This is a genomic window from Rhizobium sp. SVR5-9E (assembly GCF_056755095.1).
This window is the reverse complement of sequence record NZ_JBNDHS010000010.1, coordinates 56,344-101,274: the sequence shown is the minus strand read 5'-3', so window position 1 is coordinate 101,274 and position 44,931 is coordinate 56,344. Positions and strand designations below refer to the sequence as shown.

The 44,931-nt window shown below is 60.8% G+C and carries 43 protein-coding genes and 1 pseudogene (1 of these 44 only partly in view); 13 read left to right on the top strand and 31 right to left on the bottom strand.

What is annotated here, in order from left to right; translation table 11 throughout:
- Positions 1-83 precede the first annotated feature (83 nt).
- The gene (locus ACPYOJ_RS08060; RefSeq protein ID WP_481415768.1) at positions 84-1,862 is read right to left on the bottom strand and encodes an acyl-CoA dehydrogenase family protein; all 1,779 of its coding nucleotides are present in this window, start codon (positions 1,860-1,862) and stop codon (positions 84-86) included.
- 195 nt (positions 1,863-2,057) lie between these two features.
- On the opposite strand from ACPYOJ_RS08060, the gene ACPYOJ_RS08055 reads away from it, so the two are divergent.
- A complete protein-coding gene (locus tag ACPYOJ_RS08055; RefSeq protein WP_481415767.1) occupies positions 2,058-3,053 on the top strand; it encodes a transporter in 996 nt (331 codons plus the stop codon).
- Positions 3,054-3,109: 56 nt separating this feature from the next.
- On the opposite strand, the gene ACPYOJ_RS08050 is transcribed toward ACPYOJ_RS08055, so the two are convergent.
- Together ACPYOJ_RS08050 and ACPYOJ_RS08045 are read right to left on the bottom strand one after the other, a co-directional pair.
- Positions 3,110-3,571 (bottom strand): BA14K family protein, encoded by a 462-nt coding sequence (locus tag ACPYOJ_RS08050; RefSeq protein ID WP_481415766.1) that lies wholly within the window; start codon positions 3,569-3,571, stop codon positions 3,110-3,112.
- A gap of 287 nt (positions 3,572-3,858) precedes the next feature.
- Positions 3,859-5,103 (bottom strand): aromatic ring-hydroxylating oxygenase subunit alpha, encoded by a 1,245-nt coding sequence (locus tag ACPYOJ_RS08045; protein ID WP_481415765.1) that lies wholly within the window; start codon positions 5,101-5,103, stop codon positions 3,859-3,861.
- Between the two features lie 323 nt (positions 5,104-5,426).
- Between ACPYOJ_RS08045 and ACPYOJ_RS08040 the strand changes: the two genes are divergently transcribed.
- Genes ACPYOJ_RS08040 through ACPYOJ_RS08030 form a run of 3 tightly spaced genes read left to right on the top strand, consistent with a single transcriptional unit; the run spans position 5,427 to position 8,512 of the window.
- Positions 5,427-6,035, top strand: a complete 609-nt coding sequence (locus ACPYOJ_RS08040) for a DUF6656 family protein (RefSeq protein ID WP_481415764.1) — start codon at positions 5,427-5,429, stop codon at positions 6,033-6,035.
- A gap of 55 nt (positions 6,036-6,090) precedes the next feature.
- The gene (locus ACPYOJ_RS08035; RefSeq protein WP_481415763.1) at positions 6,091-7,065 is read left to right on the top strand and encodes an L-threonylcarbamoyladenylate synthase; all 975 of its coding nucleotides are present in this window, start codon (positions 6,091-6,093) and stop codon (positions 7,063-7,065) included.
- 19 nt (positions 7,066-7,084) lie between these two features.
- Positions 7,085-8,512, top strand: coding sequence for an FAD-binding oxidoreductase (locus ACPYOJ_RS08030; RefSeq protein WP_481415762.1), 1,428 nt, complete (start codon positions 7,085-7,087; stop codon positions 8,510-8,512).
- A 45-nt stretch (positions 8,513-8,557) separates the two neighbouring features.
- Here the strand turns inward: ACPYOJ_RS08030 and ACPYOJ_RS08025 are convergent, their stop codons facing one another.
- Positions 8,558-10,720 (bottom strand): DUF1217 domain-containing protein, encoded by a 2,163-nt coding sequence (locus ACPYOJ_RS08025; RefSeq protein WP_481415761.1) that lies wholly within the window; start codon positions 10,718-10,720, stop codon positions 8,558-8,560.
- 312 nt (positions 10,721-11,032) lie between these two features.
- Between ACPYOJ_RS08025 and ACPYOJ_RS08020 the strand changes: the two genes are divergently transcribed.
- A complete protein-coding gene (locus tag ACPYOJ_RS08020) occupies positions 11,033-11,599 on the top strand; it encodes a DUF6101 family protein (protein ID WP_168828593.1) in 567 nt (188 codons plus the stop codon).
- A gap of 59 nt (positions 11,600-11,658) precedes the next feature.
- Here ACPYOJ_RS08020 and ubiA read toward each other — a convergent pair whose 3' ends face one another.
- The 6 genes and pseudogenes from ubiA to ACPYOJ_RS07990 form a co-directional block, all read right to left on the bottom strand.
- On the bottom strand, positions 11,659-12,618 hold the full coding sequence (ubiA, locus tag ACPYOJ_RS08015) for a 4-hydroxybenzoate octaprenyltransferase (protein WP_481415760.1): 960 nt from the start codon (positions 12,616-12,618) through the stop codon (positions 11,659-11,661).
- Positions 12,619-12,678: 60 nt separating this feature from the next.
- Positions 12,679-13,164, bottom strand: coding sequence for a class I SAM-dependent methyltransferase (locus ACPYOJ_RS08010; RefSeq protein ID WP_481415759.1), 486 nt, complete (start codon positions 13,162-13,164; stop codon positions 12,679-12,681).
- 80 nt (positions 13,165-13,244) lie between these two features.
- Positions 13,245-13,826 carry a histidine phosphatase family protein gene (locus tag ACPYOJ_RS08005; RefSeq protein WP_481415758.1) on the bottom strand — a complete coding sequence of 194 codons (582 nt, stop codon included), beginning with the start codon at positions 13,824-13,826 and terminating at the stop codon, positions 13,245-13,247.
- Between the two features lie 50 nt (positions 13,827-13,876).
- Positions 13,877-15,136 (bottom strand): SAM-dependent methyltransferase, encoded by a 1,260-nt coding sequence (locus ACPYOJ_RS08000; protein ID WP_168828589.1) that lies wholly within the window; start codon positions 15,134-15,136, stop codon positions 13,877-13,879.
- 139 nt (positions 15,137-15,275) lie between these two features.
- On the bottom strand, positions 15,276-17,585 hold the full coding sequence (locus ACPYOJ_RS07995) for a Tex family protein (protein ID WP_481415757.1): 2,310 nt from the start codon (positions 17,583-17,585) through the stop codon (positions 15,276-15,278).
- Between the two features lie 112 nt (positions 17,586-17,697).
- Positions 17,698-17,833, bottom strand: a pseudogene (locus ACPYOJ_RS07990) (endonuclease domain-containing protein); the annotation flags it as partial.
- A gap of 127 nt (positions 17,834-17,960) precedes the next feature.
- Here ACPYOJ_RS07990 and glyS point away from each other — a divergent pair.
- Positions 17,961-20,273: a glycine--tRNA ligase subunit beta gene (gene glyS, locus ACPYOJ_RS07985; RefSeq protein WP_481415756.1), complete on the top strand. Its 2,313-nt coding sequence runs from the start codon at positions 17,961-17,963 to the stop codon at positions 20,271-20,273.
- Positions 20,274-20,376: 103 nt separating this feature from the next.
- Here the strand turns inward: glyS and ACPYOJ_RS07980 are convergent, their stop codons facing one another.
- The 11 genes from ACPYOJ_RS07980 to ACPYOJ_RS07930 all read right to left on the bottom strand — a co-directional run bounded on the left by ACPYOJ_RS07980 (position 20,377) and on the right by ACPYOJ_RS07930 (position 31,442).
- The gene (locus ACPYOJ_RS07980) at positions 20,377-22,197 is read right to left on the bottom strand and encodes a methyl-accepting chemotaxis protein (RefSeq protein WP_481415755.1); all 1,821 of its coding nucleotides are present in this window, start codon (positions 22,195-22,197) and stop codon (positions 20,377-20,379) included.
- A 354-nt stretch (positions 22,198-22,551) separates the two neighbouring features.
- Positions 22,552-23,022, bottom strand: a complete 471-nt coding sequence (locus ACPYOJ_RS07975) for a plant virulence effector HPE1-like domain-containing protein (protein ID WP_481415754.1) — start codon at positions 23,020-23,022, stop codon at positions 22,552-22,554.
- Positions 23,023-23,129: 107 nt separating this feature from the next.
- Positions 23,130-24,401: a phosphoribosylamine--glycine ligase gene (gene purD / locus ACPYOJ_RS07970; protein WP_481415753.1), complete on the bottom strand. Its 1,272-nt coding sequence runs from the start codon at positions 24,399-24,401 to the stop codon at positions 23,130-23,132.
- Between the two features lie 224 nt (positions 24,402-24,625).
- Positions 24,626-26,560, bottom strand: coding sequence for a DUF2207 domain-containing protein (locus ACPYOJ_RS07965; protein ID WP_481415752.1), 1,935 nt, complete (start codon positions 26,558-26,560; stop codon positions 24,626-24,628).
- Positions 26,561-26,600: 40 nt separating this feature from the next.
- Complete coding sequence (locus tag ACPYOJ_RS07960) at positions 26,601-27,863, bottom strand: 3-phosphoshikimate 1-carboxyvinyltransferase (RefSeq protein ID WP_481415751.1); 1,263 nt, start codon at positions 27,861-27,863, stop codon at positions 26,601-26,603.
- A gap of 92 nt (positions 27,864-27,955) precedes the next feature.
- Positions 27,956-28,507: a LemA family protein gene (locus tag ACPYOJ_RS07955; RefSeq protein WP_481415750.1), complete on the bottom strand. Its 552-nt coding sequence runs from the start codon at positions 28,505-28,507 to the stop codon at positions 27,956-27,958.
- A 103-nt stretch (positions 28,508-28,610) separates the two neighbouring features.
- The gene (locus ACPYOJ_RS07950) at positions 28,611-29,546 is read right to left on the bottom strand and encodes a glycine--tRNA ligase subunit alpha (protein WP_481415770.1); all 936 of its coding nucleotides are present in this window, start codon (positions 29,544-29,546) and stop codon (positions 28,611-28,613) included.
- Between the two features lie 128 nt (positions 29,547-29,674).
- The gene (locus tag ACPYOJ_RS07945; protein ID WP_481415749.1) at positions 29,675-30,079 is read right to left on the bottom strand and encodes a PIN domain-containing protein; all 405 of its coding nucleotides are present in this window, start codon (positions 30,077-30,079) and stop codon (positions 29,675-29,677) included.
- On the bottom strand, positions 30,079-30,309 hold the full coding sequence (locus ACPYOJ_RS07940) for an AbrB/MazE/SpoVT family DNA-binding domain-containing protein (protein ID WP_481415748.1): 231 nt from the start codon (positions 30,307-30,309) through the stop codon (positions 30,079-30,081). The genes ACPYOJ_RS07945 and ACPYOJ_RS07940 overlap by 1 nt, the downstream gene beginning before the upstream one ends.
- Positions 30,310-30,370: 61 nt before the next feature.
- Positions 30,371-30,562, bottom strand: a complete 192-nt coding sequence (locus ACPYOJ_RS07935) for a hypothetical protein (RefSeq protein ID WP_168828577.1) — start codon at positions 30,560-30,562, stop codon at positions 30,371-30,373.
- Positions 30,563-30,581: 19 nt separating this feature from the next.
- The gene (locus ACPYOJ_RS07930; protein WP_481415747.1) at positions 30,582-31,442 is read right to left on the bottom strand and encodes a S49 family peptidase; all 861 of its coding nucleotides are present in this window, start codon (positions 31,440-31,442) and stop codon (positions 30,582-30,584) included.
- Positions 31,443-31,610: 168 nt separating this feature from the next.
- On the opposite strand from ACPYOJ_RS07930, the gene ACPYOJ_RS07925 reads away from it, so the two are divergent.
- The gene (locus ACPYOJ_RS07925; RefSeq protein WP_168828575.1) at positions 31,611-32,951 is read left to right on the top strand and encodes an Nramp family divalent metal transporter; all 1,341 of its coding nucleotides are present in this window, start codon (positions 31,611-31,613) and stop codon (positions 32,949-32,951) included.
- Here the strand turns inward: ACPYOJ_RS07925 and ACPYOJ_RS07920 are convergent.
- A complete protein-coding gene (locus ACPYOJ_RS07920) occupies positions 32,920-33,720 on the bottom strand; it encodes a tRNA1(Val) (adenine(37)-N6)-methyltransferase (protein ID WP_481415746.1) in 801 nt (266 codons plus the stop codon). The two genes, ACPYOJ_RS07925 and ACPYOJ_RS07920, sit on opposite strands and share 32 nt — an antisense overlap.
- A 7-nt stretch (positions 33,721-33,727) precedes the next feature.
- On the bottom strand, positions 33,728-33,955 hold the full coding sequence (locus tag ACPYOJ_RS07915; RefSeq protein WP_481415745.1) for a putative signal transducing protein: 228 nt from the start codon (positions 33,953-33,955) through the stop codon (positions 33,728-33,730).
- 108 nt (positions 33,956-34,063) lie between these two features.
- On the opposite strand from ACPYOJ_RS07915, the gene ACPYOJ_RS07910 reads away from it, so the two are divergent.
- From ACPYOJ_RS07910 to moaB, 4 genes are all read left to right on the top strand, one after another.
- Positions 34,064-35,080, top strand: a complete 1,017-nt coding sequence (locus tag ACPYOJ_RS07910; protein ID WP_481415744.1) for a polyprenyl synthetase family protein — start codon at positions 34,064-34,066, stop codon at positions 35,078-35,080.
- 132 nt (positions 35,081-35,212) lie between these two features.
- On the top strand, positions 35,213-37,045 hold the full coding sequence (locus ACPYOJ_RS07905; RefSeq protein ID WP_168828571.1) for a tetratricopeptide repeat protein: 1,833 nt from the start codon (positions 35,213-35,215) through the stop codon (positions 37,043-37,045).
- A gap of 6 nt (positions 37,046-37,051) precedes the next feature.
- On the top strand, positions 37,052-37,936 hold the full coding sequence (locus ACPYOJ_RS07900) for a 4-(cytidine 5'-diphospho)-2-C-methyl-D-erythritol kinase (protein WP_481415743.1): 885 nt from the start codon (positions 37,052-37,054) through the stop codon (positions 37,934-37,936).
- 2 nt (positions 37,937-37,938) lie between these two features.
- Positions 37,939-38,490 (top strand): molybdenum cofactor biosynthesis protein B, encoded by a 552-nt coding sequence (gene moaB, locus ACPYOJ_RS07895; RefSeq protein WP_481415742.1) that lies wholly within the window; start codon positions 37,939-37,941, stop codon positions 38,488-38,490.
- A gap of 47 nt (positions 38,491-38,537) precedes the next feature.
- Here moaB and ACPYOJ_RS07890 read toward each other — a convergent pair whose 3' ends face one another.
- Both ACPYOJ_RS07890 and ACPYOJ_RS07885 read right to left on the bottom strand, forming a co-directional pair.
- Positions 38,538-38,840 (bottom strand): hypothetical protein, encoded by a 303-nt coding sequence (locus ACPYOJ_RS07890; RefSeq protein ID WP_481415769.1) that lies wholly within the window; start codon positions 38,838-38,840, stop codon positions 38,538-38,540.
- Positions 38,841-39,020: 180 nt separating this feature from the next.
- Positions 39,021-39,539 (bottom strand): glycosyl transferase, encoded by a 519-nt coding sequence (locus tag ACPYOJ_RS07885; RefSeq protein WP_481415741.1) that lies wholly within the window; start codon positions 39,537-39,539, stop codon positions 39,021-39,023.
- Between the two features lie 139 nt (positions 39,540-39,678).
- Between ACPYOJ_RS07885 and ACPYOJ_RS07880 the strand changes: the two genes are divergently transcribed.
- Both ACPYOJ_RS07880 and ACPYOJ_RS07875 read left to right on the top strand, forming a co-directional pair.
- The gene (locus tag ACPYOJ_RS07880) at positions 39,679-40,836 is read left to right on the top strand and encodes a PA0069 family radical SAM protein (protein WP_481415740.1); all 1,158 of its coding nucleotides are present in this window, start codon (positions 39,679-39,681) and stop codon (positions 40,834-40,836) included.
- Between the two features lie 246 nt (positions 40,837-41,082).
- Positions 41,083-41,769, top strand: coding sequence for a ribonuclease HII (locus ACPYOJ_RS07875; protein ID WP_481415739.1), 687 nt, complete (start codon positions 41,083-41,085; stop codon positions 41,767-41,769).
- A 50-nt stretch (positions 41,770-41,819) separates the two neighbouring features.
- Here ACPYOJ_RS07875 and ACPYOJ_RS07870 read toward each other — a convergent pair whose 3' ends face one another.
- The 6 genes from ACPYOJ_RS07870 to ACPYOJ_RS07845 all read right to left on the bottom strand — a co-directional run.
- Positions 41,820-42,302, bottom strand: a complete 483-nt coding sequence (locus ACPYOJ_RS07870; RefSeq protein ID WP_481415738.1) for a F0F1 ATP synthase subunit B — start codon at positions 42,300-42,302, stop codon at positions 41,820-41,822.
- 3 nt (positions 42,303-42,305) lie between these two features.
- On the bottom strand, positions 42,306-42,947 hold the full coding sequence (locus tag ACPYOJ_RS07865) for a F0F1 ATP synthase subunit B (protein ID WP_481415737.1): 642 nt from the start codon (positions 42,945-42,947) through the stop codon (positions 42,306-42,308).
- Positions 42,948-43,025: 78 nt separating this feature from the next.
- Positions 43,026-43,253 carry a F0F1 ATP synthase subunit C gene (locus ACPYOJ_RS07860; RefSeq protein ID WP_168828562.1) on the bottom strand — a complete coding sequence of 76 codons (228 nt, stop codon included), beginning with the start codon at positions 43,251-43,253 and terminating at the stop codon, positions 43,026-43,028.
- 71 nt (positions 43,254-43,324) lie between these two features.
- Entirely contained in the window at positions 43,325-44,077 is a 753-nt protein-coding gene (locus ACPYOJ_RS07855) for a F0F1 ATP synthase subunit A (protein ID WP_168828561.1), read from the bottom strand.
- Between the two features lie 72 nt (positions 44,078-44,149).
- A complete protein-coding gene (locus ACPYOJ_RS07850) occupies positions 44,150-44,491 on the bottom strand; it encodes an AtpZ/AtpI family protein (protein ID WP_168828560.1) in 342 nt (113 codons plus the stop codon).
- Positions 44,492-44,761: 270 nt separating this feature from the next.
- Positions 44,762-44,931 carry the 3' end of a cell wall hydrolase gene (locus ACPYOJ_RS07845; protein WP_481415736.1) on the bottom strand. Its footprint extends 1,009 nt past the window's final position, so 170 of the gene's 1,179 nt are visible here — the last part of the coding sequence; its start codon lies off the right edge, out of view; its stop codon occupies positions 44,762-44,764.

The window sequence follows — 44,931 nt, the reverse complement described above, 5'->3', positions numbered from 1 at the left end:
CCGGGCGGTTGAAGCGAATGATCTGGATGCCGGGATGGGCTGCGGATTGTTCGACGATGATGTGATCGGACATGGGATGATCCTCACGAAAGAGCGATGCGGGCGGCAGCGAGGCTTTCGGCGCCGTTGACGACGCGATCCTTCAATGCTGCGGTTTCCGACAAGAGATTTTCGGCGGCAAAGCGGCAGAGCGCAATGCGGCTTTGGTTCGCACCGTCCGAAACGCTGGCAAGCCCGCCCTTCGCCAGATAGCAGCCGGTCAGCACCAGACCGAAGAGGCGCTGATAGGGTGTGGCGCCCGAAAGGGCATCAGTCAGCTTGCCGTCGGCCTGCGCCTTCAAAAGCCAGAGGGTTGCCTGCTCCAGATCGGCAATCGCCGCGTCAAGCCGTGCGGCCGTTTCGCCGAAGCCATCGAGATTGGAACTGCGCACCTGATCGGCGATCTCGCGAAGTTCGGCGATGAAGCCCGCCACGTGGGTGCCGTTCGAAAGCGGCAGCTTGCGGGTGACGAGGTCGATCGCCTGGATGCCGTTCGTGCCCTCGTAGATCGGTGCGATCCGGGCATCGCGCAGGAAGCGGGCAGCGCCCGTCTCCTCGATGTAACCCATGCCCCCATGGACCTGGACGCCGAGCGAGGCGACGTCGACGCCAGCGTCGGTCGAGAAGGATTTGGCGATTGGTGTCAGCAGCGCGGCGCGCTCCTGCCAGTGCTGCTTATCCGAAACCGAGCGGTGCGACATGTCGATCGCATGGGCGCAGGCATAGGAGATGGCACGGGACCCTTGCGTCAGCGCCTTCATCGTCAGAAGCATGCGGGCGACGTCCGGATGTTCGATGATCGGGCTCATGCCGCTGCCGGTCCAGCCGGGCGCCCTGCCCTGCGTGCGCTCGCTTGCATAGGCGATCGCCTTCTGCGTCGCGGCTTCGGCGATCGCCACCCCCTGCATGCCGACCGTGAGGCGCGCATTGTTCATCATCGTGAACATGCAGTTGAGGCCCTTGTTCTCCTCGCCCACAAGCCAGCCGATCGCGCCCTTCTCGCCGCCGAACCTGCCGTCGCCATAGATCATCGTGCAGGTGGGCGAACCGTGGATGCCCATCTTGTGTTCCAGCGAATGGCAGAAAACGTCGTTCCGGGCTCCAAGCGAGCCATCGTCGTTGACAAGGAATTTCGGCACGAGGAACAGCGAAATGCCGCGGGAGCCGGCCGGAGCATCCGGCAGGCGAACGAGCACGAGATGGATGATATTATCCGTCGCGTCGTGTTCGCCCCAGGTAATGAATATCTTCTGGCCGAACAGGCGATAAGTACCGTCGTCTCTCCGCTCGGCACGGCTCTTCAGTGCGCCGACGTCCGAACCCGCCTGCGGCTCGGTGAGGTTCATCGTGCCCGTCCATTCGCCGGAAATCAGCTTTGGCAGGTATTTCTGCCGAAGCTCCGGGCTGCCGTGGGCGCTCAGCGCCTCGACCGCGCCCATGGTCAGCGTCGGGCAGAGCGCAAAGGCGGTCGCGCCGGAATTCCACATTTCGAGAGCCGCAACGTTCAACATGTGGGGCAGGCCCTGGCCGCCATATTCCTCAGGAGCCGAAAGGCCGTTCCAGCCGCCCGCGATCCAATCCCGGTAGAGCTTCGCCCAGCCGTCGGGTATCTTCACTTCACTATCGACGAGGCGAGCGCCCTGCCGGTCGCCGATCTCGGCCAGTGGAGCAACCTCTTCCGTCGCAAAACGGCCGGCTTCGCTGAGGATTGCATCGACGAGGTCCTCGCCGAGTTCGCCAAGGAGGCCTTTTTCGATCGCCTCGCTCAGTCCCGCGACATGTTTCAGGGTGAACGCGATGTCCTCGACGGGCGCCTTGTACATATCATCTCCTCGCATCTCGAACGGAACCGCAGCCCCGGGCCTCCGCTGGAAGAGCTAATTTATTTTTACGTAAACGTCAATTTCGAATTCCTTTTCGAATTGATGATATCTTGGGCCCCACAGGCCTTCACACTTGTACAAACAACGGTCATGAAGAATCTCTAGGGACTGATCGCATCGAAAGGATCGCGGCTGATGGATACCTTGCCTGCCAATATACCTGGCCTTGTCTGGGCCTACAGTTTTCCGGCAGGAAGCGGCAAAGCGGTTCGCCTTCAGAATAGTGCCTTTCCGGCAGAGTTGGCATCCGGCGAGGGTTTTTACTGGCTGCACCTCAATCTCGCAGATGCGCGCGTCCCTGCCCTGCTCGATAGCCTGGACGGCCTATCCGAGGACGCCAAGGCCGCGCTGACCACGCGGGACACGCATGCTGCGATTACCGTCGACGAACAGATGCTCTACGGTACCCTGGTCGACTGCCAGCGCGAATTCGACCAGGACACCAGCGATCTCGGCTGGCTACATTTCGCGATCTCCGATCGCTTCATCATCACCACCCGGCTGCAGCCGCTGCGCAGCGTCGAGCGGGCACGCGCGATGATCGAGAAGAATCCCGCGAAGTTCTCCCGACCGGTCGATCTCTTCGAGCTGCTGGTGATCGAGTTCCAGCGCACGCTGATCTCGGTGGTGATGGAACTTACCGAAGAGCTGAACCTCATCGAGGATTTCGTTTACGACAATGTTTCGCGCGATGAGCGTCGGCGGCTGGCGCCAGCACGCCGCACGATCGTCCGCCTCCACCGGCACCTTCGAAACGTCCTCTCCCTCATGCGGCGTGCATCGGCTTCCGACGAGGACGAGATGCCCTTCGGCTTCGAGGATATTGCCAGCCGGCTGACGAGCCGGCTCGAAGCAGTCGACCACGATATCTTTGCGCTGCAGGAACGTGCCCGTCTATTGCACGAGGAAATCGACTCGAAGCAATCCTCCGAGACCAACCGGCACCTTTACATCCTGTCGCTGATGACCGCCTTCCTGCTGCCGCCGACGCTGGTGACCGGCTTTTTCGGCATGAACACCGCCAATCTGCCCTTCACTCAGGGGTCCGGCGGCACCGAATACGCAATGGCGCTGATCGTCGCTTCGGTGTTGCTTGCCTGGTGGCTGCTGAAGCGCGTCAATATTCTCTGAACGAAAAAGCCCGGCATTGCTGCCGGGCTATAGAGCTTTTCAAGCTGTGGAAAGCCTTAGTAGGGCGAATAGCACTGCTGGCGCGGGCCGTTGTAGGGCTGGAACGTGTTGTCGTAGGCCCGGTACGACCGGTAGCGGTTCGCGCACCAGGCGACGTGGGCGCTGCTGCCACCATAGGCCGGCGGCGGGGGTGGAGCGACGTAGCGCGGCTGTGAAGCGATGGCGCCGCCGATAATCGCGCCTGCGCCGAAGGCAGCCAGCGGATACCAGTAGCCATTGTAGTGACGATAGCCGCGGCGATAAGAGGGATAGCCGCGATAGCCACCGTACCAGCCCGGACGGTAATCGTGACGATATCCCGGACGGTAATAGCGGCGGTACTGAACGTTCTGCACCTCCGAAGATTTTTCCATCTGCGGCGAGGTCGGCATCTGGATTGCTTGGGACGGCACGAAGCTGGTCAGGACAACAGCGGCTGAAAGGACGGCAGTCGCAAGCTTTTTACTGAGACTATTCATTGCATTCTCCGTTACACAGCGAACCTAGGGGTCAGGACGTGGCGGTATGTTTCCAACGCACATCGTTCGGCATCGGGTTGGATCTTACGAAAGCGCAAATGAACCGGGGATTAACCGGTTCATTTTTATACACTTTTTACGTGCAACTATACCGCATGCAACAATCATGCGCGCATCCACCGGACCTTTTTGCGGCGCCGGAGTCAATCAATCGTGAATGCCCAAGGGAACGGCCGCCCGGCTGCCGCGGCCCGAGCGAAATCGGTCGTGCCGCGAAGCGCAGAAGATCAGGCGACGACGGAAAGCTTTGCCTGATCGCCCTGAAGCCGGTTTACCATGAAGTTTGCATACCATTCGAGGAACTGCATGACGCCACCCTCATGGAGCATCGAATAAGGGCCCGGTTCATAGGCTGGCGAGCGAATGCCGAAGGCATTTTCCTCGACGATGCGGCGGTCCTGGTCGTTGGTCTCGGTCCAGACATGCGTCAGTTCCTCGAGGTTGTAGTCCACGCCTTCCACAGCATCCTTATGCACGATCCACTTCGTGGTGACGGCCGTCTCGTTGGCGCTGAGCGGCAGGACGCGGAAAGAGATCGCGTGATCGCCGAGCAGGTGGTTCCATGTCGTCGGATAGTGGAAGAGCAGCATGGTGCCGATGCGATCGATCTTCATATCGTCCGACAGCGGACGCTTGACTGCGGGCCTGCCGGACATCGTGTAGCTTTCGGCATCCTCGATCAGCGGCATGCGGGCGGCGCGGAACTGACCGTCCGGCGAAATCTGGAACTTGCTCGGAAGGCCCGCCGCCTCGCAACGCGCCCAGTGCCCGGCGATTTCCGGATCGTCGGCGCCGCCGTCCGTGCCGGTGACGCTCGGCGCTTCCGGATAGGTGCGGCAGAGTTCCGGATGGTTTGCGGCGCAGTGATAGCACTCGCGGTTGTTTTCCCAGACGAGTTTCCAGTTGCCCTTCTCGATGATGGTGCTCTGGAAGGCGATCTTACCCTCGCTCAGGCGGTGCGGCAGCATATAAGGCGCGACCATGTCGCGAACCGGCTGGAAGTCCGGAGCGTTTTCGGCCAGGCAGATGAAGATGTAACCCGCAAAGCTCTCGCAATGAATGGGCTTCAGGCCGTAGCCGCTCTTGTCGAAATCGTCGCCCATGTGGCGGGCAAAAGCCAGCTTGCCGTCGAGATCGTAAGCCCACTGGTGATAGGGACAGACCAGACGAACGGACGAACCGTGCTCCTTGGTGCAGACGCGCGAGCCGCGGTGACGGCAGCTATTATGGAAGGCGCGGATGACGTTGTCGCGGCCGCGGACGATGACGACCGGATATTGGCCGATCTGAACCGTGAAATAGGCGCCTGGCTTCGGCAGTTCGCAATCATGGCCCATGAACAGCCAGTCGCGATAGTAGATCATTTCCATATCGAGCTTGAAATAGTCTTCGTCGATATAGAACGGCTGTTCGAGGCTGAAGCCTTCCCGCCGGTTCTTGAGCTGCCGCAAAACGTTGCTGCGAATATCCATCTGCTTGTCCTCGTGCCCTAGGCTGCCGGGAGAATTACTCCCCATCATTTAATCACCGGCCATGACCGAGGCTTGGTTGTAATGCGACATCGGCTTCGAAAATGACGACAGGGAACAAAGTAGCACAGCCTTCGCGATCTTTAGCCACAGCTGCTTCAAATGCGACATCCAAAAAGTTCAAATTTCGCCGATGGATGGAAGGGCACATTGTCGCATCTGCGCTTTCCGTGGAAACCTGCTTCAGCGTGTGCGCGAAGACTTTAAGACGCTCTTAAGCATAAGCTCCTATGCTCCATCCTGGGACACGGTATGGAATGCGAGCCATGGCGAAACTGCGCTATTTTGAAGCCACAGAGGCACAACACCCGCAGGGCTCAAAGCCTGTGGCGCCATATTCCGAATTTCTCCGCACCGGCAAGATCACCCGCGCACGGCCGTACCGCCTTGCCCCAGAACGCCGATACCTCACGCATGAGGAAGTGGAAGAAACGACCGGCCGGAAACTGCAGGCGGCGGGCCTCAAGGCATATCAGCAGATCAACGGCTTCCACGAGTCGATTCAGTTTCCGAAGATGGTGTTCCACCGGACGCTTTCGGACAGTCCGCATCTCGGCTATTGCCACGTGACTGCTGCCCGGACGAAATTCGCACGCTACAAAGAGGTCAGCTGGGCCTTCTATATCGCCAATTTCAATGCGGATATCGGCGACAACGACAATTTCTTCCACCACATCGATATCAGTTCCGGGCGTATGTATTTTGCCGTCGCCATCAAGCCGGGCGAGCATACGCCGGAGAAGATGACGGTCGACCGCTCCGTTCGCGGCAACGGCCTGCTCTTCAAGACCGACGATCCGCAGGTGGCGATCAAGAACGTGCTTCTCCTTGGCGCACGCAACGAACAGCTCCGCGAAATCATCCGCCAGCTCTGATATTGATCGGGAGCTTTCAAAGGCCTATGGGACTGCCTGGAGCAACGGGCGGCACATGGCACGGATAATCGACATCGCAAAACACAGGCAAGAGGCGCTTGAGGCGGCGTCGGCCGTGCTTTCGGAGGGCCATCCGGTCGCCATTCCGACCGAGACCGTCTATGGCCTTGCTGCCGACGCGACCAACGCGACAGCGATAACCCGGATCTATGAGACCAAGGGCCGGCCGCGCTTCAATCCGCTGATCTGCCATATGAGCAACCTGGCGATGGCGGAGAAATATGCGGAGTTCGACCCGGTCTCGCGCGCGCTGGCTGAAGCGTTCTGGCCGGGGCCACTGACGCTCGTCCTGCCCTTGAAGGCGGAAAGCTCGATCCATGCACTGGCAACCGCCGGCCTCGACACGATCGGCATCCGGGTGCCGAAGGGGTTCGCGAGCGAGTTGATCGGCCTCTTCGGCAAGCCTCTTGCCGCGCCGAGCGCCAACACGTCAGGCCGGATCAGTGCCACCAGCGCAGCACATGTCGACGCCGATCTGGGCAACAAGATTGAGCTGATCCTCGATGCGGGCGCGAGTGCCGTCGGGGTGGAATCCACCATCGTCAAGGTCGACGGCGACGAACTGAGACTGCTGCGGCCCGGCGGCCTGCCTGCCTCGGAGATCGAGCGCGTCGCCGGCAGGCGGCTGCGGCGATCGAAGAAGGCGGCGGCGGCAATCGAAGCCCCGGGCATGCTTGCGTCCCATTATGCGCCCGGTGCGAATGTCCGCCTCGAGGCCCGGTCCGTGAAGCAGGACGAGGCTCTCATTGCCTTCGGGCCGGCCGATATCGAGGGCGCAGGCGGTGCCGTCACCGTGCTCAATCTCAGCCCCGGCGGCAATCTGGCCGAAGCCGCCGCCAATCTTTTCGACTACATGAAGAAGGCCGATGCGAGCGGCGCGGCCACGATCGCCTTTGCGCCGATACCGGACGAGGGCCTTGGCGAGGCAATCAACGACCGTTTGAGGCGCGCCGCCGCGCCACGCGAATGACAAGGAAGGAATAAGCCCGATGAGCGCCAGCATTTCCCCTGAACTTCTCGACCGCTTCGCTGCCATTGTCGGCGACAAGTACGCGGTGCGCAGCCAGTCCGAGCTTGCGCCGCACCTGATCGAGAACCGCGGGCTCTATCATGGCTCCTCGCCCCTTCTGCTGAAGCCGGCCAACGTCGAGGAGGTTTCGGCGATCCTGAAGCTTGCGACGGAAACCGGCGCGGCGGTCGTTCCGCAAACCGGCAATACCGGCCTCGTCGGCGGTCAGACGCCGCGCGAGGGCAAGTCGGATATCATCATCTCGCTCGAACGCATGAACAGGATCCGCGACGTCGACCCGGTGGCAAACGTGCTGGTGGCCGATGGGGGCGCCATTCTTGCCGAAGTCCAGAAGGCGGCCGAGGCGCATGGCAGGCTCTTCCCGCTGTCGCTCGGTTCGGAAGGCTCCTGCCGCATCGGTGGCAACCTCTCGACAAATGCCGGCGGCACGGCGGTGCTCGCCTATGGCAACATGCGCCAGCTCTGCCTCGGCCTCGAAGTCGTGCTGCCGACGGGCGAAATCTGGAACGGCCTGCGCCGTCTGAAGAAGGACAATACGGGCTACGATCTTCGCGACCTCTTCATCGGCGCAGAGGGCACGCTCGGGATCATCACCGGCGCCGTCCTAAAGATTTTCCCGCAGCCGCTTGGCCGTCAGGTCGCCTTCGCGGGGCTCAACTCTGTGGAAGATGCGCTCGCTTTCTTCAACCTTGCAAGCAGCCTCTGCGGCACCTCGCTCACCGGCTTCGAACTGATGCCGCGGTTCGGTGTGGAGATCACCGCCAAGCATATCGAAGGCGCGCGCGATCCGTTGGAAGCACCGCATCCCTGGTATGTCCTGATCGACATTTCGACCTCGGATTCGGCTGAGACCGCCGAGCGGATGATGAATGCGCTTCTGGAACAGGGTTTCGAGGCGGGACTGGTGCAGGATGCGGCGATCGCCTCTTCGGTTGCGCAACAGAAGGCGCTTTGGCATATGCGCGAGAGCATGTCGGAAGCCCAGAAACCGGAAGGCGGCTCGATCAAGCACGATGTCTCCGTGCCGGTCTCGAAGATCCCGCATTTCATGCAGGAGGCGGGTGAGGCCGTGCTTGCCGCGATCCCCGGGGCTCGCATCTGCGCGTTCGGCCACATGGGCGACGGCAATATCCACTACAACATTTCCCAGCCCGTCGGCGCCGACAAAGATGCCTTCATCGCTCGCTGGCATGAAATGAACGAGATCGTCCATGGGCTCGTGCTGGCACATGGCGGCTCGATCTCGGCGGAGCATGGCATCGGCCAGCTGAAGCGCGACGAGCTTGCCGCCATCCGGCCCGCCATCGAAATCGACCTGATGCAACGCATCAAGCGCGCCTTCGATCCGGCGAACATCATGAATCCGGGGAAAGTGATCGCTGTCTAAAGCCCGCGGGGTCCCGCGGACGGAGAAGCCCTACTTCGATTTGGTTCAGCGGCTGGTCAGGATCGTCAGTGCGGGCGACGACTGGGTGTTGTTCTTCAGGTCGTACATGACGGCGAAGCGCTTGACGAGCTTATCGACCTTGTCGGGATCCTGCAGATCACTGAGAGTGACGTATTTTTGCAGCGCCTTGGCCTGCTGGTCGACATCCATGCTTTGGAACGCCGACGGAAGATTGAAGGCCGTCGTGACCACCTGGAACATGGCCTGATCGCCCATGATATCGTAAATCGAGGTGATGTCTGGTGCCTTGCGCTGGGCATAGAGCGCCAGGCGGACACCCTGGTTCGTATCGCCCTGCTGCTCTTCCAATGTCTGGTCCAGATAGAGCTCATTTGTCTTGCGCAGTGCGCCGCTATTCTGTGCCGTCCCCGTCGTCGAACGCGTGAGATTGCCTTTGCTGTCGAAATTGAAGGAGGTGACAAGCTCCCTCAGCTTGGCGCTGTTTTTGTCGGTCGGATCGTTCAGCATGCTCTTCGGATCATCCGGATCGGCTGCGAAGGCCTTCTTCAGCGTATCTGTGGTCACCTGCTTCGGGTCCAGCCCCTTCGCCGTCAGTATGAAAGAGACGAGCTTTTTGTCGGCGAGCAGGTCCGACACCGACTTCACCTTGCCGATGTTATCCTCGAAATAGGCGATGTCCTCCTTCGACGCCTTCACGGCTGCCTGCTGCTCTGCGCCGCTCAGGAGCATCGTCTTCTGGGTGTTGTAGGCCAGTCCGAAATTGTTGATCTGGGTTTGCGACAGGGCCTGAAGCGGCGTCGAGACGTCACCCTTGCTATCGAAGTTCAGGGCCTTGGCGAGTTTGACGAGGCGATCGTCCTTCAACGAATTGACGTAGCTCTTCGGATCATAAGGATCGCTTTCGAGAATCTTCTTCAGCTGCGATTTGGTAACTTCGTCCTCACTGAGGCCGTAGGCGCGCAGCACAATCTGATAAAGCTCCGGATCATTGTCGTTGATGCCGCCGTCGTCGTCGTCCTTGTTGCTCAGGAAGAAGTCATCGATATCCTTGACCGAGGCCATCCTCGTCTTGAAGTTCGCGCTACCGCCGTCGACCGTCAGCTTTTGCAGTTCGCCATAGTTCTTGCTGTAATTTTCTGACGTCTTCTTTAGCTGATCGGCGGTCTGTGCCTGCTCGCCCGCTGGCACGTTGCCGTTAGCGTCGAAATTGAACATCTTCGGAACGCCGCCGTAGCCAAACACGTTCGCAAAGCTGGTCGGATCGCTGGGATCGCTCGTGATGATCGCCTGTACCGTGGCGCCTGAAAGATTCGGCGGATCCCACATACTGAAGGCCGCCTTGATATAATCGACCATACGCGGGTCGCTGACCAGCTGCTTGACAGAGGTGACCGTGCCGATCGTTGCTTCGTAATGGGTCTTGTTGTACGCCGCCGCCGTAAACGTGGTGAAGGAAGGAACCGTCACGTTGTATTGTTCGATGACCGCGTTCTTCTGAGCTGTGGTCTGTGCTGTGGCATTCTTGAGCGTGCCGTCGGCATTGAAACTGAATTGCGCCGCGAGCGCCTTGTACTTGTCGTTGGCGCTGGTGTTCACGAAGCTTTTGGGATCGTTGACGTCGCTGGTCAGGACTGACTTCAGGAAAGTCTTGGATACGTAGGTCGGATCGATGTCATAGGCCTGCAGCATGTAATCGCGGAGGCGGTCATTGTTGACGAGATCCGAGGCGTTCTTCACCTTGTCGACTGCGGCGCTGTAATAGGTGCTCTCGGTCCTGGCGGACGTTTCCTCGTCGGCATAGGACTGAGTGTACAGACCGAGGGTCTCGTCCTCCTGCGCCTGAACCTGAGCAACCTCAGGCTGCGCACCGAAATTGAACGCGGCGGCGAATTCCTTGTAGCGCGGGTCGGAAAGCCGGTTTGCGAAGCTGTTCGGATCGCTGAGATCGCTTTCGAGCACCTGCTTCAGGAAGCCTTTGCCGTATGCCATATCCGCGAGGCCGTAAGCCTTGGTCGCATAGCTGTAGAGGCGATAATCGTTCATGAAATCGTCAACGGTTTTCACGTTGCCGATATTGGCGTTGTAGTAGTCGATTTCGCGCTGGGTGGAAGGCTGCTTGGCGACCCTATCCAGGGTCGACGGCATATTCTTGGTGAGGATCGTGTAACTCAGATAAGTCGAGATCATAAATCACGCCTCTTCCGGCAAAGGCTCAAAGGAATAGAGAATACTCAATACGTTATTGTCGCATCCAAAGCTTACCCGAGGCTTACTTCCCGCCGTCCCGCTTTGACGCAGCTTCCGGCGGTCGCTCGTTCACTGTCCGGAAACCCTGCCACATTGGTTTTTGATAACCATCCGGGACGGCAAAGTTTTCTTAACCGCGAATTTTAAGTGGTCCGGAAGAGGGCATCCGTATTGTCGAGGCATAGAGGGCGAAAAAGCCCCAAGGAGAAGACCGGGAACCGGCTCTCAGGTAAGACAAGGGTAGAAACAAACATGAAAAACACCGTTATGAAGCCCGCTTGGGCTGCAACGACACTGCGTCTCGATCCGTCCCGCTTTCCTCAACAGGTCAGCTACGCCGTTCACGACTCCGCCGGTGACGTCAGCATAACGATCGACGAACGTGGCGCCATTCTTCGCAAAATTCTTCCATCGAGCGGCCTTCCGCTTTCCGTTGCCCTGCCGAAACGGGCCTTCAAAGGCGTGGCAGCCCGGGCGATCGACCATGGCGGCGGCGAAGTGACCGTAACGCTGGAACTACACCATGAAGATCCGGATCTCTGCATTCCGCTGCTGGTCGCACACGATCTTTGCGATATCGCTGCCGACTGGCGGAGCTGGTCGGAGGCATTCCGCATTCCGATGCTGATGGTCGAGGCCGACGGCATTGCACGGCCGCTCGAGGATCATCTCGGAGATCTGCGCACCAGCCGCATGAGGCCGCGCCGCCGGCACTCCTATTTCGCCAATCGCCGTCCGCGCTTTCTCGTGCGTCGCACGACCGGCAAGCTCGGCGTGACGATGAAGATCGAAGGCAAGGAAATTATCGCCCGCAACTAGGCGGCGCCATTTCAAACCAATGATGCCCGGCCATTGTGCCGGGCATTTTCGTTTCCGTGTCAGGGCAGAACGAAGAGAAGCGAAAGAACGAGGCCGGCGAAGATGATGAGGCCGACGCGTGTGTTGGACTTGAACAGGGCAAGGCACTGGTCGGCGTCGTCGATGTTGATCGTCACGATCTGCCAGGCAAACATGGCGGCGGCAATGAGCAAGCCGAGATAGGCAAACAAGCCGACGCCCGCAAGCGCGAAAGCGCAAAAAGCCAGCACGAGCGTCAGTCCATATAGACCGACAAGCCACTGCTTGGTCTTTTCTCCGAAAAGCCGTGCAGTCGAACGCACGCCGATCAACTCGTCGTCTTCCTTGTCCTGATGCGCATAGATCGTGTCATAACCGATCGTCCAGACGATCGAAGCGAGATAAAGCGCGATCGCGGCAAAGGACAGGCTGCCGAATATGCCGGCCCAACCCATCAGCGCGCCCCAGGAAAAGGCAAGACCAAGGAAGAACTGCGGCCAATCGGTGAAGCGCTTGGCAAAGGGATAGAGCGCGACGATGGCGAGCGAAAGTATGCCGAGAGCAACCGCGAACCAATTGAACTGCAACAGCACCAGCAGGCCCACGAACGCTTGAAGCACGATGAAGATCTTCGCCTGGGTTCGCGTGACACGCCCCGACGGCAAGGGTCGTGAGCGGGTGCGCGCAACTTCCATGTCGATCTGATGGTCGACCAGATCGTTATAGGCGCACCCTGCCCCGCGCATGGCGACGGCACCTATGAAGTAGAGAAACAGATGAAACAGCATCTGCGAGCCGGAGAAGAGGCCCTGGGCCGCGGCAGCATTTGCCGCGAGTGCGACCGACCAGAAACAGGGCCACATGAGAAGCTGCCAGCCGATCGGCCTGTCCCAGCGCGCAAGCTGCGCATAGGGCCAGAGCCACGGAGGCAAAATCCGGTAAACCCAATTGTCCGAAGGAGCGTCGGCGACGCGCCCGTTGAAGCCGCCAATCTGTTGCATGCGGCCATCTAGCGACCAGGCGCCGGGCGGGTCAATAGCCGGGCCGTCGGCGCCGAGCGTTCATCTGCGGCGATAGAGAAAGTAGCGGCCCTTCTCGACAGACCGAGGCGGCGGAATTTCCTCAAGTTCGGGATGCTTCAACTCCAGGCCGCTGACCGCAAAGCCGCCACGCGCCAGGACAGCGACGATGCGGGACGGTAACCACTGGCGGATGATTGCATCCTTTTCCGGGTAGCCGGTGCCGATGTCAGCATGAGCGACGGCTGCCGCTGCACCATTATAACTCATGCAAGTTTCCTGGATATCGCCGAGCACGACATCCGCATCGTCGGGCCGGCAGCTTCCGTGCGCACCGTTTTCGTGATCGAAGGCGATGATCCGCAGGTCAGGGAAGCGAGCACGCAAGTGACTATAGGTCCGGCCGTTGCCGAGACCGATCTCCAATATTGGTCCATCCGGCAGTTCCGGCTGCCTTTCCGCGATGGAGTCGAGTATGTCTCTCTGCGCGGAGATTCTGCTGATAAAGTCGTCGAGACGTGTTCGCATAAGCCAATCCGAGTGCCCTAACTCGAAATAAGCTTTTAAATTCAATAGTTCAAGCTCACCCTTCGGCGACGGCCTCGTTGCTAACGCTGGTTCCACCGCCGAATGACCGGCTCCGTCAGGTCGTGCTCATAGCCCAGAACGCTGACGCTCGCGGTATCGAGGACGAAGCGCGATCCGTCTTCCGGCGGCAGCCCGAGCCAACGTGCGGCGAGCACACGGAGAAAGTGGGAGCTGGAAAAGATCAGCACGGCTGCGTTGGCATTGCGAAGCTCGCTGACGATACGATCAGCCCTTGCACCGACATCCGCGCATGTTTCTCCGTCCGGACATCCGTCGCGGAAGAGCTGCCAGCCGGGCCGAGTCGCGAGGATTTCCTTCGTCGTGACGCCTTCATAGGCACCATAATCCCATTCGGCGAGATCCGGCGTTATAACCGCATTTGCACCGAAACCGGCAAGAGTGCAGGTGTTTTTGGCTCTCTGCGAGGGGCTGGACCAGACGGCTGAAGCCGTCAGCCCCTTAAGCCGATCGCCGAGTTTGCGGGCGGCCGCCTCGCCGTTCGGGGTCAACGGAATATCGCTCCTGCCGGTATGCTTTCCGGAGAGCGACCACTCCGTTTCGCCGTGGCGGACAAGATGGATTTCAGGAAATGCACCGCTCATCTGCAAGACTTTCCTTAAAGAAGGGGGGCGGCCGAAGCCGCGCCCGTATGTCAGATGATGACCTTTTCCAAGGGCGGGCGCGTGGCCTCGAACTGCTTCAGCTTCGCCTCGTTCTCGGCAATGTAGTTGCGGTTGTCCGGGGTCGAATACTGGTTCTTGGAAATCTGGATCTGCATGATGAAGAGCTCGTCCCAGCGGAAGCCCATTTCGGAGCCGGCGAGATAGAACTCCCACATGCGGAAGAAGCGTTCGTCATAAAGGGCGACGGCTTCCGCCTTGCGTGCCACGAAGCGCTCGCGCCAGTGACGGAGCGTGTAGGCATAGTGCAGCGGCAGGACCTCGACATCGCGGACCAGCAGGCCCGCCTTCTCGATGAAAGGCAGTGTCTCGCCGATCGACGGGATATAGCCTTGCGGGAAGATATACTTCTCGATGAAGGCATTCGTTGCAAAGCTCGGCTTCGGGCGCGCGATCGAATGCAACACCATGACACCGTCATCTGCAAGAAACTCATGCACTTTCTTGAAGAAGTTGCCGAAATTGCCGATGCCGACATGCTCGAACATTCCGACCGAAACGATGCGGTCGAACTTCTTGCCCTTCATCGTGCGGTAGTCCTGCAGCTCGAAGCGGACGCGGCCGGCAAGACCGCGCTTTTCGGCCCGCTCGCGCGAGATCTTCAGCTGCTCCTCACTGAGCGTGATGCCGGTGAGATCGACGTCTGGTGTCGATTCCGCCAGATACATTCCCATGCCACCCCAGCCGGAGCCGATCTCCAGAATGTGCTGCTCGGGCTTGAGCAACAGCTTGGCGGCGATATGGCGCTTCTTGGCGACCTGGGCTTCCTCAAGGCTGATGCCCGGCGGATCGAAATAGGCGCAGGAATACTGCCAGTCTTCATCGAGGAAGAGTTCGAACAGTTTTTCCGACAGATCGTAATGGTGCGCGACGTTGCGCTTGTTGTGGTTGACGGGCAGCCGGCTCTTCAACTGCTGCAGGGCGATACGGCCGATCAGCAGTGCCGCCATCGGAATATCGAAGATTTCGTTGGTGGTGTTCTGCTTCACCATGGACAGGAAGTCGTAGATATCGCCTTGCTCGACGATAAACCGGCCGTCCATATACATTTCGCCGAGCTTGAGGGTGGGGTCGCGGCGAATAAGCTTCTCCGCCTCGTCATCGGCGATGCGCACCGCGACTAGACCGCCAGTGCCGTCGCCAACGGTGTGCGTCTCGCCGTTGGCGAGTGTGAGTTTCAGATTACCCTTGCGGATGATCTTTTGGACAATGGATAGGAATCCCGACGCCATGGGTAGGGCCTCGCATTATGTGACAGGATGGTACGGGTTAAATTTAGTCCCTCTCTCCGGTCACACAAGCGCCGTATTTGGCACTGCCGCAACAAGACTGCCAAACTGTGATATTTTTGCAATCTTGCCGCCTAAGCCCTTATTTTCGCTTCATGGCCTCCGCGAGAGCCGCTCCAAACGCGCCTTGCGTCTCCTGTTTTGGGGCTGCCGGCCGGCGGTCATTGCGTGATCCGGGGCCCTGATTTCCGCGGGTTTCGCCACGCGGCGCCGGAGCCGAAGAGCCTTCGTCCTTGCGCATGGAAAGACCGATCCGCTTGCGCTTAGCATCGACCTCGACGACGCGGACTTTGACGACATCGCCGGCTTTCACAACTTCGTGAGGATCTTTGACGAAGCGATCGGCAAGCTGCGAGACATGCACAAGCCCGTCCTGATGAACGCCGATGTCGACGAAGGCCCCGAAGGCCGCGACGTTCGTCACCGTGCCTTCCAGTACCATGCCGGGCTTGAGGTCGGAGATTTCATGGACGCCTTCGGCAAAGGTCGCCGTCTTGAAACTCGGACGTGGATCGCGGCCGGGCTTTTCCAATTCCGCAAGAATGTCCTTGACCGTCGGCAGACCGAATTTCTCGTCGATGAACTGGCGCGGATCGATCGCCTTCAAAACGGCGCTGTCGCCCATCAGCGAGCGCAGGTCGCGGCCGCAGGCGGCGACGATCTTCTTCGCCACGCCATAGGCTTCCGGATGCACCGATGACGCATCCAGGGGCTCCTTGCCAGCCGGAATGCGCAGGAAGCCTGCCGCCTGCTCGAAGGTGCGGTTGCCGAGGCGCGCGACCTTCAACAGGTCGCGGCGGGTTTCGAACGGACCGTTCTGATCGCGATGGACGACGATGGCTTCGGCAATCGACGGCCCAAGACCTGAGACACGGGACAAAAGCGGCGCCGAGGCCGTATTGAGATCGACACCGACGGCATTCACCGCATCTTCGACGACGGCATCGAGCGAGCGAGACAGTTTCTGCTGATCGACATCGTGCTGATACTGGCCGACGCCGATCGATTTCGGCTCGATCTTCACGAGTTCGGCGAGCGGATCCTGCAGGCGGCGCGCGATCGAGACCGCGCCGCGGAGGGAGACGTCGAGCTGCGGGAACTCGGCCGCAGCGGTTGCGGAGGCTGAATAGACGGAAGCGCCGGCTTCTGAAACGATGACCTTGGTGGGCTTCGTGCCCGGAAGATCGGCCAACATGTCGGCCACCAGCTTTTCGGTCTCACGGCTGCCGGTACCGTTGCCGATCGAGATCAGCTCGACATTGTGCTTGCGGATCAGCGAGGCGAGCTCGACCTGCCCGCCGCGCACATCGTTCCTCGGCTGGAAGGGATAGACGGTGGAGGTGGCGACTACCTTGCCGGTGCCGTCGACCACGGCGACCTTGACGCCGGTGCGGATGCCCGGATCGAGGCCCATCGTGGAGCGGGAACCGGCGGGCGCGGCAAGCAGCAGGTCCTTCAGATTGCGGGCGAAGACGTGGATCGCCTCTTCTTCCGCCCGTTCGCGAAGCTCGCGCATCAGGTCAAGCGACAGCGACATTGAGAGCTTCACGCGCCAGGTCCAGCTTGCGACATCCATCAGCCAGCGATCGCCGGGGCGGCTCGCGCCGATCTCATAGGCCGCCGCGATCATGCGCTCGACCGGCTTGTTCGGCGAAACGGTTTCCGCATCCGCCTCGATCGTCAACGTCAGCACTTCCTCGTTCCAGCCGCGCAGCATGGCGAGCGCGCGGTGGCCGGGCGCCGTCGCCCAGCGTTCGGAATGATCGAAATAGTCGGAGAATTTCTCCCCCGCCGCCTGCTTGCCATCGACGACCTTGGCCTTCAGAAGCGCTGCCTGGCGCATGTGGGCACGGAGCTTGCCGAGCAGATCGGCATTTTCAGCGATGGCCTCGGCGACGATGTCGCGCGCGCCTTCCAGCGCCGTCTTTACATCCGGGACATCAGCAGTGATGTAGCCTTCGGCAAGAACCGCCGGTTCCTTGGAGCGGTCGGCGAGAATGGCATCGGCAAGCGGAGCGAGGCCACGCTCACGGGCGATCTCCGCGCGGGTGCGGCGCTTCGGCTTGTAGGGCAGATAGAGGTCTTCAAGCTCCGCCTTGGTGGCGGCGCCCGCAATCTTGCCCATCAGTTCGTCGGTCATCTTGTCCTGCCCGGTGATCGAATCGACGATCGCGGTGCGGCGGGCTTCCAGCTCGCGGAGATAGACGAGGCGCTCGGCGAGCGTGCGAAGCTGTCCATCGTCCAGCCCGCCGGTCACTTCCTTGCGGTAACGGGCGATGAAGGGAACGGTCGCGCCCTCATCGAGCAGTTCGATCGCGGCCTTGGCCTGATCCGGCCGGGCATTGATTTCGGAGGCGATGACTGCGGCAAGCAAGCGGAGGTCTGCGGCCATGGGGGATCCCTGCATTTCACGAAAGTCGCGGGACAATAGCGGTCAAAAGCGGCAAGGCAATGCCCGTGGGCGGTTTCCACAGAGGAGTGCGTTCGATTCATCGGCGTTTGCGCCCGGAGCCCCCCTCATCCGCCCTTCGGGCACCTTCTCCCCGCGGGGAGAAGGTGGAAGCGAGGCGGCGCGGCATGTCCCTTCTCCCCAGCGGGGAGAAGGTGGCGGCAGCCGGATGAGGGGGCCGCATGGTACAAAGCTGGCGGATAGCACTGCGGTCCCGCCCCGCGCGGCGTTTTTGCGGTTGTGCAGATGCGGCTTTCTTTGGTAGCAGAGGCGACCGTTTTGGACCACCCCTCCCCTGTGGAGGCAAGGAAAAGTGACATGCCGAACCTGCTTCTCGAACTTCGCTCCGAAGAGATTCCAGCTCGTATGCAGCGCAAGGCTGCCGGCGACCTGAAGAAGCTCGTCACCGATGCGCTGGTGGAGGCCGGTCTCTCCTATGAGGGTGCGCGCGAATACTGGACGCCGCGCCGCCTGACGCTCGACATTCACGGCCTTACCGCCCGCTCCGCCGATGTGCGCGAGGAGCGCAAGGGGCCGCGCACCGACGCCAACGAAAAGGCGATCGAGGGCTTCCTGCGCGGCGCCGGCCTTTCCTCGATCTCCGAGGCGCAGGTTCAGAGCGATCCGAAGAAGGGCGATTTCTACGTCGCCGTCATCTCCAAGCCCGGGCGGGCAACGGAAGAAATCGTCACCGAGGTGATGCCGGGCATCATCCGCAATTTTCCCTGGCCCAAGCCCATGCGCTGGGGCAAGGCCTCTGCCAAGCCCGGTTCGCTCACCTGGGTTCGGCCGCTGCAGTCGATCGTCTGCACCTTCGGCACCGAGCACGAGGAAACCACCGTCATCCCCTTCGAGATCGACGGCATCGTCGCTTCGAATGTCACCTACGGCCACCGCTTCCATGCGCCGGGTGCCATCACTGTCAAGCGCTTCGACGATTATGTCGCGAGCCTGGAAAAGGCTAAGGTCATCCTAGACGCCGAACGGCGCAAGGAGATCATCGCATCGGATGCCGCCAACCTTGCTTTCGCAAGCGGGCTGGACCTGGTGGAAGACGAAGGCCTGCTCGAGGAAGTCTCCGGGCTCGTCGAGTGGCCGCAGGTGCTGATGGGGACGTTCGAAGAGGATTACCTTTCGATCCCCTCCGAAATCATCCGCCTGACGATCAAGACGAACCAGAAATGCTTCGTCACTCGCAAACAGGGTGAAGAGACGCTTTCAAACAAGTTCATCCTGGTTTCCAACATTGAGGCGAGCGACGGCGGCAAGGAAATCATCCACGGCAACGGCAAGGTCGTACGCGCCCGGCTATCCGACGCGCTGCACTTCTGGAAGCGCGACCAGGGAGACTTGCCGGATCTCGAGACGCTCGTGACTTCGGCGAAAAAGTTCGGGCTTGATCTCAAGAAGCCGCTCGACCAGCGGATGGCGAAGCTCGACGCCCTGCATGTTACGTTCCATGCCAGCATCGGGACGCAGGGCGAACGGGTAACCCGGATTCGCAATCTTGCCGGCGAAATCGGCAAGATCGTCAATGCTGATCCCGTGAAGGTCAGCCGTGCCGCAGTGCTGTCGAAAGCAGACCTCAGAACCGAGATCGTCGGCGAGTTCCCGGAGTTACAGGGTGCAATGGGGAAGAAATACGCCCTGCTGCAAGGTGAAGATCCATCGGTGGCGGCGGCTATCGAGGACCATTACAAGCCTCAGGGTCCTGCCGACCGCGTGCCGACAGACAATGTCGCCATCGCGCTGGCTCTTGCCGACAAGATCGACACCCTTGTCTGGTTCTGGCGCATAGACGAAAAGCCAACCGGTTCGAAAGATCCGTTTGCACTGAGACGAGCGGCGCTGGGATCGATCAGGCTGCTCCTGGAACGGGGCATCAGGGCACCCCTCATCCCGGTATTTCGAGCTGCGTTTCGTAGCGAGTGGGCCGTAGCCATGACGAGTCATGAAGATTCGATCAGGCTGTTCGAGCTTAAGATCCAACAGGGTGAGGACAGGGTCGAGTTCGAGAAGCTCATAAAAGAACAGTACGCCGCTATCGAATACTGCAAGACCTATCTTGCCAAGGGCCATCCGAAGACGATCGAAGAAGAAGCCGAGCTGGCGATCAGCCTCCTTTCCTTCTTCCACGACCGGCTGAAGGTCTATCTCCGGGACCAGGGCGCCCGCTACGACCTCATCGATGCCGTGCTGACACCCGACGCCGACGACCTATTGATGATCGTGCGGCGCGTCGAGGCGCTCACGGCCTTCATTACCTCCGAGGACGGCAAGAACCTTTTGGTCGGCACCAAGCGCGCGACGCAGATTCTTGCGGCGGAGGAGAAGAAGGGCACGGTGATCGCCGACGGCGTTTCGGAGAAGCTGTTCCGGCTCGATGCCGAAAAGGAATTGTTCACCGCCATCACCAAGGCCGCCGCCGAGGCTTCCGCGGCAATCGCCAAGGAAGATTTCCGCTCGGCCATGGAAGCGCTTTCGAAACTTCGCGCTCCGGTTGACCGCTTCTTCGATGACGTGCTCGTCAACGACGAAGATGCGGCGATCCGCGCCAACCGCCTTGCGCTGCTGCGGTTGATCCGCGAGGCGACGGGCACCGTTGCCGACTTCTCGAAGATTGCCGGGTAGAGACTTCTCGGGAAGCAACTTTCATCCTGTGCAAGTGAACGCGGCCGCCGGATTTCTCCGGCGGCCGCAAATGCATAGGTGATGAAATAGCCGGGTTTAAGACTTAGGCGGCGCGGCGCGCCGGCACAGCTGCGGTCTGATCGGCACCGCCGATGTGGAAGCCACGGATAAGGCTGAGCAGTTCGTCGGTGTCGGCAGCCAGAGTCTCGGCCGAAGCCGTCGTTTCTTCCGCCATCGCCGCGTTCTGCTGCGTAGCCGTGTCGAGCTGGTTCATCGAAGACGAGATCGAGCGCAGCGTCGTATCCTGCTCGGAGGCGCTGTGAGCGATTTTGGCGACGATCTCGTTGGCAGCCTTGATCTGGTCCGAGATACGCTTCAGCGCTTCTCCCGCCTCGCCGACAAGGCGAACGCCCTGATCGACCTGACTGGAGGAACGGGCGATCTGGTCCTTGATCTCCTTGGCGGCAGCGGCGGAGCGCTGAGCCAGTTCGCGGACCTCCTGGGCGACGACGGCAAAGCCTTTGCCGGATTCGCCGGCACGCGCCGCTTCGACGCCGGCGTTGAGTGCCAGAAGGTTCGTCTGGAAGGCAATCTCGTCGATGACGCCGATGATCTTGCCGATCTCGTCGGAAGATTTTTCGATACCGCTCATCGCTTCGATCGCTTCGGTGACCACCGCATCGCTGCGGCTCGCTTCGGTGCTCACGGCGTGCACGCGCTTGCTTGCCTCACTCGCGCCTTCCGCCGTCTGGCGGACAGCGACGGTCAGTTCGTCGAGCGCCGCCGAGGTTTCCTCGAGGCTGGCTGCCTGGCGTTCGGTGCGCTGCGACAGTTCACTCGATGCACGGCGAATTTCCTCCTTCGCAACGCCGATGTCGCCGCCCTTTGCGCTGACCTTGGCCATCGCGGCTTCGAGATGCGAAAGCGCATCGTTGAAGTTGTCGCGAAGGGCTGCGTATTTCTGGCCGATATCGCCGCAACGAACGGTGAGGTCGCCGCGGGCGATCTTTTCCAGGGCCTGGCCGATCGTCGAAACGACGCGGGCTTGGCCGGTCGCCTCGTCGCGCTGGCTGCGCAGGTTGTTTTCGCGCTCGCTCTCGAGTTCGAGCTGCTGAGCCGCTTCGCGCTCAGACATGACGTGACGTTCCTCGACCTTTTCCTGCAGCGACTTGGTGGCCTTCGCCATCATGCCGATTTCATTGTTAAGGCCGGTATGCGGGATCGTCAGCGACACGTCTTCATCAGCGACTTTTTCCAGCGCCTGATGAACATCCTTGAGCGGCTTGGAGATGCCGCGGATGAAATAAATTGCGGCGCCAATGCCCGCGAGGAAGATGATGCCGCAGGCAACGAGCGCCTTCCAGATCGTTGCATCGATCTGGACCTGCAGGTCATCGAAGTAAACCCCACAACCGACGACGATCTGCCAAGGAGCGAAGGCCGCGGAATAGGCGCCCTTCAGATACTGTTCGCTATCCGGACGGCCCGGCTTGCTCCAGAAATAGATCGTCTGGCCGCCGCCGGCGATCGCCTTGTCAACCATTTCCTTGCTGAAATGCGTGCCGCGCTGGTCAACCTGGCCGCTCATGTCCTTGCCGAGATTGACCGGGCTCGGATGGAAGCGCTGGACGACATTGTAATCGAAACCAAAGACATAGCCGGTTGGCTCGAACTTGACCTTGGAGAGCACCTTGAACGCTTCGGCCTGGGCGGCCTCATGCGTCATCTCGCCGGCCTTTTCCCTTTCGTAATAGGCATTGAGGACCGAGATCGCCGACTCGACCTGCGTGCGCAGCAGATCGAAGCGGTCATTGTAGATGGATTGCTCTGTCGTTTTGATCTGGAAAAACGTGGCCAGCGCAAAGGCTGCCATAAGAACCCCGACAAGGGCAAAAAGCTGATGGGCAATCTTGAGCTTTTTCATGAAAGTCTCCCGAAAATGGTGAAATCTGCAACACCGGATCGGTCAACTCCCGTCCCTTCGCGCGTGTCAGCACGCACGTTCAGCAAGCGCAATCATGCTCACTCCGGTCCTCCGGTAAGTAAAATTATGGTGAATGGCTGAATGATCACTTAACGATTTCGACTATTACCGACGATCAGCAATGCCAAATCTGAATCATGCTTTCTTGCATAATTGTATAGGTTGCATTCGTACTCTGTCATTCAATTGAAATAAAGAATGCGCCCCTGCTTCTCTTCAGGAGCGCATTCATTCCGCCGACGGGGCGGACCCCAGAACGACCAAAACCTTGGCCGGGTCAGGGGCAGGGAACTTTCAAAATCCCGTACGTAGCCTAAGACCAGAAACGTCGAGCGGCGCAGTTTGTTCCACCGGCCCATTCATATCCGCCATAACAGGCTTCGTATCGCCGCCGATAACAGAGGTCGTTGCCGTAGGATCGATGTCCTCGGCGGGAACGCTCGCCTTAAAAGCCTCAAGGACTTCGGGCGTTGCCTTGGTGACGAAGACGACAGGCGAGCCGCCCATCCAGCCTTCGGTGCGGTAGAGCTTGGGCTCGCCGCCCACATCGCGCAGGGCGCTCGCCTGGAAGGCGCCGGGTGCCAGCACCGGCACGGTGTAGTCCTTCTTGCGCTCGATCGCTTGCAGCGGCGGGCAGCTCGTGCAGGTTTTCGTCACGATGCTTCCGCCATCGACCTGCGCGGCCTCGCCGATGACCTCGATCGAGGATGCCATCGCCGAACCGGCCGTCAGAAGTATTGCCGTACCGAGAATGAATTGACGCATGGAAGCTGCTCCGTCGTAGTATAGGAGCAGAATAGCGCGGCTTTATTTCCATCCCGTCAGAGGAAAGGGTAAAACTTTAGACAACTGACCCGATTTCGGGCCAAAGCTTAAGCTTTTTCGCGTTCGACCGCCCGCCAGCCGATATCGCGGCGGCAGAAGCCATTTTCCCATTCGACCTTGGCGAGCAGACCGTAAGCGCGGCTCTGGGCCTCGCTGACGGTCCTGCCGGTGGCAGTGACGTTCAGCACGCGGCCGCCGGTCGCGACCAGTTGCCCGTCCTTCAAGGCCGTGCCGGCATGAAACACCTTGGCTCCTTCACCTGCCTCCGGCAGCGAACGGATCGGCGTGTTCTTCTCGTAGGAACCCGGATAGCCCTTGGAGGCCATCACGACCGTCAGCGCCGGGTCGTCGCTCCACTCTGCGGTGACTTGGTCGAGCGTACCCTCGGCGGCGGCCAGAAGCAGCGGCAGCAGATCGCTCTTCAACCGCATCATCAGCACCTGGCACTCGGGATCGCCGAAGCGGACATTGTATTCGATCAGTTCCGGGCCCTTCGCGGTGATCATCAGCCCGGCGAAGAAAACGCCGGAGAACGGATGGCCACTTTCGGCCATGCCGCGGATCGTCGGCTCGATGATCTCCTTCATGGTGCGCTCGATCATCTCCGGCGTCATGACGGGTGCCGGCGAATAGGCCCCCATGCCGCCGGTGTTGACGCCGGTATCGCCCTCGCCGACCCGCTTGTGATCCTGGGCGGTTACGAGCGGCAGCGCGTTCGTGCCGTCGCACAGGCAGAAGAAGCTTGCCTCCTCGCCGTCGAGATAGGCCTCGATCACCACCTCGGCGCCCGCGGAACCGAACGCGCCCTCGAAGCAATCGTCGACGGCGGCAAGCGCCTCCTCGACGGTCATTGCCACCGTGACGCCCTTGCCGGCGGCAAGGCCATCGGCCTTCACGACGATCGGCGCACCCTGTGCGCGGATATAGGCTTTCGCCTTCGGGGCGTTGTTGAAGCGCTGATAGGCTCCGGTCGGGATGTTGTAGCGAGCGCAGATATCCTTGGTGAAGCCCTTGGAACCCTCGAGCTGGGCTGCGGCCGCGGAAGGACCGAAGACCTTCAGGCCATCGGCACGTAGGCGGTCGGCCAGACCGGCGACCAGCGGCGCCTCGGGGCCGACGACGACGAAGTCGATCGCCTTTTGTGCGCAGAAGGCAGCGACCGCTTCCTGATCCTCGACATTCAGGGAAACGAGTGTTGCATGTTCCGCAATGCCCGGGTTACCCGGCGCGGCATAGAATTCCGTCATCAGCGGCGATTGCGCCAGCTTCCAGGCGAGCGCATGCTCGCGTCCGCCCGAACCGATCAACAGAACCTTCATGCCTGATCCTTTCCGTTTTCCGTCTGGCGGTTAAGGGGCGCGGGGCGAAAGGTCAAGTGTTGGCGGCTTCCTAGTGGGTTTATTGGTTCGCCCTGTACCATGTGTGGCCCCCTCATCCGACCCTTCGGGCCACCTTCTCCCCGAGGGGAGAAGGGAACGGAGAGGCTGCGGCAGGCGGATGAGGGGGCCGCACGGTCGCAGGGTGAGAAGAAACCACCAGCGCTTTACCAGCCCCCACCGCCGCCACCGCCTCCGCCGCCACCCGACGAACCACCGCCACCGGAAAAGCCCGACGATGAACTGGAGGGAGGCGGGGTCGGAATCGTCGAGGCGATGGTTGAGGCCATGGACGACGAGAAGCCGCCGATGCGATCCGAGAAGCTGCCGCTGTTGAAATCGCCGGAATACCAGCTCGGGGCGTAGGCAACCGCAGTGCCGGCCGCAGCTGCGGCAAGCCATGTCTCGAACGTTCGCGACCATGGCTTCTCGACGCCGAGGGCGACCGCATAGGGCAGCAGCTTTTCGAAATGTTGCGGCGACATCTCCGGCGCGCCGGCCATGTTCATGCGGTCCTTTTCAGCGAGCGTCATGTACTGGCGCAGCCCGTCGATGCCGTCCATCATCTTGGCACCGAGCGGCGTCGGCGCACCCATGATGAAGACGTAGAGCACGTTGAGAAGGACGATGCCGCCGACGGCGAACAGCATCGGCGTTTCATAGAACTCCATCAGCGTCGAGAAAAGCGCCAGGCCCAGCGACGAGATGATGCTGAAACCGATGAAGACGACGACTGCGATGGAGATCACCGCGGCGATCCTGCCTCCAAGCGACCCGCCGGGGCGAAACGACCTCGCCAGCCCCGCGACGAAAATCGACGCGAAAACCGACGCGACGATCGGAATGACCATCAGGATGATGTTGTCCGGCTCCAGCGTGCCGAAGACGAACAGCGCGACGAGCGACGCCGCACTCAGCGCGATGCCCCCGGTTGTATAGCCGGTATTGGAATTGTAGTATTTGCCGCGATGCTCCCGCTCGATCGCCGACCGGAATCTCTGACCGACGGATTTCACGCGCTCGCCGTTCGCCTTGTCGATCGTCAGGGAATTCTTGCCGCCGATTTCGCCCAGGAGGCTCGCCTCGCCTGGCCCCAGCTTCTCCTTGCCGGGCGACTTGTCGGTGCGGCGGATCACGATCGATTTCTTGAGGTCTTCCAGAATAACATAGCCGCGCACCGCAAGATTGAGCGCTGCGGCCGACAGCGCCGTCCAGCCCTGTCCGGAAAAGCCCTTGTTGTCGATATAGTTGACGAGCGCCGGCGAGATGCCGTCCGGGGCATCCCAGCGCGGCACGATGACGCCGCGGGCAGGATCGCGCCCGACCTTCAGCCAGGCGCGGGTATAGTAGAAAAAGACGACGATCAGCCCGCCGAAGCCGATGAAATAATCGCGGTTGTCCTTCAGCCACCAGACATTCTGATCGGAGCTGCTCGGCGGATCGATCGCCCCCTTCGGAAACTTGACGGCGATCGTCAGGCCCTCGTTTGCATCGAGCGGCCTTGTCGTTGAAAAGACCGGCTGGGCATCGCTGCCTGAAACGCGGGCGTTTTTTTCCGTTGCGCCAAGCGGGCCGGTGAAGACATTCGTATCGGTCTCGGTGACGCCATCGGGCAGGTTCACGGTCGCGGTAGCGACCATGATCGGGAAGATCCAGCCATTGCCTGTAACGTTCCAATAGAGCTCGTCGTGATCGGCGAAATAGCGGATCTGGCGATTGGTGCGGTAGGTGAAGGCGTATTGATGGCGGCCGGCCGGAAGCATGACGTCTTCCGAGCCTGCATAGATGCGGATGCCGCCGGAAATGGATTCCGTCTTCCACGGCTCGTCACGACCGTCGCGCGTGACCGAGACGACATCGAAATCGACGGAGCGGCGGCGACCGCCTTCGTCGACGAACGTCAGCGGAAAATCGCGGAAGATGCCGCGCCGGATGCGATTGCCTTCGGCATTGACCGTGATGGTCTCCATCACCGTCATGGCGCCGCTCTTTTCGAGCGTTATATCCGAGACGAAGGAGTTGATGACCTCGGCAGCACTTGCCGGCGCCGCGGCAAGCGCCATGAACAGAATGAAGCAAAGGCCGCAAAGCCGCCGGATCATCTTACCCCTTCCCCCGCGGCACCCCGCCGCTCAGATAATGTCAGCCCTCATTCGCATAGGTCACGCCAAGCCCCGCCAGCGTCCGCCAGTAAGCCGGGAAGGTCTTGCCGACGCAATCCGGATCAAGGATCGTGATGCCGTCGATCTTCAGCCCGGCAAGCGCAAAGCTCATGGCGATCCGGTGATCGGCGAAAGTGTCGATGTCAGCCGTCAGATGCTGGCCGGCCAGCGAAGGATCGGCGTTGACGATCAGGTCGTCGCCCTCTTCGCGCGCAAGATTGGCACGGATCTGGGTGAGGCCGGTCGACAGGGCGCGGATGCGATCACACTCCTTCACGCGCAGGTTGGCGATACCGACGAAACGGACGGGCGTCTGATTGAAAGCGGCGAGAACCGCGAGCGTCGGGACGGCGTCCTGCATCTGCGAACCGTCGATTTCGGCCGGTAGATGCGGGAATTTCGCAATCATATCGTAGGCCTTGGCATCCGGCTGGGTGAACGCACCGTTCGGAACGCCGAGATCGATAGAGCCTCCGGTGAGCACTTCGGCGGCCCAGAGATAGGTGGCGGCGGAAGCATCCGGCTCGATGGCGAAATCGGCCGCGGTGTAGCCGGTCGGCTCGACACGCCAGGTGACCGGGCTGGTCTTTTCGACACGTGCTCCAAAGGCGCGCATCGCCGCCGTGGTGAGATCGATGTAGCCGAGAGCGCCGATATGTTCGCCGAGGAGTTCGATATCGACCGGGCGGTCACCGCCGGCTGCCATCATCAGCAGCGCGGAGACGTATTGGCTGGAAAGGCCGCCGTCGATCTGGATGCGGCTCGCCTCAAAGCGGCCGGTGCCCTTCACCGTCACAGGCGGGCAGCCGGTTTCTGCCGTCGCGTCGATGCCGAGCGATCGCAGCGCATCCACCAGCGGGCCGATCGGGCGCTTACGCATGTGTTGATCACCGTCCACGACGACAATGCCATCGACGAGCGCGGCGGCGGCGGTCAGGAAGCGCGTCGCGGTGCCGGCATTGCCGAGGAAAAGCGGCGCCTTCGGTCGCAAGAGCTTGCCGCTGCCGGTGACGACGAAGCTCGTATCGTCCGGCTCATCGATGACGACGCCCATGGCGCGCAGCGCATCGGCCATGTAGCGCGTGTCGTCGCTCTTCAGCGCGCCCGTCAGGCGACTGGTGCCTTTGGCAAGGCCAGCCAGGAGCAGCGCGCGGTTCGTGATCGACTTCGAGCCTGGCGGCACCGCACGGCCTGCGAGCGGAGCCTTAACCGGGATGATGGTGAGTTTCTTGTCCTTGCTCATGACGCCTGTCTATTCCGTCCATTGCGCTGGCCGCCCTGCGGCCTTAACCCGCCATGCTCATAGCAGCTTTTGGGCAAAGGCAAACGCCCATATCAGAACTTGACGGCCGGAACGGCGCGATCGGCCTCGTCGGTGATCTCGAAATATTCCCTCTTCTGGAAGCCGAACTGGCCGGCGACCAGATTGGAGGGGAAGCTCTCGACCTTGACGTTCAGATCGCGGGCAGCGCCGTTGTAGTAGCGGCGGGCCATCTGGATCTCGCTTTCCATGGTCTCGAGCGAGGCCTGAAGCTCAGAGAAGTTCTGGTTTGCCTTGAGGTCCGGATAGGCTTCGGCAAGCGCCATGACGCGGCCGAGCGCCTGGCCGAGAAGGCCCTCCGCCTGAGCCCTGCCGGCAACATCGCCGGCGGGTACTGCCTGCGCCCTGTTGCGCAGTTCGACCACTTCTTCCAGCGTGCTCTTTTCGTGGGTGGCGTAGCCCTTGACGGTCTCGATCAGGTTCGGGATCAGATCGGCACGGCGCTTCAGCTGCACGTCGATGCCGGACCAAGCCTCTTCAGCCATCTGCCGGGCGCGGACGAGACCGTTGTAGATGAAAACAAGATAAAGCGCGATCAGAACGATCACGCCAAGAATAATGTACATCGCGAATCCCCCGCAACGAAATAGAGTTGCGGCGGAGATTATTGACATCGCAGTGCATTGTCATCCACGAACTCGCGGAACCACTAGCCCTGAATACTAGAGATCACGCCGCGTCTTTGGCGAGATTTACCCCGCCTGCATCCGTCAGCAGGAAGGCTTCGCCGCAAGCCTTGGCGAGCGTGCGGACGCGCAGGATGTAGCTCTGGCGCTCGGTCACGGAAATCACGCCGCGGGCATCCAGCAGGTTGAAGACGTGGCTCGCCTTGATGCACTGGTCGTAGGCCGGGAACACGCATTTGTGCAGGCGCTGGTTGGCATTGTCGCCCGGCGCGCCGGCGGCCAGAAGCGCCTGGCATTCCTTCTCCGCATCGATGAAATGGCGATGCAGCATTTCGGTATTGGCGAATTCGAAGTTGTGGCGCGAATATTCCTGTTCGGCCTGCAGGAACACGTCGCCATAGCTGATCTTTTCTTCGCCTTCGCGGCCGTTGAAGTTCAGGTCATAGACGTTGTCGACGCCTTGCACATACATGGCGAGGCGCTCGAGACCATAGGTCAGCTCGCCTGCGACCGGCGAGCATTCGATGCCGCAGACCTGCTGGAAGTAGGTGAACTGCGAGACTTCCATGCCGTCGCACCAGCACTCCCAGCCGAGGCCCCAGGCGCCGAGCGTCGGGCTTTCCCAATCGTCCTCCACGAAGCGGATGTCGTGCAGCAGCGGATCGAGGCCGATCGCCGCGAGCGAGCCCAGGTAGAGCTCCTGCAGGTTCGGCGGGTTCGGCTTCAGGATGACCTGATATTGGTAATAATGCTGAAGACGGTTCGGGTTCTCGCCGTAACGGCCATCGGACGGACGGCGCGACGGCTGAACATAGGCAGCCTTCCACGGCTTCGGGCCGAGCGCACGAAGCGTCGTGGCCGGATGGAAGGTGCCGGCGCCGACCTCCATGTCGTAGGGCTGCAGAACCGCACACCCCTTGTCCGCCCAGTAGTTATGCAGGGTCAGGATCAGCGCCTGGAACGAGCGCTTCGGGTTCATATGGTCGGGGATCGATGCAGACATGGCGGGCTTCCGAATTCGTACAAAATGTACGCGGACAGGTGCCATGGCAGGCGGCAAGGGTCAAGGCTCTGGGGAAATTGTGAGGCGCTCCGCGCTGCCAGAAATTATCGAAATGGATTGATTATGGTCAAGTGTCCGTCGATGACCAAGCCGTGCTGCAAGTCTTCCGAATAAAATCGTACGCAGTTCATTTGCAAGGCAGCCGCAATCATAGCAGCGTCATAGAAACTGAGACCGTACCGTTCTGCCAAGTTGATCGCTGATATGGTCGTGCGTTCATCGATGGCTGCAATCGCTGCGGCCATAGTGATCACATCGGCTATCGCCAAATGCAGATCAGCCCAAGACATATCCAGCTTCTTGCGCCCGACATTTGCGAACTCATTCAACGTTTGCACGCTAAGGACAAATGGCTTGAGCAACAGGGACTGAGCGGCCGCTGCACGCAGGTCCTCCGTGAACGCATAGACGAGAATATTGGTATCCAGAAAGCTATCGGCGGCGGCCATTAGCGATCGTTCGCTTCATCGCGATCAAACTTCCAATCCGGAGGAAGTTTCAGCTTGAATGCCTTGATACGTTCAAAGGCCTTTTGTCGCGCATCATTTCGCGCGATCTCAAAAACACGATCCTCCGCTATGCGGATCGTCACGTCGTCGCCTTCCTTAAGTTCAAGAGCATCCACGACAACGGTGGGAATGCGAACTGCGAGGCTATTTCCCCATTTTGCAACTTGCATGATTGCCTCATGATATACACGTCAATAATGTATATCATGAGGGAAGGCAGACGTAAATCTTCTACTCATCATCCCGCTTGACACGGTACTCGCCGGTCGCCGGGTCCTTGACAAGCGTGCCAACCGCGCCGGTCTGGCGCTCCTTCTCGGCACGGCGGGATTTTTCCTGCAGGCGCTTGGCATCGGAGACGAAGCGGCGGTAGAGCCACCACGCCGCACCGACCAGGATTATGATTGTTATAAGCTGCGCCATCTCCCCTCTTCTTCTCCTCTCAAAGCCCGTAGCGGCTCCACATTGCCTTTTCTTCCGCCGCTTCGACAAGGCCTGCCGCGAGACTTGATGCAGCACTTTCCAGCGAGACAGGCGAGACACCCGGTATCCTCCGCCCGAAGAGGCTGCGAGCGGCGGTGACGAGCTGCAGTCTGGCCTTCTGGCCGTACCGCTTTTTCAGCTCCTGGCGCATATCGCCCAGGCTGTCGACGAGGCCGAGTTCAAGCCCGCGCGTGCCGCTCCAGAAAAGGCCGGAGAAGACAGTCTCGTCATCGCTGAGCTTGCCGGCGCGGCGCTCGCGCACCATGGCGATGAATACCTGATGGATCTCGAGCTGAAGGCTCTTCAGATACTCGATGTCCTTTTCCTTCTCGGGCTGGAAGGGATCGAGAATAACCTTGTTCTCACCGGCCGTATAGACGCGGCGCTCGATGCCGATCTTTTTCAAGAGCTCGGGAAAGCCGAAGCCGCCGGAAACGACACCGATCGAGCCGACGATCGAGGTCGCGTCGGCGATGATCTCATCGCCGGCGAGCGCGATCATGTAGCCGCCCGACGCTGCTACATCCTCGACGAAGACAAGGACCTTCTTCTGCTTCTCGCGGGCAAGCTCGCGAATACGCGTAAAGATAAGCCGCGACTGGACCGGCGAACCACCCGGCGAATTGATGGCGATCGCAACAGCCGGCGCGTCCTTCACGGAAAAGGCTTTCTCCAGGACCGGCGCAACAGCAGCGAGGTTGAGCGTGGGGCGGAACTGGTTGCCGCCGCTCATGATGACGCCTTGAAGCCTGACAACCGGGATGACGATCCCTTCCTTGCGGAAACGCTTCGGTACCAGTCCTCTCAAAAATCCGCGCATCTCAAATCCTTCTTCGCTTTCAGCGTCGCAATCCATGTATGCAATGGAACGGTAAACGCAATGGCCGCGTTCCAGAAACTGCGACAGCCGGTTTTCTTGTTGCGAATGACTTGCATTATCATTCTAATCGGGCATAGTGCGGGCAATGATCGAACAGGCGGATAACAAATGGATGCTTTAAACCGGAGTGCAAAAAGCGGCTGGCGGTACGATCGAGAGGAGGCTTCGCTTTCCGATGTCTACCGCACCGTCGGCACGGGTCGCCCGGGATCGAAACTCCGGCGGATCGCCGCCTTTGCGGGCCCCGGTTACATGGTCGCGGTCGGCTATATGGATCCGGGCAACTGGGCGACCTCTCTCGCTGGCGGCTCAAAGTTCGGCTATGCCCTGCTGACAGTCGCGCTGCTCTCCAACCTGATGGCGATCGTGCTGCAATCGCTCTGCGCCCGCCTTGCCATCGCCTCGGGCCGCGATTTGGCGCAGGCCTGCCGGGACGCCTATCCGAAATTTATTTCCGTGCCGCTCTGGGCGTTTGCGGAAATCGCCATCATCGCGACTGACATCGCCGAGGTGATCGGCACGGCCATTGGCCTCAACCTGATCTTCGGCGTTCCGCTGGAACTCGGCGTCTTGATCACGGCACTCGACGTCTTTCTCATTCTCTATCTGCAAAGGCTCGGCTTCCGCTGGATCGAAGCCTTCATCATCACGCTTCTCGGCGTCATTGCGCTATGTTTCGGCGTGCAGATCTTCCTGGCCGATCCTGAGTGGGGCGCTGTCGTGAGGGGCTTCTTCCCGACGACCGAGATCGTCAGCAATCCGGAAATGCTCTATCTGGCGCTCGGCATTCTCGGCGCGACCGTCATGCCGCACAATCTCTATCTGCATTCAGGCATCGTGCAGACGCGCGCCTACGGCCACACCCTGCCGGAAAAGCGGGAAGCGCTCACCTATGCGACGATCGACTCCACCTTCGCGCTGTGCTTTGCGCTGCTGATCAATGCCTCGATCCTGATCCTGGCGGCCGCCGCGTTCAACGCCAGCGGCCGGACGGATATCGTCGAGCTCGGCGAGGCGCATTCGCTGCTGTCGCCGCTGCTCGGCCTCGCGATCGCACCGACGCTTTTCGGTATCGCGCTGCTCTGCTGCGGCCTGAATTCGACCGTGACAGCGACGCTTGCGGGCCAGATCGTCATGGAAGGTTTTCTGAGGATCAAGCTCCAGCCATGGGTGCGCCGTCTGATCACCCGCGCGATCGCCATCGTTCCGGCCGCCTTCGTGACGATCTGGTACGGCAACGAGGGGACTGCGCATCTCCTGATCCTGACGCAGGTCGTGCTCAGCCTGCAGCTTTCCTTTGCGGTTTTCCCGCTGGTGATGTTCACCGCCAGCAAGGCGAAGATGGGCGCGCTCGTGGCGCCGCGCTGGCTGAGCGGCATCGCCTATGCGATTGCCGTCATCATCGCCGGGCTGAACATCAAGCTGCTGTTCGATTTCGTGACCGGCTGAGCCTTGGATAGGCCGCACGGCCATTATTCAGATCGTCCACGAAGGGGGAGAATTTATGCGTACCCTCTTCGTGCATGATGAATGGCGCGCGCAGCGAAAGCCGCGCGCGCGATCCTTTGATCGCCGTCACCAGAATGCGTACGGCATTCTCGCCCTCGCGCGGGTGAATGGCGGTAATTTCGATACCGCCGAAACGTCTGCCGCAGGCTGCGATGACCTCCGCGATCGATTCGGGGCGGGCGATGAGTGACAGCTGCCCGCCGGGCACCATGATCGCGCCCGCCGTGCGTATCCAGCTTTCGAAAAGACCGTCAGTCATCGCATGCGCTTCGGCTTTCAGGGCATCCGGCGTCCGGCGGTCACCGGCATCGTTGAACGGCGGATTCATGATGACGTGGTGAAAAATCTCGTCGGTCAGGCCCGCTTCGTTTCGTGCCTTTGCCGTCAAGGTCACATCCGCCTCGACGACCGAGACCCGGTCTGTCATATGGGCATTCTCCGGCAAGGCAATACTCCGCCGCGCATAGTCGGCCATTTCCTCCGAACGCTCGAAAAGCACGACCTCGGCCTTCGGCAGCCGGGAGGCGACGGCAAGCCCGGCCGCACCCGCGCCGGCGCCGAGATCCGCGACTTTGATCGCGCGGTCATCGCAGACCAGCGCGGCCAGCAGCATGGCATCCATCCCGGAGCGATGCCCCCTGCCCCTCGGCTGGACGACGTGAAAGCCGCCGCGGTGGAAGGCATCGATCGTGTCGAAAACCCCGGTCATAGCCGCATCATTTCACGATGCGCAATTCGTCAGCCAGGCCGGCATCGGTCAGGATACGGCGGGCCCGATCGGCATCGTCGTCATCAACAAGCAACCGCCGCGGCAGCATGCCGAGGGAGCCTTCGAGGATGCTCATGCCCTGATCGGCCACGAAACAGTGAATTCCCGCATCCTTTAGAAGGCTTTGCGCATACGAGAGCAAGACGGGGTCATTGGCACGGATAAGTTCATGCATTTACGATCAAATCCCTTTCAATTCTGTGCTGCGCGACATTTCACCTCTTGCCGCTTCAATCGCCCCTTTCTATTGTCAATCGTAACGAGTGAACAGGAGTCCGGGTCGTTGGGCGTGGTCATACCGCTTGAAGAAAGCAAAAACAAACTGGCATCCGTCAAGCCGTTGGTCGATCTGACCAAGGCCGATATGGAGCGGGTCAACCAGCTTATCCTTTCGAAGGCCGGGTCCGATGTCCAGATGATACCGGAAGTGGCGAACCACCTGATCTCCTCCGGTGGCAAGCGCTTGCGCCCCATGCTCACGCTCGCCTCGGCCTGTCTCTTTGGGTACAAGGGCGAAAACCACATCAAGCTCGCGACATCAGTCGAATTCATGCATACGGCGACGCTGCTGCATGACGATGTCGTTGATGAGAGCGACCTTCGCCGCGGGAAATCGACGGCGCGCATGATCTGGGGCAACCAGGCAAGCGTCCTCGTCGGCGACTTCTTGCTCGGCCAGGCCTTCCGAATGATGGTCGATGTCGGTTCGCTCGATGCGCTTGACGTTCTCTCGTCGGCCGCTTGCGTCATTGCCGAAGGCGAGGTGTTGCAGCTTTCCGTCGCCAAGAACATGGAGACGACGGAAGACGACTATCTTTCGGTCATCCGGGCCAAGACCGCGGCACTCTTTGCCGCTGCCGCCGAAGTTGGCCCGATCGTGGCAGACGCCGGCAAATCCGGCCGCAATGCGCTGAAATCCTATGGCATGAACCTCGGGCTCGCCTTCCAGCTTGTCGACGACGCGCTGGATTACGGCGGCAAGGCAGTCGACCTCGGCAAGAATGTCGGCGACGACTTCCGCGAGGGCAAGATCACGCTTCCGGTCATCCTCGCCTACCGCCGTGGCACGCAGGACGAGCGCGCTTTCTGGCGTGACGCGATCGAAGGCGGCAACGGCACGGATGCCAATCTCGAAAAGGCGCTCGGCCTCATCACCAAATACGGTACGCTGAACGACACGATCGCCCGGGCGGTTCACTACGGCACGATCGCGCGGGACGCGCTTGCGCCTCTTCCCGATACGGCGTGGAAAGCCGCGCTATTGGAAGTTATCGACTTCTGCATCGAGCGGGTCAACTAAATCAAACATCTTTGATCGCGGCTGAATTTCTTGCAGGACCGCTTCAAAAAAGCCATCCTATTGTGAGTCAGTCTTCTCAACTGATTTCGCAGCCGGTCGGAACAATCGGCTGCCTTGAAGAAAGGTTTTGTAATGCGGCAGAGATTTGCCATCCGTCTTTTTTCGAGCGCGGCACTTGCAGCGGTCCTTTCGCTCGGAGCGCTTGGTGGCGTCAATGCCGAAGAGGCTGCCAAGACGGACGCTGCCAGCAACACGGTGGTCTTCGACCCGGACACGGTCGGCACCTTCTCGGGCGCCTTCCTCGCCGCCCGCACGGCCGATGTCGATCACGACTACAAGACGGCCATAGAGCTTTACAAGAAGGCCTTGCAGATCGAACCGGGTAATCCGGAAATCCGTCAGCGCCTGATGATTTCGCTGCTGTTGAGCGGCGACATCCAGGAAGGCGTGAAATATGCCAACGACCTGAAGAAGGATCCCACCGTCGAGCGTATCACCACCGTCGTCCGCGCCACGGACGCGATGCGCCGCGGCGACTACAAGAACGCCGAAGCGATCCTGAAATATAACGGTCCGAACGACCTCGACCGGATGATGAACGACCTGCTGCTCGCCTGGGCGCGCGTCGGCGCCGGCCGCAACAAGGAAGCGCTGTCGATGGTCGAGAAGATGAAGGGCCCGGAATGGTTCAGCATCTTCCAGAACTACCATGCAGGTGCGATCGCCATCGTGACGGGCAATGTGTCGGCAGCGCGCAGGCACTTGAACGATGCAGTGCTGGACAAGGAAGGCGGTGCGACGGCGCCCGACACCTTCATGCGTGCGGTCATGGCGCTGGCCCGCCTGGAAGCCTCGCAGGGCAACAAGCAGAAGGCGCTCGATGCGATCTCCGTCGGAGACAACATGCTGCCGAACTATGCGCCGCTGAATGCGCTGCGCCAGAGCATCGAAAAGGGCGAGAAGCCGGAGCAGCAGGTACGCAATGGCCCCCAGGGCGCGGCTGCCGTTCTCTTCTCCATCGGCGCCGCGCTGAACCGCGACGGGGCCGAAGATATCGTTTCACTCTATCTGCAGACTGCCAATGCGCTCGATCCGAACAGCGCCGACACGCTGGTGCTTCTCGGCGGCATCGCTGAAAAGCAGGAACAGACGGACCGTGCCATCGAGTTCTACAAGCGCGTGCCGGAAACTTCTCCGATGCGGCGCATCTCCGAGCTGCAGCTCGGCCTTGCGCTGGCGCAGGGCGGCAAGACCGACGAGGCACGCAAGCATCTGAAGGCGCTGATCGATTCCGATCCGAAGGACATCCGCTCCTATCTTGCCTATGGCAGCGTGCTCTCCGACGCCAAGGACTATCAGGCGATGGCCGACAATTACGACAAGGCTGTGGAAATGATCGGCCCGCTGCCGGGCCGATCCGACTGGACGGTCTTCTTCCAGCGGGGCATCGCCTATGAGCGGCTGAAGAAGTGGGATCAGGCGGAGCCGAACTTCCGCAAGGCACTCGAACTCAACCCGGATCAGCCCCAGGTTCTGAACTATCTCGGTTACTCCTGGATCGACATGAACCGGAACCTCGACGAAGGCTTGACGATGATCAAGAAGGCCGTCGAACTCAGGCCTGACGACGGCTATATCATCGACTCGCTCGGCTGGGCGTATTATCGCCTGAACCGCTTCGACGACGCCGTTGGCGAGCTGGAAAAGGCTGCCGAAATCAAGGCCGGTGATGCGACGATCAACGACCATCTTGGTGACGCCTACTGGCATGTCGGGCGCAAGCTGGAGGCCGTCTATCAGTGGAATCGGGCGCTGAGCTCCCAGCCGGAAGAAGCCGACATCCCGAGGATCAAGGATAAGATCGCCCACGGCCTGACGGTGGAGACTGATGACACCAAGGCTGTCGACAAGAAGCAGCCGGATCCGGCGCCTGTTTCGCCGCCGGTTGCCGACAAGAAGTCCTGATGCGCCATGCCTGACGCGGGCATGAGCGGCGGTTTCGCCGTCACCGAAGATGCTCTCGCAAAAATCAATCTGGCCCTGCACGTGACGGGCCAGAGGCCGGACGGCTATCACCTCCTCGATATGCTGGTGACCTTTGCACGTCATGGCGACAGACTGGCTTTCGCACCCTCCCCGGCCGATGAATTGACGATCAGCGGGCGGTTCGCGCCCGCGCTCGGCATCGACCCAGGCGGCAATCTCGTGCTCAAGGCGCGCGACATGTTGCGGCAAGCGGCACTTGCGCAGGGCGACCATGCGCCACCGGTTCATATCCATCTTGAAAAGAACCTGCCGATCGCCTCCGGCATCGGCGGCGGTTCAGCGGATGCCGCGGCGGCACTGCGTGGTCTCCTGCGGCTGTGGAGCATCCGTCTGCCTGGCGACATTTTGTCGGCGATTGCTGTCAAACTCGGGGCCGATGTTCCCATGTGCCTGACGAGCCGGCCGCTGATTGCGCGCGGGATCGGCGAAAAGATCGAGGCCGTTGCTCTGCCGCCTTTTGCAATCGTGCTCGCCAATCCGCTGAAGGCGGTCTCGACGCCGGAGATTTTCCGACTGCTCACGGAGAAACACAACCCGCCGCTCGATCTTCGAACCGGCGACTGGCTGGCGACGATCGAGGCGAACCGGAACGATCTGGAGCCGCCGGTGCGCAAACTTGTCCCAGAGATCGAACAGGTCTCGACCTTGTTGAAGCAAGCAGGCGCGAAATTTGTCCGCATGTCCGGATCCGGCGCGACGTGCTTCGGCATCTTCGGCTCGATCGAAGCAGCCGAAGCTGCTGCGGCGAAGCTTCACAGCGAACGGCCGGACTGGTATTTCCAGGCAACGGAAACGCTTTCTGGAGACTGATGATGGCGGGTATCGACGAACAGCGGCCTTTCATCCCCGTCGGCATCGCGGTGCTGACCGTTTCGGACACGCGCACGCTGGCGAACGACAAGTCCGGCGACACGCTTGCCGCGCGGATCACCGAGGCCGGTCACAAGCTGATGGATCGCGCCATCGTGCCCGACGACAAGGCGGCCATCGCAGCCCAGGTCAACGCCTGGACGGAAACCGACGGCATCGACGTCGTCATCACCACCGGCGGTACCGGCTTTACCGGCCGGGACGTCACGCCAGAGGCGCTGGAGCCGCTTTTTGAAAAGCGCATGGATGGCTTTTCGGAAGTCTTCCACCGCATTTCCTATGACAAGATCGGCACATCGACGATCCAGTCCCGAGCAACGGCGGGTGTCGCCAAGTCGACCTTCATCTTCGTGCTTCCCGGCTCGCCGGGCGCCTGCAAGGATGCGTGGGACGGCATTTTGAAGGCTCAGCTCGACTACCGCCACATGCCCTGCAATTTCGTGGAGATCATGCCGCGGCTCGACGAGCACCTGAGGCGCGGGACGGCGAAGTAGAACGGCAGGGTTGTTGCCGCAGCGCCAAGGGTAACGGCCTGCGATGGCTATGTGTGCACGCTGGGTAGAGAGGGCATCGTTTGCCACTGCTCGCCCGACAACAAGAAGCAGCTGATGCCGTGATCGTCCGTGATGATCAGCGTCCAGGTGCCGCTCTCAGCAGCATAAACCTCAAGGACTGCGTTGTGGTTGATTTTGCCGACCGCCGTGAGCTTTTCGGAAAAGTTCCTATCCAGGAAATCGATGACCTCGGATCGGCCCGCGCAGGTACGCATCGTCTGCGCCGTTGCCGAATGCGGATGTGCGACCACCAATATTGTCGCGATGACGCCCAGCAGGCCGTGGAACATAGTGCGTAGCACGACGCACCTCCTTTCGCCGGAAACCCGGCAGAAGAGGAGACTTCCGCTGACCTGTTCTGCCGTCCGCCGGCATTCCATGGTCGACCGCCGCGCGGCTAACGCGTCGGCGGCACCATGGAAGAATTATAGCGCAAAATCGTATTGAGCGCCATGTTTGTGCGCCAGCTACTATCGCGCAGCGCGGGCAACCCAGGACGGAATCAGTTCGCTCGAAAGCTGGCGCAGCTTCTGCCCTTTGGCGAATTCCGAAAGATGCATTCCGCTTCTTGCGGTGGCGATCGCCTGCTTTTTCGGCAGGAGGAGCCCGAGTTCCAGCGGCGGTCGCGAACGGCCGACGCGCTCGAAGAACGGGCGCTTATAACCCCGAGAGGCGGTGAAGCGCGCCGGCCCCTTGTTGAGCGAGACATACTCGGCGATCTCGTCTATCCAGCCGGCTTGCGGTCTCGCACCAGGCTCCACGAAAAGCAACCATTCGCCGCGCGCCGCGCGCAATATATCCGTGATATCCCACTGCGAATGAAACCGGCACCCCGCTGCATCCGCCACCCCGGACGTGCCGTCGCGCGAGCCGTGATCAAGTACGACCACGTCGCTTACAAGCCCTTCGACCGCGCCGGCGACCAGCGCCGACAATGTCTGCGCCAGCTCGGGCTCCTGATCCTGGCACTCAAGAACAACCGTCAACATTGCCTATCTATAATGCGGTGCACAAATATTTGCCAGCACCACTTTTCCTCATTTTGTTCTTGCAATGTTCTCCTTTTGCCGATAGGAATTTAATCATCGAAAACGGAAGAAGGCAACGTCTTCGCCGCAGGAGAATCCGATGAACGAACAGTCCCTTGCAGGCCAGGCCGCGTTTGCGCCTGCCAATACGGCAGATATTGCCGAGGCGATGATTGCCTCGTCGGGCCTCCGTGTCGAGGTGGATCGACGCCGCGGCCGCGGGGCCGGATTGAATCCGAGCGGACGTTTCGAGCCGCTGCGCCGCGAGGCTTTCGATGATGGCTGGCAGACTCTTGAAGAGCTGCCGCCCTTCGAGACGGAAGTGCAGATCGAAAAGCCACGCACGGCGATTACACGTAACGAATCGCCGGATGTCCCGTTCGACCGCTCGATCAATCCCTACCGCGGCTGCGAGCATGGCTGCATCTATTGTTTCGCCCGGCCGACCCACGCCTATATGGGGCTTTCGGCAGGTCTCGATTTCGAAGCAAAGCTTTTTGCCAAGCCGGATGCGGCCAAGCTTCTGGAACGTGAGCTTGCCAAGCCGGGCTACAAGCCACGCGTGATCGCGATCGGAACCAATACCGATCCCTATCAGCCGATCGAGAAGGAATGGCGCATCATGCGCCAGATCCTCGAAGTGCTGAACAAGGCGAACCACCCGGTCTCGATCGTCACCAAGTCAGCGCTGATCCTGCGCGACATCGACATCCTGCAGGAGATGGCAGCGAAGGGTTTGGTGCGCGCCTCGCTCTCCGTGACGACGCTCGACCGGAAGCTTGCCCGCACAATGGAGCCGCGCGCTTCGACGCCCGGGCGGCGCCTGGAGGCGATCCGGGCCTTGACGGAGGCGGGTGTTCCGACTTCGGTGATGGCCGCACCGGTGATCCCGGCGCTGAACGATCACGAGCTGGAACGTATCCTCGACGCGGCGAAGGCCGCCGGCGCGCTGGAAGCAGGCTACGTGATCCTGCGCCTGCCGCTGGAGGTCGCTCCGCTTTTTCGCGACTGGCTCTTGCAGAATTATCCGGACCGCTACCGGCATGTGATGTCGCTGGTCCGCTCGATGCGCGGCGGCAAGGACTACGACGCCGAGTTCGGCAAGCGCATGAAAGGCGCCGGACCCTACGCCTGGCAGATCGCCCGCCGCTTCGAGATGGCGACGAAGAGGCTTGGTATGACGAGGCGCAGCATGCCGCTTCGCGACGATCTCTTCGTGCCGCCCGATGGCAGTGGCGTGCAACTGTCGCTCCTCTGAGAGGATACGGCATCGGATACGCGGCGCATGCGCTCGCGTGACGTGCGAAGCTGAGCGGCAAACAAGCCGTTTGAATTGGCAGCCGGGCAAGGCTGCAGGCAGTTAACAGTTACCCAGCAGGAGGCCGCCGCCCTCGGCCCCTGCCGCCGCGGCGGGTCCCCTGCCCTCCCGCGGCCCAAGCCCCCCGGTACGCCGCCCTGATCCGGGGGCTTGCAGGAAATCGGGTTGGCGTGCGAGATTCAGTCCATGAAAGCTCGCACGTCACCCGATTCTCCTCTGCTTTTCGAAGAGGTGCCGCTCGTTCCCGACTTCAAGTTGGAACTGAAGGCACGCAGGGCCGGCCACTGGCCGGTCGCAGGCGCCGACGAAGCAGGGCGCGGCCCCCTTGCCGGGCCGGTCGTTGCCGCCGCCGTCATTCTCAATCCGAAGCGCATCCCCGAAGGGCTGAATGATTCCAAGCAGCTTTCGGCGCAAAGGCGCGAAGAGCTCTTCGTACAGATCCTGGCAACGGCGACTGTTTCGATCGCATCGTCCAGTGCCACGCGGATAGACCTCACGGACATCCGCAAGGCAAGCCTCGATGCGATGCGCCGGGCGATCTGCGGCCTCGCGATCCAGGCGAACTATGTCCTCACTGATGGGCTCGACGTCCCTCCCGGATTGGAATGCCCCGGGCAAGCAGTCGTCAAGGGCGATGCGCGCTCGGTTTCGATCGCCGCGGCTTCTATCGTCGCCAAGGTGACGCGCGACCGGATGATGGCACGTGCGGACGCCGTCTTCCCGGCCTATGGCTTTGCCGCGCATGTGGGCTATGGAACGGCGCAGCATCGGGCCGGCATCGAGCGGCATGGTCCCTGTTCGCTGCACCGCATGAGCTTCCGTCCGCTCCGCAGAGACGGCATCGTGATCGACGAGGAGTTGATCCTCGAATAGAAAAGGCCGGGCAAAACCCGGCCTGTTCGATTTCAATCCGCGCTGATTTCTTAGTTGAGGCGTGTCTTCACCGCGCCGACGGCATCTTTGAAGAGATCGGACTGAACCGTATCGGCTTTCTTGGCAAGAACCGTTTCAGCCGCGGTGATCGCCAGGTCGACGGCGGCCGAACGGACGGCCTTCATCGCATCGGCTTCAGCCTGCTTGATCTTCTGCTCGGAAATCGCGTTGCGGTTGGCGACGAACTCTTCCGTCTTCTTCCTTGCCTCGGCGGTCAACATTTCGGCTTCGCGCTGGGCTGCGGCGAGAATATGTTCCGCCTCCGCTTCCGCCTCCTTGCGCTTGCGCTGGTATTCGGCCAGCAGATGCTGAGCCTCCTCGCGCAGACGCTTGGCTTCGGCCAGCTCATTGCGGATCCGGTCGGCACGGTCGTCGAGCGACTTTGCCATGATGCCGGGAACCTTCAGATAGACCATCAATGCCAGGAATATCACCAGGCCGACAAAGGCGAAGAAAGTTGCGTCAAAAGCCATCGATCAAGCCTCCTTCTTGGCGGCTGCGACCGCAGCGGCAACTTCCGGCTTGGCGGCAGTACCGCCGATCAGTTGCTCGACAACGGCAGCCGCCGTTTCCTCAGCGATTGCGCCGACATCTGCAAATGCCTTCGCCTTGATCTCGGCGATGCGGGCCTCGGCAGCCCTCAGCTTCTCGGAGAGGCTGGCTTCGACGGCGCGACGCTCCGCCTCCGCCTTGAGCTTGGCTTCGTCGCGAGCGGCGGCCGCGATCGAACCCGCCTTGGCACGGGCTGCAGCCAGCTCGGCTTCATAAGCCGCCACGTCTGCATCGGCTTCCGCCTTCAGGCGGGTTGCCTCGTCGAGATCCTGCGAGATGCGGTCGTGGCGCTGTTCGAGGATCTTGCCAATGCGCGGCCCGATGACCTTTTGCATGAGCACGAAGAAGACGGCGAACGTGATTGCCAGCCACAAGAGCTGGGAAGCGTAAGTCGACGAATCGAAAGGCGGAAAAGCACCGCCGCCGTGCTCGCCGGCGGGAACGCCGGTTTCGGTATGGACCTCGCCGGCAGCCGGAGCGGCATGCGAGTCCGTAGCGGGCGCTGCGCCAGGTTCTGCCGATCCCGCCGGAGCTTCCTGAGCAAAGGCCGGGGTCACAAAAAACATGCTCACCTCCAGGTGTACTGCAAATACAAAGGATCACGGCTTGCAGGTCGCAGGCCGTGATCCTTCAATCCACCGAAATCAAACGGCGAAGAGCAGAAGGAGTGCAACGAGCAGCGAGAAGATGCCCAGAGCTTCCGTAACGGCAAAGCCGAAAACCAGACGGCCGAACTGGCTGTCAGCGGCAGACGGGTTGCGAAGCGCGCCGGAGAGGTAGCTGCCGAAGATGTTGCCGAGGCCGAGAGCCGTACCGGCCATACCAAGGCAAGCCAGACCTGCACCGATGAACTTTGCTGCTTCCGCGTCCATGTTGAACTCCTTTGAAAATGGTTGTTGCGGCGAAATGACTGACGCCCTTTTGACGTCAATGTCGGTATTCCTTAGTGGCCACCCGGATGAATTGCATCGTTGAGGTACATGCAAGTCAGCACCGCAAAGACATAAGCCTGGAGGAAGGCAACGAGGAACTCGAGAGCGGTCAGGGCGACCGTCATGATGAGGGGAAGAACGGCACCGCCAACGCCGAGCGCACCAAGGGCTCCAAGCGAGGCGACGAAGCCTGCGAACACCTTCAGGGTGATGTGACCGGCAAGCATGTTGGCGAAAAGACGAACAGAGAGCGAAATCGGGCGGGACAGGAAGGAAATTATTTCGATCGACACCACCAGCGGCAAGAGAATGCCCGGGACGCCCGACGGAACGAAGACATTCAGGAAGCGGAACCCGTGCTTGTAGAAGCCGTAGACGAGAACCGTGCCGATAACGAGCAGCGCCAGGGCGAAGGTCACGATGATCTGGCTCGTCACCGTGAAGAAATACGGGAACATGCCGAGCAGGTTTGCCGTCAGCACGAACATGAAGAGCGAGAAGACCAACGGGAAGAACTGCATTCCCTTCGTGCCCGCCCCTTCCTTCAACATCGCGGCAATGAACTCATAGGACATTTCCGCAAGCGACTGGGTGCGGCCAGGAATGATCGCACGATTGGATGTCGCGAAATAAAGGAAGGCTGCGGCAACGGTGGCGGACACCGCCATGAACAACGATGCGTTGGTGAACGAAAAATCAATCCCGCCGATTTCGATCGGTACAATCTTGTAGATCTGGAACTGATGGATCGGATCGTTAGCCACCGCTTGTTCTCTCTTCTTTAGCCCGCAAACGCGGGACCACTGCACTGGACAACGCGCTCGTGCGCCCCTGCCCTATTTCTTGCCGTTTTCAACTCCAGGCGCCGGTTTCGCAACCTTGCCCGCAGCACGAAGAACGTTCAAAACGCCGGCACAGAATCCAAGAAGCAGAAGAACAATCAACCCCCAAGGCGCCGTGCCGACAAAACGGTCCAGAAGATAGCCAAGAACAGCACCCACAACGACTGCGGAAATGAACTCGCTCGAAAGCTTCATCGCCTGAGCATAGCCTTCGCGGCTCGCTTCGGCGCGGGCTTCGTTCGCCTCGTCCTCTCCCGCCTCTATGCGCTTGGCTTTGAGCTTTGCTCCCAGCTGCGCGCGACGCTTTTCAAGACTCTCCTCGCGGTCATCCTCCATGGCTTCCTCCTCGCTCCCGCTGCCCGCGATCCCCGTTACCCCCGGTTTTCAGGACAACGGACGTAGGGTGTGAAACCTTTCGGTCCGTTCTGAAGTCGGGCGCAACATAGTTTTAGGGCAAAACATAGTCAAGGCGTAGAGAGCTTCTGTCCAGCCATTAAATTATCATTCCAAATCAAGAGGTTGATCGGGAATTCAGAACGCCTTGAAAATTCGAGGCTCAGAATCCGCTTTCGGAGCAGCGGATCAGGCGGAAAATCGGGCTTTCCGTCAGCTCCAGCCGCCGCCGTAGGTACGGTAAAAGACGTGCAGGCCGATGCGGCCGACCTTTTCCATGGTCTTTGCCCAGTTCGGCCGGACGTAGACAGCATGGTAGTGTGTGGCGGAGCCGACCTGCGGAAGCCAGATCTTGCCAGCAGTCACAGCCATGGCAACCTCAC

Excerpts from the sequence above, each read along its gene's own strand:
- ACPYOJ_RS08060 (WP_481415768.1), bottom strand. The coding sequence starts at position 1,862 with ATGTACAAGGCGCCCGTCGAGGACATCGCGTTCACCCTGAAACATGTC.
- ACPYOJ_RS08055 (WP_481415767.1), top strand. The coding sequence starts at position 2,058 with ATGGATACCTTGCCTGCCAATATACCTGGCCTTGTCTGGGCCTACAGT.
- ACPYOJ_RS08050 (WP_481415766.1), bottom strand. The coding sequence starts at position 3,571 with ATGAATAGTCTCAGTAAAAAGCTTGCGACTGCCGTCCTTTCAGCCGCT.
- ACPYOJ_RS08045 (WP_481415765.1), bottom strand. The coding sequence starts at position 5,103 with ATGGATATTCGCAGCAACGTTTTGCGGCAGCTCAAGAACCGGCGGGAA.
- ACPYOJ_RS08040 (WP_481415764.1), top strand. The coding sequence starts at position 5,427 with ATGGCGAAACTGCGCTATTTTGAAGCCACAGAGGCACAACACCCGCAG.
- ACPYOJ_RS08035 (WP_481415763.1), top strand. The coding sequence starts at position 6,091 with ATGGCACGGATAATCGACATCGCAAAACACAGGCAAGAGGCGCTTGAG.
- ACPYOJ_RS08030 (WP_481415762.1), top strand. The coding sequence starts at position 7,085 with ATGAGCGCCAGCATTTCCCCTGAACTTCTCGACCGCTTCGCTGCCATT.
- ACPYOJ_RS08025 (WP_481415761.1), bottom strand. The coding sequence starts at position 10,720 with ATGATCTCGACTTATCTGAGTTACACGATCCTCACCAAGAATATGCCG.
- ACPYOJ_RS08020 (WP_168828593.1), top strand. The coding sequence starts at position 11,033 with ATGAAAAACACCGTTATGAAGCCCGCTTGGGCTGCAACGACACTGCGT.
- ubiA (WP_481415760.1), bottom strand. The coding sequence starts at position 12,618 with ATGCAACAGATTGGCGGCTTCAACGGGCGCGTCGCCGACGCTCCTTCG.
- ACPYOJ_RS08010 (WP_481415759.1), bottom strand. The coding sequence starts at position 13,164 with ATGCGAACACGTCTCGACGACTTTATCAGCAGAATCTCCGCGCAGAGA.
- ACPYOJ_RS08005 (WP_481415758.1), bottom strand. The coding sequence starts at position 13,826 with ATGAGCGGTGCATTTCCTGAAATCCATCTTGTCCGCCACGGCGAAACG.
- ACPYOJ_RS08000 (WP_168828589.1), bottom strand. The coding sequence starts at position 15,136 with ATGGCGTCGGGATTCCTATCCATTGTCCAAAAGATCATCCGCAAGGGT.
- ACPYOJ_RS07995 (WP_481415757.1), bottom strand. The coding sequence starts at position 17,585 with ATGGCCGCAGACCTCCGCTTGCTTGCCGCAGTCATCGCCTCCGAAATC.
- glyS (WP_481415756.1), top strand. The coding sequence starts at position 17,961 with ATGCCGAACCTGCTTCTCGAACTTCGCTCCGAAGAGATTCCAGCTCGT.
- ACPYOJ_RS07980 (WP_481415755.1), bottom strand. The coding sequence starts at position 22,197 with ATGAAAAAGCTCAAGATTGCCCATCAGCTTTTTGCCCTTGTCGGGGTT.
- ACPYOJ_RS07975 (WP_481415754.1), bottom strand. The coding sequence starts at position 23,022 with ATGCGTCAATTCATTCTCGGTACGGCAATACTTCTGACGGCCGGTTCG.
- purD (WP_481415753.1), bottom strand. The coding sequence starts at position 24,401 with ATGAAGGTTCTGTTGATCGGTTCGGGCGGACGCGAGCATGCGCTCGCC.
- ACPYOJ_RS07965 (WP_481415752.1), bottom strand. The coding sequence starts at position 26,560 with ATGATCCGGCGGCTTTGCGGCCTTTGCTTCATTCTGTTCATGGCGCTT.
- ACPYOJ_RS07960 (WP_481415751.1), bottom strand. The coding sequence starts at position 27,863 with ATGAGCAAGGACAAGAAACTCACCATCATCCCGGTTAAGGCTCCGCTC.
- ACPYOJ_RS07955 (WP_481415750.1), bottom strand. The coding sequence starts at position 28,507 with ATGTACATTATTCTTGGCGTGATCGTTCTGATCGCGCTTTATCTTGTT.
- ACPYOJ_RS07950 (WP_481415770.1), bottom strand. The coding sequence starts at position 29,546 with ATGAACCCGAAGCGCTCGTTCCAGGCGCTGATCCTGACCCTGCATAAC.
- ACPYOJ_RS07945 (WP_481415749.1), bottom strand. The coding sequence starts at position 30,079 with ATGGCCGCCGCCGATAGCTTTCTGGATACCAATATTCTCGTCTATGCG.
- ACPYOJ_RS07940 (WP_481415748.1), bottom strand. The coding sequence starts at position 30,309 with ATGCAAGTTGCAAAATGGGGAAATAGCCTCGCAGTTCGCATTCCCACC.
- ACPYOJ_RS07935 (WP_168828577.1), bottom strand. The coding sequence starts at position 30,562 with ATGGCGCAGCTTATAACAATCATAATCCTGGTCGGTGCGGCGTGGTGG.
- ACPYOJ_RS07930 (WP_481415747.1), bottom strand. The coding sequence starts at position 31,442 with ATGCGCGGATTTTTGAGAGGACTGGTACCGAAGCGTTTCCGCAAGGAA.
- ACPYOJ_RS07925 (WP_168828575.1), top strand. The coding sequence starts at position 31,611 with ATGGATGCTTTAAACCGGAGTGCAAAAAGCGGCTGGCGGTACGATCGA.
- ACPYOJ_RS07920 (WP_481415746.1), bottom strand. The coding sequence starts at position 33,720 with ATGACCGGGGTTTTCGACACGATCGATGCCTTCCACCGCGGCGGCTTT.
- ACPYOJ_RS07915 (WP_481415745.1), bottom strand. The coding sequence starts at position 33,955 with ATGCATGAACTTATCCGTGCCAATGACCCCGTCTTGCTCTCGTATGCG.
- ACPYOJ_RS07905 (WP_168828571.1), top strand. The coding sequence starts at position 35,213 with ATGCGGCAGAGATTTGCCATCCGTCTTTTTTCGAGCGCGGCACTTGCA.
- ACPYOJ_RS07900 (WP_481415743.1), top strand. The coding sequence starts at position 37,052 with ATGCCTGACGCGGGCATGAGCGGCGGTTTCGCCGTCACCGAAGATGCT.
- moaB (WP_481415742.1), top strand. The coding sequence starts at position 37,939 with ATGGCGGGTATCGACGAACAGCGGCCTTTCATCCCCGTCGGCATCGCG.
- ACPYOJ_RS07890 (WP_481415769.1), bottom strand. The coding sequence starts at position 38,840 with ATGTTCCACGGCCTGCTGGGCGTCATCGCGACAATATTGGTGGTCGCA.
- ACPYOJ_RS07885 (WP_481415741.1), bottom strand. The coding sequence starts at position 39,539 with ATGTTGACGGTTGTTCTTGAGTGCCAGGATCAGGAGCCCGAGCTGGCG.
- ACPYOJ_RS07880 (WP_481415740.1), top strand. The coding sequence starts at position 39,679 with ATGAACGAACAGTCCCTTGCAGGCCAGGCCGCGTTTGCGCCTGCCAAT.
- ACPYOJ_RS07875 (WP_481415739.1), top strand. The coding sequence starts at position 41,083 with ATGAAAGCTCGCACGTCACCCGATTCTCCTCTGCTTTTCGAAGAGGTG.
- ACPYOJ_RS07870 (WP_481415738.1), bottom strand. The coding sequence starts at position 42,302 with ATGGCTTTTGACGCAACTTTCTTCGCCTTTGTCGGCCTGGTGATATTC.
- ACPYOJ_RS07865 (WP_481415737.1), bottom strand. The coding sequence starts at position 42,947 with ATGTTTTTTGTGACCCCGGCCTTTGCTCAGGAAGCTCCGGCGGGATCG.
- ACPYOJ_RS07860 (WP_168828562.1), bottom strand. The coding sequence starts at position 43,253 with ATGGACGCGGAAGCAGCAAAGTTCATCGGTGCAGGTCTGGCTTGCCTT.
- ACPYOJ_RS07850 (WP_168828560.1), bottom strand. The coding sequence starts at position 44,491 with ATGGAGGATGACCGCGAGGAGAGTCTTGAAAAGCGTCGCGCGCAGCTG.